Origin of the sequence: Cellulosimicrobium sp. ES-005 (assembly GCF_040448685.1) — a bacterium.
GTDB classification, from domain to species: Bacteria; Actinomycetota; Actinomycetes; order Actinomycetales; family Cellulomonadaceae; genus Cellulosimicrobium; species Cellulosimicrobium cellulans_G.
In genome coordinates this window covers 1,149,396-1,207,066 of record NZ_CP159290.1, presented here as the reverse complement: position 1 = coordinate 1,207,066, position 57,671 = coordinate 1,149,396, and the positions used below count along the sequence as shown (strand labels likewise).

Below are 57,671 nucleotides of genomic sequence, written 5' to 3'. Positions count from 1 at the left end.
CGGTCACGTACGCGCCGCCGTCCCCGGCGAGGACGGCCCGCACCGCACGCTCGTCCGGGTCCCAGGCGGACGGACCGCCGAAGCCGATCCCTCCGTTGTCGTCGGACATGCCCTGGGACGCGATGTGTCCCGGCTCCACCTCGACCACCAGACTGCTCGCGCTGAGCTCGTCGCCCCAGTAGACGGCCGCGAGATCGTCGCCGCCCACGGCAGGCGCCGACAGCCCGGTCGACTGGTCGTCCGTGCCTGCGTCGTCGCGGCGGAAGTCCAGGTACTCCCAGGCGTCACCGTCGCCCGGTTCCCAGAACCACGCCGCCGCGTCCGTCACGGGACCGCCGAGCCCTGCCTCCCGGACCGAGCCCGTCAGGACGAACCCCGTCGCGGTCGTCGCCGCACCCGCGACGCGCGGCGCGTCACCGGGCAGGTCGGACGTCGTCCAGGTGGTCCCCGAGTCCGCGGAGCGATAGGTGACGACCACGTCGTCCCCCACCTCGTCGTCCCAGGAGACCACGGCGACCCACGTCTCTCCGCGTCCTGCCACTCCCTCGACCGTCGGCTCTCCCGCACCGTCCGGCAGGACCAGCGGAACAGGGTCGCCGGACGTCGGGACGAGCACTCCTCGGACGGCCCGCGCGTCCGCGTCGACGCCGAGGGCGACGACCGTCCCGCCCGTCTCGGCGACGTGCGTCAACGGGACGTCCACGATCTCCGGAGGAAGCCGGACCGGTTCCCACGCCACGCGGTCCGCCGAGGTCAGCAGGAAGCCGGCCGTCCGCCCGTCCTCCCCCGTGCTCCCCGCGAGGACGGTGCGCGCCGCACCGCCCGCGGCCGCGAGGTCGCGCACCACGCCCGGAAGGTCCAGGACCGCCGGCTCCCCCGCGACCGCGCCGCTCTCACCGAGGGTCCAGACCACGCCCTCCGGCACACCACCCGGCGTCGTCCGCACACCGCTCACGATCCACGGCAGCCCGGACGCGGCGGGCACGATCCCGACCTGGTCGACGACGGCCTCCTGCGGGGCGAGCTCGGGTGGCACGTCGATCTCGGCGAACACCGCGGGGTCGCGCCGCTCCGGCTCCGCGTCCGGCGTGCACGCCGCGAGCGTCACCCCGAGCGCTCCCGCCAGCACCGCGGCGAAGACCCTCGCCACGCGTCGTCCACGTCCGTGCACCATGCGGCCCCCTGCCGTCGCCATGACCCGCGTCGTCGCGCGTCGCGGGACCGACGTCCCGCGAGCGGAGAACCTACCGAGGTTTCGACGCCCCTCGAGGGTTTTCCACAGGCCAACGCACGACGGAGCCCGACGGCGGAAGGGGACTCGCGCCGTCGGGCTCCGGGTTCTCGTGGGGTCGGTCCCTGTCGCGGGTCGCGTCAGCCGGCCGCCACGGTCTCGGCAGGCGGGGTCGCCGCCTGCCCGTCCTCGGTGCTCGCGCCCTCGTGGGCCGCGAGACGCTCTGCCCGCACGACCTCGCGGCTGCTGCCGCGGTAGGCCGCGACGAGGATGTCGCGCATGTCCTCCAGGACCGGCATCCGCGGGTTCGCCGGGGCGCACTGGTCCTCGAACGACCGGAGGGCGAGGTCGTCGAGGCGGCTGAGGAACGCCGCCTCGTCGACGCCCTGCGCCGCGAACGTCGGCTCGATGCCGACCTTGGCGCGCAGCTCCTCGACCGCCTTCGCGTACGACTCGACGCCCTCCTCCGGGGTGGAGGCCGGCAGCCCGAGGTGCTTCGCGATCTCCTGGAACCGCTCCGGGGCCACGTAGCGCTCGTACTTGGGCCAGCTCGTGAGCTTGGTGGGCACCTGGCCGTTGTAGCGGATCACGTGCGGCAGGAGCACCGCGTTGGTGCGCCCGTGCACGAGGTGGAAAGTCGAGCCCACGGTGTGCGCCATGGCGTGCACGATGCCGAGCATCGCCGAGCCGAACGCCATGCCCGCGATGGTCGCCGCGTTGTGCATCTTCTCGCGCGCCTTCGGGGCCGCCGCACCCTGCGTGACCGAGTCCTCGATGTGCTCGAAGACCATCTTGATCGCCTGGAGGCACAGCCCGTCGGTGAAGTCGTTCGCGTAGACGGAGACGAACGCCTCGGTCGCGTGCGTGAGGGCGTCGAAGCCCGAGTCGGCCGCGAGCTTGGCGGGCATGGTGTCCGTGAGCACGGGGTCGACGATCGCGACGGTCGGGGTGAGCGCGTAGTCCGCGAGCGGGTACTTGAAGCCCGTCTCGGGGTCGGTGATGACCGCGAACGGCGTCACCTCCGCGCCGGTGCCCGACGACGTCGGGATGCACACGAGCTTCGCCTTGCCCCCGAGCTCGGGGAACTTGTACGCGCGCTTGCGCACGTCGAAGAACTTCTCCCGCATGTCGGAGAACTCGATCTCCGGGTGCTCGTAGCGCAGCCACATGACCTTGGCCGCGTCCATGGGCGAGCCGCCGCCGATCGCGATGATCGTGTCGGGCTCGAAGTCGCGCATCGACTCGGCGCCGCGGTTCACGGTGCCGACGCTCGGCTCCGGCTCGACCGCGTCGATGATCTGGATCGCGACCTTCTCCTCGCGGCGCGCGAGGACGTCGAGCACGCGGTCGACGACGCCGATGCGGCTCATGACCTTGTCGGTGACGATCGTGACGCGGTGCACGTCGCGCATCTGCGCGAGGTACTGGATCGAGTTCGGCTCGAAGTACGTCTTGGCGGGCACCTTGAACCACTGCATGTTGTTGTTGCGCCGCCCGATCCGCTTGACGTTGATGAGGTTGACCGCCGACACGTTGTTCGACACCGAGTTCGCGCCGTAGCTGCCGCAGCCGAGCGTGAGCGACGGGAGCAGCGCGTTGTAGATGTCGCCGATGCCGCCGAGCGACGTCGGGCTGTTCCACAGCACGCGCACGGCCTTGACCCGCGCGCCGTAGCGCTCGACGAGCTCCTGGTCCGCCGTGTGGATCGCCGCCGAGTGGCCCAGGCCGTCGAGCTCGACCATGCGCTCCGCGAGGCGGACGCCGTGCTCGGTGTCGCGCGCACGCAGCACCGCGAGGACCGGGGTGAGCTTCTCGCGGCTCAACGGCTCCTGCGGGCCCACGTCGTCGATCTCCGCGAGGATGATCGACGTGTCGTCGGGCACCTCGAAGCCGGCCTCGCGCGCGATCCACACGGGCGACTTGCCCACGACCTTCGGGTTGAGCTTCGCGCCGGCGCAGTTGGTGCCGCTCGCCTCGACGCCGAAGATGAGGCGCTCGAGCATCGCCTTCTCGGCGGGCGTCGTGCGGTAGGCGTGCAGCCGGGCCAGCTCGCGCATCGCGTCGTCGTAGACGACGTCGTCGAGGATGAGCGCCTGCTCCGACGCGCAGACCATGCCGTTGTCGAACGCCTTCGACATGACCACGTCGTTGATCGCGCGGCCGAGGTCGGCGCTCTTCTCGACGTAGGCGGGGACGTTGCCCGCGCCGACGCCGAGCGCCGGCTTGCCGGCCGAGTAGGCCGCGCGGACCATGCCGTTGCCGCCCGTCGCGAGGATGAGCGCGACGCCCGGGTGGTGCATGAGGGTGTTGGTCGCCTCGATCGAGGGGTGCTCGACCCACTGGATGCAGTCGTCGGGCGCGCCGGCGGCCACGGCGGCGTCCCGCACGATGCGGGCCGCCTCGACCGACGAGCGTTGCGCGCTCGGGTGGAAGGCGAACACGACGGGGTTGCGCGTCTTGAGCGCGATGAGCGACTTGAAGATGGTGGTCGACGTCGGGTTGGTCACCGGCGTCACGGCGCACACCACGCCGACCGGCTCGGCGATCTCGACGACGCCCGTCAGCTCGTCGCGGCCGATGATGCCGACCGTCTTGAGGTTCGCCATCGAGTTGGGCACGTGCTCGCACGCGAAGATGTTCTTGGTCGCCTTGTCCTCGAACACGCCGCGCCCGGTCTCGGCGACGGCCAGCTGCGCGAGGTGACCGTGCTGGTGCAGGCCCGCGACCGATGCCTTGAGGACGATCCGGTCGACGTCCTCCTGCGTGAGGCTCATGTACTGGTCGAGCGCCTTGCGGGCGCGCTCGACGAGGACGTCGATCTCGTGCGCGGTGCGCGTGTCCTCGGTGCGGGTCTCGACCTTCGTGCCGGCGCTCTTCGCGCTCATGCGTCCCCTCCGGTGCCCGGCCGGGCCGGGCGTCGGGCCGCGGGTGCTGCCGGGGCCGGATTGCCCCGGCTCCTTCAGCGGTCTCTCTACTTGTGAATGTTTTCACAAGCGCCTGGGCGCGGCAAGGCCCCGCGGCCGTTCGGGGCCCAAGGTCCCGGCACCCTCGTGACCTCCGCACCACCGCCCCCGCCGCCGTAGGGTGGGGGACCATGACCGCCGAGCAGACGACGAGCCCCTCGCTCTCGCCCGAGAGCCCCACCGAGACCCCGCTCCCCGACGACGGCGCGCCCCACGACCCGTACCTGTGGCTCGAGGACGTCGAGGGGGACGAGGCCCTGACCTGGGTCCGTGCACGCAACGCCGAGGTCGCCGACACGCTCGAGACCGCCGACGAGTTCGCCACGACCGAGCGCGCGATCCGCGAGGTGCTCGACTCGGACGCGAAGATCCCCGAGGTCTCGAAGATCGGCGACCGGTACTACAACTTCTGGCGCGACGCGCAGCACGAGCGCGGGCTCTGGCGCCGCACGACGCTCGAGTCCTACCGCACCGACGACCCGGAGTGGGAGACCGTGCTCGACCTCGACGCGCTCGCCGCGGCCGAGGGCGAGTCGTGGGTCTGGCACGGCGCGAGCGTCCTGCGCCCGACGCCGGAGCAGCTCGCCGCACGCGAGCCGTGGCGGCACGCGCTCGTCGAGCTCTCCCCCGGCGGCTCCGACGCCGACGTCACGCGCGAGTTCGACCTCGTCGAGAAGCGGTTCGTCGCGCCCGAGGACGGCGGCTTCCACCGCGCCGAGGCCAAGGGCTCGCTCGGCTGGATCGACGCCGACACCGTGTACGTCTTCACCGACTTCGGCGAGGGCACGCTCACGCCGTCGGGGTACCCGCGCGTGGTCAAGCGCTGGACGCGCGGCACCCCGCTCGACGAGGCCGTGACGGTCTACGAGGGCACCGACGAGGACATGTACATCTCCGCCTGGCGGTCGCACACGCCCGGGTTCGAGCGCGACTTCGTGCACCGCTCCAAGGCGTTCTACGCCGACGAGCTCTACCTCGCCGAGCACACCGGCACGCCCGAGCAGCGCCTGACGAAGATCGACGTGCCCGACTCCGCCGAGGTCGGCGTCCGGCGCGAGTGGATGCTCGTGGAGCTCCGCGACGACTGGGCCGTCGGAGGCGCGACGTACCGCGCGGGCTCGCTCCTCGTCGCGCGGTTCGACGACTTCCTCGCGGGCGACCGCGGCTTCACCGTGCTCTTCGAGCCCACGGCGACGACGTCGCTCGCCGGCGCCACGTGGACGCGCCACCACCTCGTCGTCAACGTGCTCGACGACGTGAAGAACCGCCTGCACGTGCTCACGCCGCCGGACGCCGCCGGCCCCGGGGGCGCCGTCGGGCAGGAGGCCGCGGACGCGCCGTGGGTGCGGTCGGAGATCCCCGGCCTGCCGGAGCTCGGCACGGTCGCCGTCGGAGCCGTCGACCCCGTCGACTCCGACGACCTGTGGCTCGTCACGACCGACTACCTCACGCCCACGACGCTCTCGCTCCTGTCGCTCGGCGAGCGGCCGGGCGACGCGGGTGCACCGGACGTCGTCAAGTCCAACCCCGCGTTCTTCGACGCCGACGGCATGACCGTCGCCCAGCACTTCGCCACGTCGGACGACGGCACGCGCGTGCCGTACTTCGTCGTCGGCCACGCGGACCTCGTCGCGGGCGCGGGCGACGGCGGCACGCGAGCCGCGCCGACGCTGCTGTACGGGTACGGCGGCTTCGAGATCTCGCTCACGCCCGCGTACTCGGGCGCGCTCGGCCGCGCCTGGCTCGCGCGGGGCGGCGTCTACGTCGTCGCGAACATCCGCGGCGGCGGCGAGTACGGGCCCGCCTGGCACCAGGCCGCGCTCAAGGCGAACCGCCACCGCGCCTACGAGGACTTCGCCGCCGTCGCGCGCGACCTCGTGGCCCGCGGGATCACGACGCACGAGCACCTCGGCATGGAGGGCCGCTCCAACGGCGGCCTGCTCGCGGGCAACATGCTCACGCAGTACCCCGAGCTCTTCGGCGCCGTGATCGTCGGCGTCCCGCTGCTCGACATGCGCCGGTACACGAAGCTGCTCGCCGGGGCGTCGTGGGCGGCGGAGTACGGCGACCCGGACGACCCCGAGCAGTGGGCGTTCATCCGCACCTTCTCGCCGTACCACCTGTTCGACGCCGAGCGCGACTACCCGCCCGTGCTCTTCACGACGTCGACCAAGGACGACCGCGTCCACCCCGGCCACGCGCGCAAGCTCGCCGCGAAGATGCTCGGCGAAGGCAAGGACGTCACCTACTACGAGAACATCGAGGGCGGCCACGGCGGCGCCGCGAACAACGCCCAGGCCGCCCACATGGCCGCCGTGCACTACCGCTTCCTCGCCGAGCGTCTCGGCTGACGCCTCGTCAGGAGTCGTCCGCGGCGACGGGGACCAGCACTACCTCGTCGTCGCGGACCACGATCTTCTGGTCCGGGCACACCGGCCCGTCGACGATCTCCTCGGCCCCGGACGCCCGCACGACGGTCACGTCACCGGGCGTGCAGCCGTAGTCGAGGAACACGACCCCACCGCCCCCGTCGACCTCCGACTCCTCGTCCCCGGTCCGGACGGTCACGTCCTCCCGGCTGTCGTTGGCGACCTCCAGGTCCCCGCCGCCGTCGCACGCCGACAGCACCGCCCCCACGCCGACGACCGCGACCGCGACCGTCCACGCGCGCCCGTACCGACGACCGTTCATCTCTTCCCCCGCGTTTCGACCGACCTCTCTCGTCGGCAACCTACCGCCGTCGGCGCACCGCGACCTGGGACGACGCGAGGAGGTTCCGGGCAGTTCCCGCGAGCGTCCCCGGCGCGTCGCCCGGCTGGTGCCGGCGTTGTCGGGCCCGCGGCGTGCGCTCGCTCTCACACCCGCAGGCCAGGTCCGCGGGGGTCCCGAAGCGAGACCGACACCGCGGGCGGTCGCCCGAGGTGCGCCAAGACCAGGGCGAGACGACGCCGGGCGGGGTGGGTGGTGGTGCCGCGTCGTGGCGGGCCTGGCGGGAGCCGCGAGGAACGAGCGGCGGATGGTAGACGCGCCACCACCACCCACCCCGCCCACCCCAGGTGACCAGACCGCCGTCGGGCACGAGGTGACCACGGCCCTACCTCGTGCAACCGCGGTCTACCTCGCGGAACCGGGGTCAGGAGTGCGGGACCGTCGCCGTGATGAGGGTGCCGTCGTCGCGGCGGTTGCCCGAGAGCGCGCGCAGGCTCGGGCGGCCGGGGCGTACCGGGCCCTGGCCGTCGAGCGCGACGCGCGTGAGCTCGCCCGGCACGACCTTGACGCGCTCGCCGCGCACGCTGACCTGCGCGCCGTCGCCGGTCTCCGCGTCGAACTCGATCGCGTCGGGGAGCACGGTGACGCGCAGGCGCGAGCCGTGCCACTGGACGCGGAACGTCAGGGACTCCCACTCCTGCGGCAGCCGCGGGTCGAAGGTCAGGTCGCCGTCGGAGTCGCGCATGCCTCCGAACCCGCACGCGAGCGCGGACCACGTGCCGCCCGCGGAGGCGACGTGCACGCCGTCGGCCGCGTTGGCGTGGAGGTTCGCGAGGTCGACGAACAGCGACGACACGAAGTACTCGAGCGCGAGCTCGTGGTACCCGACCTCGGCCGCGACGATCGACTGCACGACGCCGGACAGCGTCGAGTCGCCCGTGGTCAACGGGTCGTAGTACTCGAAGTCGGCGAGCTTCTCCTCCGCGGTGAAGTGCTGGCCCTGCAGGAACAGGGCGAGCACGACGTCGGCCTGCTTGAGCACCTGGTAGCGGTAGATGACGAGCGGGTGGTAGTGCAGCAGCAGCGGTCGCTTGTCCGCGGGCGTGTGCGCGAGGTCCCAGATCTCGCGCTCGAGGAAGTGCGAGTCCTGCGGGTGGATCCCGATGCTCTCGGCGTACGGGATCGACATGTGGTCCGCCGCGCGGACCCACTCCGCCGCCTCGTAGGCGCCGAGCCCGAGCCGGTCCACGAGGAGCGCGTAGTCCTCGGGGTGCTCGGCCTTCATGCGCTCGACGACGATCGCGGCCGCGCGCAGGTTGAACCGTGCCATGACGTTGGTGAACAGGTTGTCGTTGACGACGGTCGTGTACTCGTCGGGGCCGGTCACGCCGTGGATGTGGAAGTTGTCGTCGCCGTTGGCGCGCCAGAAGCCCAGGTCCTCCCACATGCGGGCGGTCTCGACGAGGATGTCGACGCCCTCGCGGCGCAGGAAGTCGACGTCCCCCGTGGCGCGCACGTACTGCACGAGCGCGTAGCTCACGTCGGCGTCGATGTGGTACTGCGCGGTACCGGCGGCGTAGTAGGCGGACGCCTCCTCGCCGTTGATGGTGCGCCAGGGGAAGAGAGCGCCCTTCTGCGACAGCTCGCCGGCACGACGGCGGGCGGCGTCGAGCATCTGGTAGCGGAACCTCAGCGCGTTGCGCGCGTACCGGGGGCTCGTGTACGTGAGGAACGGCAGGACGTAGATCTCGGTGTCCCAGAAGTAGTGCCCGCTGTACCCGGAGCCCGTGAGGCCCTTGGCGGGGACGCCGTTGCCCTCGGCGCGCGCCGTCGCCTGGGCGAGCTGGAACAGGTTCCAGCGCACGGCCTGCTGGATGCCGGGCTGGCCGGGGACCTCGACGTCGGAGCGCGCCCAGAAGTCGTCGAGCCATTCACGCTGGAGCGAGAGCTGGCCGTCGACGCCGGTCTCCCGCGCGCGGTCGAGCGTGCGGCGGCAGCGGTCGACGAGCTCGCGCGACGGCACGCCGCGCGACGTGTGGTACGCGACGAGCTTGGTGAGCCGGATGGGGCGGCCGGGCTCCGCGTGGACGCGGAACACGTGCTTGGCGAGGTCCTCGTCGACCTGCGTGCGCACGTCCCACTCGTTCTCGGTCTCGAGCAGGTCGTCCGCCGCGACGGCGAGCGTCATGCCCGAGTTCGTGGCGCGGTAGGAGAGCACGAGCCGCTCGTCGTCGCCCCACTGGGACTGCGGCTGGAGCACCCGACCGGAGAACTGGTCGGTCTTGCGCGGGTCGAACCCCTCGCCGAGCGAGGCGGAGCGCACGTGGTACTCGTCCTGCCCGTCCTGGCGGTTGAGGATCTGCGACGAGATCGCGACGGGCGCCGCGGCGTCGAGCAGCGTCACCTCGAACGTCATGATCGCCAGGTGCCGCTCGACGAACGACACCATGCGCTCCGAACGGACCTGGACGCGCTTGCCCGACGGCGTCCGCCACAGCAGCTCGCGGCGCAGGACGCCGTCGCGCAGGTCGAGCGACCGCTCGTAGTCGACGAGGTCGGCGACGGGCAGCAGGAGCGGCTCGTCGTCCACGTAGAGCCGGATGACCTTCGCGTCGGGGACGTTGACGATGGTCTGCCCGACGCGCGCGAACCCGTACGCCTCCTCGGCGTGCCGGATCGACCAGGTCTCGTGGAAGCCGTTGACGAACGTGCCGTGCGAGTGGGACTCCCGCCCCTCCTCGACGTTGCCGCGCATGCCGAGGTAGCCGTTCGCGACGGCGAAGAGGGTCTCGGTCACGCCGAGGTCCTCGGCCGAGAACTGCGACTCGACGAGCCGCCACGGCTCGGCCGGGAAGCGCAGGCGGTCGACGGTGCTCTGCTCGTCGGCGGTCTTGCGGATCACGCGCCCGCCTCCTCGCCGGCCGGTGCGGCGTCGGCCTGCGCGGCCACGGTGGCGCGCGGGCGGTCGAGGACCGTCGCGTCCAGCTCGCCCAGGTCGCTCACGACGACGTCGGCCCCGTGCGCGCGCAGCGCGTCGGCGCCCACGCCGCGGTCGACGCCGAGCACCAGCCCGAAGTCCCCGGCGGCACCGGCCTGGACGCCCGAGAGCGCGTCCTCCACGACGACCGCCTCCGCGGCCGGGACGCCGAGCAGCTCGGCCGCGCGCAGGTAGGTGTCCGGAGCGGGCTTGCCCGCGATGTGCTCGCGCGCGGCGACGTTCCCGTCGACGACGACGTCGAACCGGTCCGTCAGCCCCGCGGCGGCGAGGACCGCGGGCGTGTTCCGCGACGACGACACGACCGCGACGGCGGCGCCCGCCCCGGTCACGGCGTCGAGGAAGCGCACGGAGCCCGGGTAGGGCGTGATGCCCTCGTCCGCGAACATGCGGTTGACGATCTCGTCCTTGCGGTTGCCCAGCGCGCACACCGTGCCCTCGCCGGGCGCGTCCGTGACCTCGCCGCGCGGCAGCTCGACGCCGCGCGACGCGAGGAACGTCGCGACGCCGTCGTACCGGGGCTTGCCGTCGATCGACGCGAAGTAGTCCGCGGCGGTGTACGGGGCGAGGCCGTGCGCGGCGCAGTACGGCGCGAACAGCCGTTCCCAGGCGCGCATGTGGAGCTCGGCGGTCGGCGTGAGCACGCCGTCGAGGTCGAACAGCACGGCTCGCAGGACGGGCATGGGGGTCCTTCGCGGTGGGGGGACGGGTCGGCGCGGAGGACACGTCCGTGCCGTCCGGAGAGCCGGGGCACGGCCGTCCGCACGTCGCCGTCGTGACCGCCGCGCGGGGTCAAGCGTACGCACGACGGGCGGTGTGCGGGAAGCCGCCGAGCCGACGCCCAGGCGGCGCTCAGGCGTGGGCTCGCTCCGCCAGCACGTCGGCGACGCGGCCCAGGTTCGCGAGGAGGGCGCGGTGCTCGTCGGGGGTGCCCGCGACGCCGCGACCGGGCCCTCCCCCGGCACCCCGGGGGGCGCCCAGGAGCGTGACGTCGTCGAGCGCGGGCAGCGGGAGCCCGATCCGGCGCCACGGCACGCTCACCAGGTCGGCGAGCTCGCCCAGCGCGGGGCCGGCGCACTGCGACACCTGTGCGGGCGGGAGCGCGGCCCACAGGCCGACGCCCCGCTCGACCGCGCGCGCGACGGTCTCCCACGTCTTCTCGTCCCACGGCCCGAGCGCGAGACCGACGGCGTCGGCGCCCGCGAGCACGACGGGCGCCACGCCCACCCAGGCGCCTCCCACGTGGACGACCGTCGACGCCGACGCGGCGCGTGCGGCGTCGAGCACGGGCCGCAGCCCGTCCACGAGGTCCGGGCCGGGCACCGCGCGCAGGCGCGAGTAGCCCGAGAACGACGGGAGCACGCCCGCCCCGACCTGGGCGAGCAGCGGCTCGTCGACCTGCACGACGACGTCCGCCCCGGGGACCTGCCGGCGCACCTGCGCGACGTGGTCGCCCACGGCCACCGCGAGCGCCTGGACGACCTCGCGCACGGCGCCCCGGTCGGACAGCACGCGGTCGCCCCGGGCGAGGTAGACGTCCGCGGCGAGCGTCCACGGCCCGGTGACGGTCACGGCGAGCGGGCCCGAGTACCCCGCCCCCGCGATGGCGAGCGCCTCCAGGTCCTCGCGCAGGAACGCCTCGGCCCGCCGCCGGTCCGCGCCGCCGTGGTCGGCGAGCTTCCAGCCGTGCGGACCCAGCTCGACGGGCAGCTCCGGCAGCAGCGCGGCGGTGCGCCCGGTCGCGTCCGCGCCGGGTCCGCGCCCCGGGAGCTGGACGAGGAACGGCACCCCGCGCACGCCCGTCGGGACCTCGGCGAGGTCGCCGAGCACCGTGAGCTGCGCCTCCAGCACGTCCGCTCCCTCGCCGCCGGGCCACGGGCCGAGCCCGCTCACCGCGGTCATGCCGCACCCCCGCGCGAGCGCTCGCCCCGGGCGTCGCCCGGCCTCTCGTCACGAACCACGTGCCGTCCACCTCTCTCCAGGAGCACACTGGGAAACCGAGCCGTGCCGCGATCCCGCCGGGGTCCGGGGGCCGCGCGGCCACCGAGCACGAGGGTGTGCGGAAGGGCTCCGACATGGGCACGCACGAGAACAAGGCCACGGCGGTCGCCGTGCACACGCGGGCGATCCCCGGCAACCACGGCGACGCGCTCGCGACGCTGCTCGGGCCCGGGTTCCGCAACCACGACACGTCGCCGGGCTGCGAGGGCGGCGTCGACGCCCTCCTCGCGATGATGCACTGGTACGACGAGGCGTTCGAGGACCAGCGCGTCGAGGTCCTGCACGCCGTCGCGGAGGGCGACCTCGTCGCGCTGCACGTCGAGCTCAGCGCGCGTCACACCGGGTTCTTCCGCGGCGTCGCGCCGACGGGGCGGCGCTTCCGGGTGCGCGAGATGCACGTGCTGCGCTTCGTCGAGGGCCAGGAGGTCGAGCACTGGTGCGTGCGCGACGAGTCGGCGCTCGTGCGCGCGCTCGCTCACCCCGCGCCCGTCGGCGCCGGCTGACCGGCCGACCGGTCTGCCGACCGTGCCGCCGCGCGGTAGGCACGGTCCACCGTGGCCTGGCCGAGCACGCGCGGCCCGTCGTAGACGACGAGCGACTGCCCGGCCGCGACGCCGCGGAGCGTCGTGCCCCTGAGCTCGACCTCGATCGCGTCGCCGGCGGCCCGGACCCGGGCCGCGACCGGCGCACCGTGCGCGCGGACCTGCACCTCGACGTCGGCGCGCTCCCCCGGCGCCGGGCGCGCGCCGTCGAACCAGACCGCCGCGCCGGCCTCGATGCGGTCGACGCTCAGCAGCTCGGCCGGGCCGACGACCACACGGTTGCTCGCGGGCTGCACGTCGAGCACGTACCGCGGGCGACCGTCCGGCGCGGGGCGGTCGATGCCGAGGCCCTTGCGCTGGCCGACGGTGTACGCGTAGGCGCCGTCGTGCTCGCCGAGCACCGTCCCCTCCGCGTCGACGATCTCGCCCGGGCGCGCGCCCAGGCGGTCGCGGAGGAAGCCCTGCGTGTCGCCGTCGGCGACGAAGCAGATGTCGTACGAGTCGGGCTTCGCGGACACCGACAGCCCGCGCCGCGCCGCCTCGGCGCGCACCTCGTCCTTCGACGCGAAGTCCCCGAGCGGGAACATCGCGCGCGCGAGTCGCTCCGGCCCCATGACGGCGAGCACGTAGGACTGGTCCTTCGCCTCGTTCGGGGAGCGGTGCAGCTCCCGCACGCTGCGCACCCCGTCCGAGGCGGACGCGTCGGGCACGTCGCGCGTCACGACGCGCGCGTAGTGGCCCGTCGCGACGGCGTCGAAGCCGAGCGCCGTCGCCTTGTCGAGCAGCGCCTCGAACTTGATGTGCTCGTTGCACCGCACGCACGGGTTGGGCGTGCGCCCGGCCTCGTACTCGGCGAGGAAGTCGGCGACGACCGTGTCCTCGAACCGCTCCGAGAGGTCCCACACGTAGTACGGGATGCCGAGCACGTCGGCTGCGCGCCGCGCGTCCCCCGCGTCCTCGATCGAGCAGCACCCGCGCGACCCGGTGCGGAACTGGTCGCGGTTGCGCGACAGCGCCATGTGGACGCCCACGACCTCGTGCCCCGCCTCGACCGCGAGCGCCGCGGCGACGGCCGAGTCGACGCCGCCCGACATGGCGGCGAGGACCCTCACGCGGCACCGCCCGCGCGGGTCGGGACCGCGGTGCGGGTCGGAGCAGCGGCACGCGTCGGGCCGGACGCGAGACCCGCCGCCCGCGCTCGCTCGACGGCGGGGGGCAGCGCGTCGAGGAGGCGCGCGACGTCGTCGGGCGTGGACGTGACGCCGAGCGAGAACCGCAGCGCGCCGCGCGCGTCCTGCTCCGGCACGCCCATCGCGAGGAGCACGTGCGACGGCTGCGGCACGCCGGCCTGGCAGGCCGAGCCGGTCGACGCCTGCACGCCCGCGGAGTCGAGCAGGTAGAGGAGCGAGTCGCCCTCGGCCCCGGGGAACGTGAAGTGCGCGTTGCCCGGCAGCCGGGCGGCGTCGCGGCCGCCCGCCCCCGGCTCGGGGCCGCTGAGGACGGCGTCCGGGACCCGCCCGCGGACCCCCGCCACGAGCGCGTCGCGCAGCGCCGCGAGGTGCGCCGCGCGCTCGTCGCGGTGCGCGACGGCCTCGGCGACGGCGACGCCGAACGCGCGGATCGCGGGCGCGTCGAGCGTGCCGGAGCGCACGCCGCGCTCCTGGCCTCCGCCGTGCAGGACCGGGGTGAGGGGCGCGTCGCGCCGCGTGACGAGCGCGCCGACGCCGACGGGCCCGCCGAGCTTGTGGCCGGACACGGTCATCGCGTCCAGACCGCTCGCCGCGAAGTCGACCGGGACCTGACCGACGGCCTGGACCGCGTCGGAGTGCACCGGGATGCCGTGCGGACGCGCGAGCTGGACGACCTCCTGGACGGGCTGCAGCGTCCCGACCTCGTTGTTGGCCCACATGACGGAGATCAGCGCGATCTCCTCGGCGTGCTCGGCGACCTCGGCACGCAGCGCGGCGAGGTCCACGCGGCCCTCGCCGTCGACGGGCAGCAGGACGATCTCGGCGCCCGCGTGCTCGGCCATCCAGAACGCGGGGTCGAGCACCGCGTGGTGCTCGACCGCCGAGACGACGATCCGCCGACGGCGCGGGTCGGTCGTGCGGCGGCCCCAGAACAGGCCCTTGATCGCGAGGTTGTCCGCCTCGGTGCCCCCCGCGGTGAACACGACCTCGCTCGGGCGCGCGCCGAGCGCCGCGGCGATCGACTCGCGCGCCTCCTCGACCGTGCGGCGGGCGGCGCGCCCCGCGGCGTGCAGCGACGACGGGTTGCCGGTGCGCGACAGCTCGTCGACGAGGGCCTCGCGCGCCGCCACGGACAGCGGCGTCGTGGCGGCGTGGTCGAGGTAGGCCGCCGGCGCGGGGACGGGGCCGGAAGGGTGGGTCACGATCACCCAGTCTACGGAGCACCCGGGCGCGTCCGGTCCGAGGAGTGAGCGGCGCTGGACATCGCGGCGAGAAGCGCTAGGTTGTCAGAGGTCTGCGCCCGGCCGTCGCCGGGCGCTCGTCCCGGTCGCAGGACCGCCGTCGCGCGCCACACGTCGCCGCGGGACGGGAGCGCGCCGACGACGAGACCGTCCAGCCACCGACAGGGGAAGTGGCATCTCGATGCCCGACGACGCCGCACCGCCCGCCGTCGAGGCCGCCGGAGACGTCCCGGTCGCCTCGGGCGGTGGCCGCCTGCTCTGGAGAGACCTGCCGCTCGGGCTGCGCGACGAGCTCGAGGCGGTCGCCGGCGGCCGGGTCGTGCAGGAGCGCTCCGTCTCGGCCGGGTTCAGCCCCGGGCTCGCGTCCGTCCTCACGTTCGACGACGGCTCCCGCCTCTTCGTCAAGGCGGCGCGGACCGCGGACGAGCCCGTGGCGGCCAACCTCCACCGCGCCGAGGCGAAGGTCGCGACACGGCTGCCGCGCGAGGTCCCCGCCCCGCGCTTCGCGTGGGGCCACGGTGACGGCGACTGGATCGCGCTGGCGTTCGCCGTCGTCGACGGGCACGTGCCCGCCACGCCCTGGGACCCCGACGAGCTCGACCGGGTCCTGGCCACCCTCGTCCGCCTCGCGTCGGTCCCGGGGGCCCGCGCGATGCGGCTGCCGCCGACCGGGCCAGACTTCGCCGACATGGCGACCGGGTGGCGTGCGCTGCGCGACGACCCCGACCCGCGCCTGGCCGCCGTCGCGCCGTGGGCGGCCGCGCACCTCGACGCGCTCGCGGAGGCCGAGCGCGGGGCGCTCGTGGCGTGCGAGGGCGAGTCGTTCGTGCACGGCGACATGCGCGCCGACAACGTCCTCCTCACGCCGGAGAAGGTCTACGTCGTCGACTGGCCGCACGCGTCGCGCGGCGCGGCGTGGCTCGACCTCGCGATGTTCCTGCCGAGCGTCGTGATGCAGGGCGTGGTGGACGTCTGCGAACCGGTCACGGTGAGCGCCGACCCGGCGCGCCGCGCGCGCGGCGGCGCGTGGGCGGCGTCGACCTTCGCGGCGCACCCCCTCGGGGGCGACGTGCACCCCGCCGACCTGCGGTCGGTCGTCGCCGGGATCGCCGGGTACTTCCTGCACTCCGCCCGCAAGCCCGCCGTCCCGACGATCCCCCGCCTGCGCGCGTTCCAGCGCGCCCAGGGCGTCGCCGCCCTCGCGTGGCTGGAGCACCTGGGCCTCTGAGGCTCCCGGACGGGACGGGTCTCCCGGAGGTGCGGCGGACGACGAGGGGTCCGGCGCCGTCGCGACGCCGGACCCCTCGGCCGTGCGGGAGGCGCGTCAGTCGCGCCACACCTGGACGACGGAGGGCCGCGGGCCGGCGAACGCGCCCGTCGGGACCGGGGTGCCCGGCGTCAGGTAGTCGGGGAAGTACGACGCCTGCGCGTCGAACGACCCGTCCTCGCCCGGGTGCTGGACCGCCACGTAGACCATGCGGTCCGCCGAGTCGACGAGCGGCCCGCACGTCTCGGCGCCGCGCGGCACCGAGAGGAACTGCTCGACGCGACCGCGCTCGCGGCCGTCGAGCGTGACCTTGAACAGGCCGTCGCACTTCTGGATCGTGCTGGGCTGCCCGTCGGTGGAGATCCACAGGTTGCCCTCGGCGTCGAACGCGAGGTTGTCCGGGCAGGAGATCGGGGAGACCTTCTCCTTCGGGTAGCCCGAGAAGTAGGTCGAGGCGTTCGTCGCCGGGTCGCCCGCGACGAGCAGCAGGTTCCACCGGAACGTCAGGGCGGCAGCGTCGTCGCCGTCCTCGACGATCTCCACGACGTGGCCGTCGCGGTTGGTGTTGCGGGGGTTCGGCTCGGTCGCGGCCTCGACCGCCGCGGGCCCGCGCGAGGTGTTGTTGGTGCACGCGACGTAGACGCGGCCCGTGACCGGGTTGGGCTCGACGTCCTCGGGGCGGTCCATCTTCGTGGCCCCGACCTGGTCCGCCGCGACGCGCGTGTAGACGAGCACCTCCTCGAGGCTCATGCCGGGGACCTGGCTCCGCCCGTCCAGGACGAGCGGGACCCACTCGCCCCGGCCGTCGAACGCGCCGTCGGACGGCACCGCGCCCGACCCGTCGATCTCGGACGCGGGCGAGTCGCCGCGGAACCTCGCGACGTACAGCGAGCCCTCGGTGAGCAGCGTCTTGTTGTGGCGGCGGGCGCCGTCGCTGTTGCCGGGGCGCATGGTGCGCGAGGAGACGAACTTGTAGACGTAGTCGAAGCGCTCGTCGTCGCCCATGTACGCGACCGCGTTCCCGCGGCGCGAGAGGATCACGTTGGCGCCCTCGTGCTTGAACCGGCCGAGCGCGGTGTGCTTCACCGGCGGCTCGTCCGGCGCGTACGGGTCGATCTCGACGATCCAGCCGAAGCGGTTCGGCTCGTTCTCGTAGCCGGGGTTGCGGGCGTCGAACCGCGGGTCGTCGAGCTCCCAGCCGTACCCCGTCGCGGCGTCGCGCAGGCCGTAGCGCGCGTCGTGACCCGTGCCCGACGTGCGGAAGTAGCCGTTGTAGTTCTCCTCGCCCGACAGCACGGTGCCCCACGGGGTCGTGCCGCCCGCGCAGTTGTTGAGCGTGCCCAGCACGCGCGTCCCCGACGGGTCCGCGACGGTCTTGACGAGGTCCGTGCCGGCCGCCGGACCGGTCAGGCGGAACTCGGTCGCCAGGTGCACGCGGCGGTTGTACCGGCTGTCCGCGACGTAGTCCCACGGGGTTCCCGTGCGGCGGCGGCTCACCTCGACGACGGACATGCCGTGCGCGGCGCGCTCGATGGCCCGCCGCGTCGGGGCGTCGTACGAGGCGTCGAACATGATCGCCGGGTTGGTGTACTCGTGGTTCGCGACGAGCAGGCCGCGCGTGCCCCGGCCGGGGCCCTTGCCCTTGCCCTGGGCGCCCGCGAGGGCGTGCTGGCGCTCGAACGGCAGGATGTCGAGGTAGTCGTTGTTGTAGCCGAACTGTCCCGCCTGGGCCTCGGGCGTCTGGCGAGCGACGTCGAACGGCTGGGCGCCGCGCAGGATCGGGTCGCCCCAGCGGATCACGGGCCGCCACCGGTAGCCCTCGGGGACGACGAACGCGTCGCGCGCCGCGGGCTGGGGCGAGATCGCGCCGAAGGCGAGCCCCTTCTGCGGGCGCCCACCGCCGTGGCCGCCACCGTGGGCGGGCAGCCCCTGGGCGGCGGCGGGCGCGGCGCCGACGGTCTGCGCGCCGAGCACGACGGCGGCGGCACCGACCGCGAGCCCGCCGAGCAGCGCACGGCGCGACATCGCGCCGGCGACGACGTCGCGGAACGTCTCGTTGGCGCTCTCGTTGGGGACCGGGTGCGAGCACGCGTCCGCGCACTTCAGCCGGCAGGTGACGGGGCTGCGCTTGCCGCGCGCGTGCGGCGCGACGGAGAGCAGGGGGCGATGCTCGGGGGCAGGCGTGATCGTCATCGGTCGTCTCCACGGGTCGGGGGGCCTCCCCGTCACCGGGGAGTCGGCCCGACGCTAGGAACGATCGGTGACCAGCGGGCCACCGCCCGGAGGACGCCGGGTGAACTCTCGGCACCGGCTGGTCGCCCGCTGGGCGGCGACCGGCTACCCCTGCGACGCGCGGTGCTCGCGCAGCACCTCGGCCGCCTGGGGCAGCACGTCCGCGAGGTCGCCCACGACCGCGAAGTCCGAGATCTCGAACAGCGGGCACTCCGGGTCGTTGTTCACGGCGACGATCACCTGCGAGGCCTGCATGCCGCCGCGGTGGTGCGGGGCGCCGGAGATACCCGCGCCGATGTACAGGCGGGGGGCGACGGTGACGCCCGTCTGGCCGACGAACTGGTCGTGCCAGCCTTCGTAGACGGCGTCGCGCGTCGCGCCCACGGCCGCGCCGAGCGCGTCGGCGAGCTCGGTGACGGGACCGAAGTCGCCGTTGGTGCCACGCCCCCCGGCGACGACGATCGCCGCCTCGCCGAGCGCCGGGCGACCCGCGCCGGCCGACTCGTCGACCGTGCGGGACACGACGCGCGCCGCGGTCGCGGCGGGCGAGAGCTCGACGCGCAGCGCCTCGACGTCGGTCGCGACGGCCGCGTCCGCGGGCTGCGGGACGACGGAGTTGGCGCGCAGCGTGAGCACCGCGGGGTCGGTGAGGATCTCGCTGCGCACGTCCCACGACCCCGCGAAGACGCGCTTGTCCGCGACGAGGTGCGTGCCGCCGTCGGTCAGCGCGGACGCGTCGACGACGAGGCCGGCCTCGGTGAGGAACGCGAGGCGCGCCGCCGCCTCCTTGTTCGGGAAGGACGACGTGAGCAGGACGGCGTCGGCGTGGGACGCGCGCGCCGCGGCGGCGAGGACCTCGGCCACGACGGGCGTCAGGTGCAGCGCGTCACCGGTCACGACCTCCCCGCCCGACGACGGCTCGGCCTGGCGCACGAGCGCGACGCCGTGGGCGCCGAGCTGGGCGAGGACGTCGACGCTCGGCGCCTCCAGCGCGACGGCCTCGACGCGCCCGAGCGAGCGGCCGACGGTGATCAGCTCCAGCACGGGCGAGCGCAGCTCGGTGCCGGCGGAGTCGAGGAGGACGAGGACGGTACGGGTCCCGGGGGTGCTCATGGGCGGACGCCTCTCAGACCAGGTCGTTGCGGATGAGGAACTCGGCCAGGGCGCGTCCGCCCTCGCCCTTGTCGACGACGATCTCGGCGTCGGGACGCGGCGGGCGGGGCGACGCGTCGGTCACGCGCGTGCGCGCGCCGGCGTCGCCGACGAGCGCCGGGTCGACGCCGAGGTCGGCGAGGGTCCACGCCTCCACCGGGCGCGTGCGCGCCGCCATGATGAGCTTGAAGTTGGGCATGCGCGGGTCGTTCGCGTGGTCGGTCACGGACACCACGGCGGGGAGCGGCGCCTCGAGGACCTCCTCGACGCCGTCGAGCTCGCGCGTCACGCGCGCGCTGCGCGCGCCCGGCTCCCCCTCGACCTCGAGCTTCCCGGCGAGCGTGAGCTGCGGCAGCCCGAGCTCCGCCGACAGGAGCGCCGGGACGACCGAGCCGAGCCCGTCGAGCGCCGCCATGCCGGTCACGACGACGTCCACCGGCGCCTCGTCCGCGAGGCGGCGCACCGCGGCGGCGAGCACGCGCGCGGTGCCGAAGTAGTCGGAGCCCGCGATCGCGTCGTCGCTCACGCGCACGCCGCGGTCCGCGCCGAGCTGGTAGGAGCGGCGCACGGCGCCGTCGGCGTCCGGCCCGGCCACCGTGAGGACGATCACCTCGCTGGTCTCGCGCTCGGCCTCGGGCAGCGCCTCCTTGAGGCGCAGCGCGGCCTCGACCGCGTTCTCGTCGAGCTCGTTGAGCGTCCCCTCGTCGGCCCGGCGCACGACGCGCCCGCCCTCGAAGCCCCGGTCGGCGTGGATGTCCGGGACGTACTTCACGGCGACGACGATCCGCATCGGCTGCTCTCCCTGTGCGCTGGGCGGTCGGCCGGAGAGGTTCCCGGCCCGCTCGGGGAAGCCTACCGGCGGGCGGCGGGAGGAGCCGGTGACACCCGCCACAATGGACGGGTGCACGTGCCCTCCGACCCGAGCCCCCTCCCCCCGGCCACCGGCGAGCCCGCGCGCCCGGCCGCGCCGGGACGCGTCGACCGGCACGCCCTCGTGCCGCCGCTCGGCGTCCGCGTCGTGGGCGACGGCGTCGACGTCGCCGTCCTCGCGTCGCACGCGACCGCCGTCGAGCTGTGCCTCGTCGACGTCGTCGACGACGCGCTGCCCACGCACGACCCCGCCCGCTACCGCGAGCGCCGCGTCCCGCTCGCCGGGCCGGCGTACGGCGTCTGGCACGCCCACGTCCCGGGCGTCCGCGCCGGGCAGCGCTACGGGTTCCGCGTCCACGGGCCCTGGGACCCCGCCGCCGGGCTGCGGCACAACCCCGCGAAGCTGCTCGTCGACCCGTACGCGCGAGGCCTCGTGGGAGAGCTCGTCGACGACCCCGCGATCCACGGGCAGGTCGGCGACGACCCGTACGGCCCGGCCGACGCGCGCGACTCGCTGCCGTTCGTCCCGCACGCGGTGGTCGTGGCCGAGCCCGCGGGCGCGCTGGCGCCCCGACCGCGCGTCCCCTGGCGCGACACCGTGGTCTACGAGGCGCACGTGCGCGGCCTCACGCAGCGGCTCGAGGCCCTGCCCGAGCACCTGCGCGGCACGTACGCGGGCGTCGCGCACCCGGCGACGATCGAGCACCTGCGGTCGCTCGGCGTGACGACGGTCGAGCTGCTCCCGGTGCACGCGAACGTGCCCGAGCCGCACCTGCTCGCGAGCGGGCGCACCAACTACTGGGGCTACTCGACCCTCGGGTTCTTCGCGCCCCACGCCGCGTACGCGACGCGCGACGCCCAGGAGGCCGGGCCGGGCGCCGTCCTCGACGAGGTGCGCGGCATGGTCCACCTGCTGCACGAGGCGGGGATCGAGGTGCTGCTCGACGTCGTGCACAACCACACGTGCGAGGGCGGCGCGGACGGCTATCACCTGTCGTGGCGCGGGCTGGACAACGCCGGGTACTACCTGCACGACGGCGGCTCGCCCGCACGCCTCGCCGACGTCACCGGGACGGGCAACTCGCTCGACTTCCGGCGGCCCGCCGTGGTGCGGGCCGCCCTGGACTCGCTGCGGTACTGGGCCGAGGTCGTGGGGGTCGACGGGTTCCGGTTCGACCTCGCGGTCACGCTCGGGCGCGGAGCATCCGGGTTCGACCCCGACCACCCGTTCCTCGTCGCCCTCCAGACGGACCCGGTGCTGTGCGGGCTCAAGCTCGTCGCGGAGCCGTGGGACGTGGGACCGGGCGGCTGGCGGACCGGGCAGTTCCCGCCGCCGCTCGCCGAGTGGAACGACCGGTTCCGCGACGCGGCGCGCCAGTTCTGGCTCGCCGACGCGCGCGAGGCGTCCCACGGGCGTCCCGGCCACGGCGTGCGCGACCTCGCGACCCGGCTCGCGGGCTCGGCCGACCTGTTCGGCCACTCCGACCCGCCGCTGCTGCGCGGACCCGTCGCGTCGGTGAGCTACGTGACCGCGCACGACGGGTTCACGCTCGCCGACCTGGTCGCGTACGACCACAAGCACAACCTCGCGAACGGCGAGGACAACCGCGACGGGACGGACGACAACCGGTCGTGGAACCACGGCCTCGAGGGCCCGGTCGTGGCCACGGACGCACGGGCGGGCGGTGGCGCCGGGCTCGACGCGCTCGGGCTCGGCGTGGAGATCGCGCCCCTGCGCCGCCGGTCGATCCGCAACCTCCTCGCGACGCTCGTCCTCGCCGCGGGCACCCCCATGCTCACCGCGGGCGACGAGATGGGCCGGACGCAGCGCGGCAACAACAACGCCTACGTGCAGGACGACGAGACGTCCTGGGTCTCGTGGGACCTCTCGCCGTGGCGCAAGGACCTGCTCGCGACGGCGCGGTACCTGCTCGCCCTGCGGCGCGCGCACCCCGCGCTGCGGCCCGACACGTTCTTCACCGGACGGCCCCGCGCCACGGGGGCCGCGACGGACGCTGCGACGCGGCACAGGGCGGACGGCGTCGGCGTGCCCGACCTCGTGTGGTTCGACGCCGACGGCGAGCTCCTGGACCACGCGGCGTGGCACGACCCTGCCGTCCGGACGCTCCAGATGCTGCGGACCGCGCCCGAGCCCGGCGACGCCGACGTGCTGGTCGTCCTCGCCGGCGCCCTCGACCCCGTGGACGTCACGCTCCCGGGCGTGCGGGCGGCGGCCGGCGCCGACCCCGAGCGCTGGGACCTCGCGTGGGACTCCGACTGGGAGCACCCCGACGACCGGGACCGCGCGAACGGCGACGGCACCGCCCACGCGGGCGACGTCGTCGGGCTCGAGGCCCTGAGCCTGCGCGTCTACGTCTCCACCCCGCCGAGGTAGAGCCCCGGTCGCGCGAGGTAGAGGCATGGTCGCGCGAGGTAGAGCCGTGGTCGCACGAGGTAGAGGCGTTGTCGCACGCGCCCACCGGGCCCGCCCAGGTCTGGACACGTGCTCTACTCTTCCCGCATGAGTGACAGCGCGGTCGACTCCCCCGTCAGCTCCCCCAGGATCGAGGACCCCGAGGTCGTCGTCGTGGGGGCCGGCCTCGCCGGGCTCGTCGCGGCGGCCGAGCTCACCGCGGCGGGGCGCCGCGTCGTCCTGCTCGACCAGGAGCCGGCCGCGAGCCTCGGCGGCCAGGCGTGGTGGTCGTTCGGCGGCCTGTTCCTCGTCGGCTCGCCCGAGCAGCGGCGCATGGGCGTCACGGACTCCGCCGAGCTCGCGTTCGACGACTGGCTCGGGTCCGCGCGGTTCGCGCCCGGCGCGGACCGCGGCGAGGGCCCCGACCGCCACGGGTACGCCTGGGCGCGCGGGTTCGTCAACTTCGCGGCCGGGGAGATGCGCGACTGGCTGCACGACAAGGGCGTGCGGTGGTTCCCGCTCGTGCAGTGGGCCGAGCGCGGCGGGTACCCGGTGCGCTCGGGCGCCGACGGGTCCGCGGCCGGCGCCCACGGCAACTCCGTCCCCCGGTTCCACGTCACGTGGGGCACCGGGCCGGGGATCCTCGAGCCGTTCGTCCGCGCCGCGCTCGACGCCCGGGCCGCGGGTCTGCTCGACCTGCGGTTCCGGCACCGGGTCACGTCGCTCGTCGTGACCGACGGCGCGGTGACGGGCGTGCGCGCGGAGGTTCTCGCGCCGTCGGACGTCGAGCGCGGCGCGCCGTCGTCGCGCGAGGTCGTCGGCGAGGTCGAGATCGCGGCGAGCGCCGTCGTCGTGACGTCGGGCGGCATCGGCGCGAACCACGAGCTCGTGCGTTCCCGCTGGCCGCAGGCGGCGGGCCGGCTGCCCGCCCGCATGCTGTCCGGCGTCCCCGACTCGACCGACGGGCTCATGATCGGCGTCGCCGCCGACGCGGGCGCCGCGCTCGTGCACGAGGACCGCATGTGGCACTACCCCGAGGGCATCGCGAACCACTCGCCGGTGTGGACGGACCACGGGATCCGCATCCTGCCGGGTCCGAGCTCGCTGTGGCTCGACGCCGACGGCAACCGGCTGCCCGCCCCGCTGTTCCCCGGGTTCGACGCGCTCGGCGCGCTCCAGCACGTCACCGAGCGCGGCGACGACCACTCCTGGTTCGTGCTCAACAAGGCGATCATGGAGACCGAGTTCGCGCTGTCGGGCTCCGAGCAGAACCCCGACCTCACCGGCAAGGACGTCCGGCTGCTCGCGCAGCGCGTGCTGCCGGGCGCCGTCGGGCCGGTGGCACGCTTCGCGGAGCAGTCGCCCGAGTTCGTGTGGGCCGACACGCCCGAGGAGCTCGCGGCCGGGATGAACGCGCTCGTGGACGCGACCCCAGGATCGCGCGGCCACGTCGACGCCGACGCCCTCGCGCGCATCGTCCATCTGCGTGACGAGCAGGTCCGCACCGGCCTCGGCAAGGATCCGCAGGTCGTCGCGACGGCGATGGCGCGGCGTTACCGCGTCGACCGGCTCATCCGCGTCTCGCCCCCGCGCCCGCTCACCACGCCCAAGGACGGCCCGCTGCTCGCCGTCCGCCTCTCAGTGCTCACGCGCAAGACGCTCGGCGGGCTCTGGACCGACACGTCTGCGCGCGTGCTGCGCGCCGACGGCTCCGTGCTGCCCGGTCTGTGGGCCGCGGGCGAGGCGGCGGGCTTCGGCGGCGGCGGGGTGCACGGGCACCGCGCGCTGGAGGGCACGTTCCTCGGCGGGTGCCTGTACTCCGGCCGCGTCGCCGGCCGCAGCCTCGCGGCCGAGCTCGGCTGACGCGAGGCGCGGCGGGCCTGCGCCGGGCGCGGGTGCCCGGCCGCTAGGGTCGGCGACCATGACCGTGCCCGACGACGCGTCCCCGACTGCGGCACCCGGCGCACCCGCCGCGGTCGACCACCTCGACGCCCGTGCGTGCGAGCGCGTCTTCCGCCGCAACGGGCTCCCGCTCCTCGTGGAGGGCCACTCGCTCGACCGCGACGTGTTCGGGCGCTCGGCGCCGTTCCTGCTCGTCGTGCTGCTCGCCGAGCTGAGCGGCGCGATCCGGTCCGGCTGGCCCGCCTGGGCGAACGCGCTCGCGCTCGTCGGCGGCGCCGCGATCCTCGCCGCGGCGTACGCGGGCCTCAACGTGCTGCGCGGGCGCCCGTGGTCGACCCTGCCGCAGTCCGTCGGGGTCCCCGAGCTCGCGTTCTTCGTGCTCGTGCCCGCGCTGCTGCCGGTCGTCTTCGGGGGCCAGTGGGGCGACGCGCTGCTCACGGCCGTCGGGAACCTCGTGCTGCTGGGCGTGGTGCGCGTCGTCGTCGGGTACGGCGTGCTGTCGTCGCTGTGGTGGGGGCTCGCGCGCGTGACCGACGAGCTCGGCGCCGCGCTCCTGCGGCTCGTGCGGCTCCTGCCCCTGCTGCTCGTGTTCTCGCTCGTGCTGTTCTACAACGCCGAGGTCTGGCAGGTGTTCGACCGCACGCACGGCGTCGCCGACGTCGCCCTCGGCGCGTTCTTCGCGCTGCTCGTCGTGCTGTTCGTCGGCCTGCGTTCCCCGGCCGAGGCCCGCGCGGCGCTCGCCGGGTCGGCGGGGGACGTGCCCGGGCGCGAGCGGGCGGCCCGGTTCAGCCGCGGGCAGACGGCGAACCTCGCGACGATGATCGCCACGAGCCAGCTCCTGCAGGTCCTCGTGGTGAGCCTCGGCATGGGCGTGTTCTTCATGGCCCTCGGGACGCTCACCGTCACGCCCGAGGTCATGGCTTTGTGGGACGTGGACGGCGGCACGTGGCGGCGGACGCTCTCGCTCGCCGGCGGGGGCGGTGTCGGGGGCGCGGACCTCGTGGTCACGCAGACGCTCGTGCGCGTCTCGGTCGCGATCGCGACGTTCACCGGCCTGTACTACGCCATCTCCGTCCAGGTCGACGCCGTGTACCGCGAGGAGTTCGTGGACGGCATCGAGACGCAGCTGCGTGACGTGCTCGCGGTCCGGGCCCGCTACCTCGACCTGCTCGCGGCCGACCGCCGCTGACCCGCACCGCACCCGCGACGGACCCGCGACGCCCCCGGCTGCTTGACACGGGGCATCCCTCGGGCGAAGGTTGTACAGACACGTCTGTACACACCCTACGCGGTATGGAGCGGTGCAGTGCTGCCCGCCCGACCGGCTCGACGAGGAGCACCATGCCTCTGACCTCCACGACACGCGAGGCGCCAGGACGCGCGGCGCACCGGCACTTCGACACCTACCTGTTCGACCTCGACGGCACGATCTACCTCGGCACCGACCTCCTGCCCGGCGCCGCGGAGCTCGTCTCGACCCTCCGCGCGCAGGGCGCGCGCGTGCTCTTCGTGAGCAACAACCCCACGCGCAGCCCGCAGGACTACGCCGACAAGCTCACGCGACTCGGCATCCCCACGGGCCACGAGGACGTCTACACGAGCCTCGTCGCGACCGTGGCGTGGGTGCGCGCGCACGCCCCCGGCGCCACGGTCTTCCCGATCTCCGAGCAGCCGCTCGTCGACGCGCTCCTCGCCGAGGGCTGCACGATCAGCGACGACCCCGAGAAGATCGACCTCGTCGTCGCGTCGTACGACCGCTCGTTCGACTACCGCAAGCTCCAGGTCGCGTTCGACACGCTGTTCGTCCACGGCCGCGCGCGCTTCGTCGCGACGAACCCCGACCGGTTCTGCCCGTTCCCGGGCGGCCGCGGCGAGCCCGACTGCGCGTCGGTCGTCGCCGCGATCACCGCCGCGACCGGCGTCGCGTGCGAGGCGGTCTTCGGCAAGCCCGACCCGGCGTTCCTGGAGATCATCGCGGCCGAGACCGGGCTGGACCCCGCGACGACCGTCATGGTGGGCGACCGCCTCAGCACGGACGTCGCGTTCGCCCACGCGACGGGCATGACGTCCGCGCTCGTCCTGACCGGCGAGACCGACCGTGCGACCGCGCTGCGCACGCCCGCGGCGCAGGCACCGACGCTCCTGCTCGAGCGCGTCGACGACCTGCTCCAGCCCGCGGGCCACCTGTGGGACGTGGCCCGGCGGGAGGTGCGGGCATGACGACGACGCCGAGCGAGGCCACCGCGCTGCCGGCCGCCTTCCGCGCGCTCCCCCTGCAGGACGTCGTCTCCGCGCCCGGCGCGCTCGACGCGCTGCCCGACGTCCTGCGCCGGCTCGACGCGCGCCGCGTCACGGTGCTCCACGACGGCGCGCGGATCGTGCACGACGGGAGGGACGTGGTCGCGACCGTGCTCCGGCTCGCGTCGTCCCCGCGGGCCGGGACGACGTTCGTCGACGACACCCTTGTCCGCCGCACGGCGCACGGCGTCGTGCTCGACGAGGACACCGTCGACGCCGCGACGATCGGCTGCCAGGGCTACGACGTCGTCGTCGCGACGGGCGGCGGCACGGTCACCGACCTCGCGAAGGCGGTCGTCGCCGCGACCGGGGCGCGCCTCGTGGTCGTCCAGTGCGCGGCGTCCGTCAACGGCTACTCCGACGCGCTGTCCGTGCTCGTGCGCAACGGCGCCAAGCGGACCGCCCCGACGGCCTGGCCCGCCGCGCTGCTCGTCGACCACGACGTGCTCGCCGCCGCGCCCCCGCACCTCACGCGCTCCGGCGTCGGCGACGCGGCCGCGACCTGGACCGCGCCCGCCGACTGGTACCTGGCCGGCGCGTTCGGCATGGACGCCGGGTACGACCCCGAGGTGTTCCGGCCCGTGCAGGAGGCGGTCGCCCGGCTGCGCGCCCACCCGGCCGAGTCCGCCGAGGCGCTCTCCGCGCTCGTCGACGCGCTCACCGTGGGTGGCCTGTCGATCGGGATCTGCGGCACGACCGCGCCCCTCTCGGGCTCCGAGCACCTGATGAGCCACCTCCTCGACATGGCGGCCATGGCGCGCGACGAGCCGCACGACCTCCACGGCGCCCAGGTCGGCGTCGCGACGGTCGTCGCGGCGAGCCTGTGGCAGCTGGCGCTCGACCGGCTCGACCGCGCCGCGCTGGAGACCGCGGTGCTCTCCCCGCCCACCGACCTGCGCGGGCGCGTCGCGGCCACGTGGGCCGTCGTCGACCCGAGCGGACGCGTGGGCGCCGAGTGCTGGACCGCCGTCGAGCGCAAGCTCGCGCTCTGGGCCGAGCGGCAGGACGCGGCGCGGGCCGCCGTCGACGCCTGGGACGAGCACCGCGAGACCCTGCGCGGGCTCACGGCCGACCCGGCCGTCCCGGCGGACGTGCTGCGGGCCTGGGGCGCGCCGACGCGGTTCTCCGAGCTCACGCCCACCGTGGGCGAGGACGAGGTGCGCTGGGTCCTGCGCTCGCTGCCCCTGATGCGGGACCGCTTCACGCTCCCCGACCTGCTCCTGCTCGCCGGCCTGTGGGACGACGCCCTGCTCGACGAGGTGCTGGCGCTCGCCGCACGCCACGGCGGCGGCCTCTGAGAGTCCCCTCCTCCACGGCAAAGGGCCGCACCCGGCGGGTGCGGCCCTTCGTCGTCCCGCGGCGACCGGGTGCGCGGCCCCCGGCGCGCGTCGTGCGACGCCGCGGGAGACGACGACGGCCCGCACCCCGGTCGGGGTGCGGGCCGTCGCGGCACGGTCGCCGTCAGACGAGCGCCTGCAACGGGTTCTCCACGATCTCCGTGAGACGGGCGAGGAAGCGGGCCGCCACCACGCCGTCGACCGGGCGGTGGTCGACCGACAGCGTCAGGTGCACGACCGTCGCGACCTGGACCTCGCCGTCCACGACGACCGGCTCCGCGACCGCCGCCCCCACCGCGAGGATGCCCACCTGCGGAGGGTTGATGATCGCGTCGAACTCCCGGACGCCGTACATGCCGAGGTTCGTCACGGTCAGCGCACCGCCCTCGAGCTCGTCCTGCTGCAGACGGCCCTCACCGGCGCGCGCGACGAGGTCCTTGACGGCCGTCGAGAGCGCACCGAGCGAGAGCGAGTCCGCCCCGCGCACCACCGGCGTCACGAGCCCGCGCTCGGAGGCCACCGCCACCGAGACGTCGGCGCGCTCGAAGCGCAGCACGGCGTCGGGCGTCCACACGACGTTCATCTCGGGCACGTCGACGAGGGCGCGCGCCGCCGCCCGGACGAAGAAGTCGTTGACCGAGACGCGCACGGGCGACGAGGCGTTGACGGTCGCGCGCAGCGCGAGCAACTCGTCGACCCGGACCCGCGCGCGCAGGTAGAAGTGCGGCGCCTCCTGCTTGCTCGCCTGCAGCCGCGAGGCCACGAGACGACGCAGCTTCGAGTGCGGGACCTCCTCGTACGGCCCGTACGCCGACGTCCGCACGGCGGGTGCGCCCGTCGCCGCGGTCGCCGCCACGGGCGGCTCGGCGGGGGCGCTCGCGGCCCGGGTCGCGCACGTCGTCGCAGGTCGCGGCGCCTCGGGCGCCTCCGCCGGGGCCGCGGTCGCCGCCGCCGGCGACTGCGCGGCGGCGATCGCGCGCAGGACGTCGTCGCGCACGATGCGACCGCCGGGGCCGGTGCCGTCGAGCTGGTCGAGCCCGAGCCCCGCGTCGCGCGCCATCCGGCGCGCGAGCGGGCTCGCGAAGATCCGCCCGCCGTTCGCGCCCGGCCCGGCCGGTGCGGCCGGTGCGGCCGGGGCGTCGGCCGCGGGCGCCGCCGGCGCGGGCTCCGCCGGGGCGGGCTCCGCCGGGGCGGGTGCGACCGGAGCAGGCTCCTGCGCAGCCGGGGCAGCGGGCGGCGCCGGCTCCGGCGCGGGCTCCGCCGCGTCGGACGCCGGGCCGAGGCCGAGCTCCGCGAGGAGCGCGTCGCCGGCGGCCGGGTCCTCGTCCGGCGCGAGGAGCACCGCGATGGGGTCGCCCACCGGGACGAGCGTCCCCGCCTCGACGACGAGGGCGTGCACGACGCCGTCCTGGTCGCACTCGATGTCGACGACCGCCTTCTCGGTCTCGACGGTCGCCACGACGTCGCCCGCGGCGATCTTCTGCCCGGCCTCCACGGACCAGCCCTCGAGCGCCGCCTCGTCGGAGTCGGCGGACACGCCGGGCAGTCTCAGGTAGGTTGCCATCTCTCGTCCTCCAGGTCGGGTCAGAGCGCGCGCAGCGCAGCGGCGACGTCGGCGGTGCTCGCGAGCGCCGCCTGCTCCAGCACCTTGGAGATGCTGGGCGACGACTCGGAGCCGTGCACGCGGGTCACCGGGGCGTCGAGCCAGTCGAAGTACCTCCGCTGGATCTCGTCCGCGAGCCACCCGCCGTACGACGTGCCGGCCGAGCCCTGCTCGACGACGAGCACCTTGTTGGTCTTGCGGATCGACTCGCCGAGCGTGTCCCAGTCGACGCTCGCGCGGTCGAGCCAGCGCAGGTCCACGACCTCCGCGTCGACGCCCGCCTCGTCCGCGGCGTCGACGCAGCGCTGGACCATCGACAGGTAGGAGACGACGGTCGCGGCGCTGCCGGACCGGCGGATCGCGGCCTTGCCGACGGGCAGGCAGAAGTCGAGGTCCTTCGGCGCGTCCATGACGGCCTTGTACAGGTCGGCGTCGTGCTCGAGCACCGCGACGGGGTCCTTGAGCCGCATCGCCGCGTTGACCAGCCCGACGTAGTCGAGCGGGGTGGACGGGGCGACGATGCGCCACCCGACGGAGGTCGCGAGGATGCCCGCGGGGTCCATCGAGTGCTGCGAGCCGTAGCCGGTGCCCGTGCCGATCTTGATGCGCAGCAGCAGCGGCATGTCGTGGTCGCCGCCGAACATGTGCCGTGCCTTGCCGATCTGGTTGAAGAGCTGGTCGGCGGCGACCCAGATGAAGTCGGCGTACATGAGCTCGACGACCGGGTAGTAGCGCCCGTCGAGCGCGAGGCCGCCCCCCAGGCCGCTGAACGCGGCCTCGGCGATGGGCGTGCCGAGCGTGCGGTCGGGGAAGTCCGTCCCGAGCCCCTTGGTCGCGCCGCGCGACCCGCCGTTGAGCTTGTGGACGTCCTCGCCCATGACGACGACCCGCTCGTCCGCCGACATGCGGCGGTGCATCACGTCGGCGACGACGTCGACGAACTTGCGCTGCTCGAGCTCCTCGGAACCGAAGTCCGCGACGTCGCGGACGTCCGCGCCGTCGAGCCCGGACAGGTCGCCGCGGATGCCGACGTCGATGAAGTCGGTGTCGGGCCACAGCGCGGGACGGATCTGCTGCTGGCCAGGCTTGCCGCCGGGCACCGGCTCGAGCAGCGAGGCGGAGATCTCCTTCATCGCGGCCTTGGCCCGCGCGCGCACCTGCGCGCACTCGTCCGGGGTGAGGAGCCCGCGCTCCACGACGCGTGCCTCGACGGTCCGGATCGGCTCACGGTCGCGCCACGCCTGCTCCTCCTCCTTGGCGCGGTAGCCGAACGCGCTGCCGGGGAACGGCCCGTTCTGGTGGAAGTAGCGGTACGTGTCCGCCTCGACGATCGTCGGGCCGCCGCCCGCGCGCATGTGCTCGACGGCCTGCTGCATGGCGAGGTAGACGGCGAGCGTGTCCTGCCCGTCGACGCGCCAGCTCTTGATGCCGAAGCCGAGCCCGCGCGCGGACAGGCGCGGGTCGCCGGTCGCCTCCTCGACCGTCGTCGAGACGGCGTACTGGTTGTTCTCGATGAAGAAGCAGACCGGCAGGTCCCAGGCGGCGGCGAGGTTGAAGCTCTCCAGCACCGAGCCGATGTTCACCGCACCGTCCCCGAAGTAGGTGACGGCGACGTTGTCGGTGCCGGAGTGCTTGTCCGCCCAGGCGAAGCCGGTCGCGAAGGGGACGGCCCCGCCCACGATCGCGTTCGTGCCCATGGCCCCGGCCTCCTTCCACTGCAGGTGCATCGACCCGCCACGGCCGCGGCAGTAGCCGTCGGCGAGGCCCGCGATCTCGGACAGGGACCGGTAGAGGACGGTGCGCACGTCGTCGCCGAGCTCGGCGCGCGCGTCGAAGCCGTCCGGCTGGACGTAGCCGAGCGCCTTGGCGAGGAACTGGTGGTGGCCGCGGTGGGAGCCGTTGATCTGGTCCGCCGCGACGAGAGGCAGGACCGAGCCCACGGCGCCGCCCTCCTGGCCGATCGAGGAGTGGGCCGGACCGTTGATGAGCTTCTGCCCGGCGAGCTCGAGGACCTCCTCCTCGAACGCGCGCACGAGGTGGAGCTGGACGAGCATGGTCTCGAGGAGCCGCGGGTCGGCGGCCTTCCAGTCCGCGGTCGTGGTGCTGAGCTCGACCCATGTGGCGGCCGGCTTGAGTGCCTTGGTCTTCGGCATAGGATCGCCTTCCTCGGGCGTGTCGTCCGTCGCGTGACGGGGTGCTGTCCGGCCGAGCCGGCACGAACGGCCCGGACGAGGCGACCCGTGGGCACCGGTGCCCACGCCGTCTCCTCGTCGAGGTCGCTCGTCGCGGGCGTCACCGCCGGCTCGGAGCATGTCGCTGCGCCCGACCATACAGCTACATACATGTATAGTCCAGCCTGGACGTGAATACGGGGGACCTGGCATGACATGTCCGGTTCCGCTAGCGTGGATCGTCTACGGCGCGCCTGACGACGGACGCGACCTTTCGGACCTCGACCCCGACGGAACACGATGCCCCAGACACTCGACCGCGACGGTTCGACACCGCTGTACATCCAACTCGCGAACATCCTGCGCGAGAAGATCGAGGGCGGCGAGTGGGCGGTGAACCACAAGATCCCGTCCGAGAACGAGCTCAACCAGACCTACGGGATCAGCCGCATGACGGCGCGCCAGGTCCTCGCGCAGCTCGCGAACGAAGGACTCATCTTCCGCGTCCAGGGCAAGGGCACGTTCGTGGCCCCGCGCAAGATCAGCACGCGCTCCCCCGCGTACAAGGGCATCCGCGAGCAGCTCGAGCAGATGGGGTACGCCACCTCTACCCAGCTGCTCGGCATGGAGCTCGGCACGCCGCCGAGCAACGTCGCGCGCACGCTCGGGCTGCCGTCGGGAGCCCATGCCTACACCGTGCGCCGCCTGCGCCTCGTCGAGGACGAGCCGATCAGCCTCCACACGTCCTACATCCCGCAGGCGCTCGCCGAGGACCTCGACCGCCACGACCCCGCCGAGCGTCAGCTGTGCGCGATCCTCGAGGACGCGTACGGCCTGCGCATGGACCACGTCGTCGAGACGCTCGAGACGACGACCCCCTCGGCCGCCGACGCGCGCGTCCTGGGCGTCGGCCGCACCGCGCCGCTCCTGCTGCTCACGCAGCAGATCTCCACCGCGACGGGCACGCCCTTCGAGCACTCGCGCATCCTCTTCCGGGGCGACAAGATCCGCCTCGAGTTCCACTACGACCTCTGACCGGCGCACCCGACGCGGCGGGGCCCGGAGACCGACGGTCCCCGGGCCCCGCCGCGTCGGGTGCGTCGTCAGCGCAGGAGCGCCTCCAGCGCGGCCACGTCGACGAGCTTGTCGCTCAGCACGTCCGGACCGGCCAGCACCGTCGCCGGCAGGTCCGGCTCGCCGAGGTGGTCGACCACGAGCGAGGCGTCCGGGAACTCGTCCTCGGTCGTGAACGTGCTCACGGTCACGAGGTGCCGCAGCCCGGCGCGGCTCGCGGCCGTCGCGCCCGCGGCGGAGTCCTCGACCACGACGACCTCCTCGGGCGACCGGCCGAGCCGGTCGATCGCGAGCAGGTAGATGTCCGGGGCGGGCTTCTTGGCAGGCACGACGTCCCCGGCGAACACCCCGGCGACGCGCGCGTAGTCCTCCTCGCCGACGACGGACCGCAGGACGGCCTCGACGCTGCGCTGCGCGGACGTCGACGCCACGGCGACCTGCCACCCGGCGTCGAGCGCCTCGTGCACGAGTCGGCGCACGCCGGGGCGCCCCGGCAGCGCGCCCTGCTCGACGAGCTCGACGTAGATCTCGCTCTTGCGCAGGTGCGCCGCTCGCACGGCCTCGTCGAGGTCGCCGCCGCGCGCGAGGTCGACCTCGGGGTGCTCGGCCAGGTACGCCTTGAGGCGCTCCTTGCCGCCGCCGACGCGCAGGAGCGCGGCGTACTCCGTCGCCGACCACTCGATCGTGTGCCCGAGCTCCGCGAACGCCCGGTTGAACGCGACGAGGTGGCCGTCGCGCTCGGTGTCCGCGAGGACGCCGTCGCAGTCCAGGACCAGTGCGCGCGTCATGCGGCCGCCCCCGCCGCGTCCCGGGACGACCCGAAGACCTCGATGTGCGTCGCGATCTCGTCGCGGACGGCGACCAGCACGGCGTCGAACATCTTCACGGGCTCCCACCGGCCGGTGCGCTCGCACTCGTCGAGGTGCTGCTTTGCGGTCCGCATGTAGGCGAGCTTCAGGGCGGTGGAGATGTTGATCTTGGACACGCCGGCCGCGATGAACGCCCGGAAGTCCTCGTCGCGCAGACCCGTGCCGCCGTGCAGCACGACGGGCAGGTCGCTCAGCGCGCGCAGGCTCTCCACGCGGTCGACCCGCAGCACGGGATCGGCCGTGTAGAGGCCGTGCGCGGTGCCGAGGGCGGGAGCGAGCAGGTCCGTGCCGGTGTCGCGCGCGACCTCGACGAGCTGTTCGACGCTGTAGGAGTGCAGGGCCTCGTCGGACCCGACGCCGTCCTCGACCCCCACGATGTTCTCGATCTCCGACTCGACGGCGGCCCCCGCGGCGTGCGCCTCGCGCACGACCTCGGCGGTCTCGCGCCACGCGACGTCGAGGGGTCGGTCGGACGCGTCGAAGAGGACGGACGACCACCCTTCGGCGAGCACCTCGGTGATGACGGCCCGGTCGGGGCAGTGGTCGAGGTGCAGGGCGACCGGGACGGTCGCCTCCTCGGCCGCGGAGTGCACGAGGCGCGACAGGTGCCGGGCGCCGATGCTCCTCACCGTCTTGACGGACGTCTGCAGGATCACGGGCGACCGCGCGCCGTCGGCGGCCGCGATGACGGCTCGCGCGGAGAGGTCGTCCGCGATGTTGACCGCGGGTACGGCATATCCGCGACGCTGCGCCTCGTCGACGAGGGCCAGGGTCGGGGCGATGGGCATGGATGTCCTCCTCGTGGTGCGACGACGGGGCCTCCGTTGGCCCGACCGTCGGTCGTCCGTGCGCGGCCGCTCACCGGCCACGCACCCGATAGCTAGATCGTACTTGTCCAGACTCCTCTATACAAGTATTCCCTAGACGACCGCACCCACGGCGGCCCGGACCTCGGCCACCGTCGCGAGGAACGCGTCCGGGTCCAGGCCTCCGCGACCGAGGAACACGCCGTCCGGCACGTCGCGCGGGTCCCCGCCGGCGCCGGCTCGCGCGATCGCGGCGAACGTCCCCGGCCCGGCCGACCCGCCGTAGAGCACGCGCGAGCGCGCGACTCGCTCGTCGACGAGCGTGCGGAGCACGCCCACCGTCCGCAGCACGTGGTCCGCCGGCGCCGGCTCGGCCGCGCCGATGGCCCACGTGGGCTCGTACGCGACGACGACCTCCGCGTCGTCGGGCAGGCCGCCGAACGCCGCGTCCAGCTGGGCGCGCAGGACCGGCTCGGGCTCCGCGCTCCGCTCCGGCTCGCCCACGACGAGGATCGGGACGAGGCCGTGCCCGACGGCGGCCCGGACCTTGCGACCGAAGAGCTCGGGCGTCTCGCCGACGTGCCGCACGCGCTCCGGGTGTCCGACCATGACGTACCGCACGCCGAGCTCGGCGAGCAGCTCCGCGCTCACCTCGCCGGTGTAGGGGCCCCTGGGGTGCGGGGAGACGTCCTGCACCCCCACGTCGGCGCCGGTCCCGGCGAACCCTTCGGAGAGCACCGTGACGAGCGGGTGGGGGACGCACGCGTAGACCCCGTCACCGCCCCCGCGCGCCGCGAGCCCGCTCGCGACGCGCTCGGCCCAGGACCGCGTCTCCGCGAGCCCGAGATAGCCCTTGGTGCTGCACCCGACGAGCGTCCTGGGAAGCATGGTTCCCCTCTCCGCGCCGCCGGCCCGACGACGCTGTCCGTGTCCGTCCGGACATTGTGGCCGCAACCGCCATACGTGTGCAACCATGTACACACAAGTTGGTGGTCGCGCGGACGACGACCTGCACCCGGCCCGGCGCGCACAGGAGCGCAGCCGCCGAGGCGTCGAGACGCACCGCCGCGTGAGGAGGACGGCACACGAATGGGTGGTACACCGCGAGCCGACGCACCACGGCTCGACAGCAAGACCTACGACATGGTGATCGTCGGCGCCGGGATCAACGGCGCCGCGATCGCGCGCGACGCCGCGCTCCGCGGGCTCGACGTCGCGCTCGTCGAGCGCGGCGACTACGGCGGCGAGACGTCGTCGTGGAACAGCCGCCTGATCCACGGCGGCCTGCGCTACCTCGAGCACGGCGAGCTCCGCCTCGTCCACGAGTCGCTGCACGACCGCGAGCACCTGTGGCACGTCGCACCGCACCTCGTCACCCCGCTCCCCTTCGTGGTGCCGCTCTACCGGCACAACCACGTCCCGGGGTGGATGCTCCGCGTCGGCATGGTGCTCTACGACGGCCTGTCGCTGCGCAAGTCGGTGCCGCGCCACCGCGCCATGACGCGCGACGCGACCCATCTCGAGCTCCCGGGCCTCGGGCTCGACGGGCTCGACGGCGCGGTGCGGTACTACGACGGTCAGGTGGTCTACCCCGAGCGGCTCGTGCTCGAGACCGTCCTCGACGCGTGCCGGCACGGCGCCGACGTGCTCAACCACGCCGAGGTCACCGAGATCCTCGTCGAGGACGGCGCGGCCCGCGGCGTCCGTGTGCACGACGCCGAGAGCGGCGAGGAGCTCGTCGTGCGGGGCCGGTGCGTCGTCAACGCCGCGGGCCCCTGGGTCGACCACCTCGCCCACGGCCTGCCCCTGCCCCGGCAGATCGGCGGGACGAAGGGCACGCACCTCGTCGTCGACCCCTTCCCCGGGGCCCCGGACGCGGCGATCTACTTCGAGGCGCGCAGCGACAACCGGGCGATCCTCGTCATCCCGTGGAACGGCCGCTACCTCATCGGGACGACCGACGACCGCTACGACGGCGACCCCGGTGCCGCGCGCGGGACCCGGGAGGAGGTCGACTACCTGCTGGCGGAGACGAACGCCCTCGTGCCGTCCGCCGGGCTGACGGTCGACGACGTGCTCCTCACCTACTCCGGCGTCCGGCCGCTCCCCCACCGCCCCGGCGCGAAGCCCGGCGCGATCCCGCGCAGCCACCTCGTCGAGACCCACGTCGAGGTGCCGCGGCTCGTGTCCGTCGTCGGCGGCAAGCTCACCCCGCACCTGAGCCTCGGTCGCGAGGTCGTCGACAAGGTCGCCCGCCTCCTCAGCCTCGACGTCCTCGCCTCCACCGCGGCCGACACCCCGCTCCCCGGCGCCCCGAGCACGGGGTCGTGGGAGGACGAGCGCGGGCGCGTGCTCGCGGACCTGCCGTTCCCGGCCGAGGTCGCCGAGCGCCTCGTCCGCGTCTACGGCGCCGTGGCCCGCGAGATCGGCGAGAGCGCACGGCGCGACCCGCGGCTCGCGCAGGTCCTGGGCGAGGGCCGGGGCGCGGTGACGCTCGCAGAGCTCGCGCACGTCGTCGAGCGCGAGCACGCGACGACGCTGACGGACGTCCTGCAGCGCCGCACGATGGTCGGCATCGAGCCCGGGCTCGGCCTGGACGTCGCCGAGGGCGTCGCCGACGTGCTCGGCGACATGCTCGGGTGGGACGCCGAGCGTCGGGACGCGGAGGTCGCGGCCCACCGCACCTACGTCCGACGTCTGCTCGGCGGCACCGCGGCCGACGACGACGCCGACGAGACCCCGGCCTCCGCGGCGCACGCCGCGTGAGCGCAGCACGACGGGGCGGCACCCACCGGGTGCCGCCCCGTCGTCGTGACCGGTGCGTCGCGTCAGGCCGCGGCGCCCGGCACCTTGCGCGCCCAGCCCTTAGTCAGCTCGCGCGCCTCGCGCCACCCGGCGTACAGCGTGTCCGCCTGGTCACGGCTCATCGCCGGCTCGAACACGCGGTCCTGCTGCCAGCGGCTCGACACCTCGTCGAGCGAGCCGTAGACGCCCGTCGCGATGCCGGCCATGAGCATGGCCCCGTAGATCGTCGCCTCCTGCACGCGCGGCCGGATCACCGGGATGCCCGTGATGTCCGCGGTCATCTGGCACAGCAGGTTGTTCTTCACCGCCCCGCCGTCGACGCGGATCTCCGGGATGGTGATGTCGGACTGGTCGAGCGCGGCCTGCACGAGGTCGCGCGTCTGGTAGACCATCGACTCCACGCCCGCGCGGATGATGTGCAGGCGATTCGTCGCGTTGGAGATGCCGACGATCGCGGCGCGCGCGTAGGAGTCCCAGTCGGGCGCCCCGAGGCCGGTGAACGCCGGGACGAGGTAGACGCCCTCCGTGCTCGCGACCTGACCCGCATACCACTCGCTGTCCGGCGCGGCGTGGATGAGCTTCATGTCGTCGCGCAGCCACTGCATGGTCTTGCCCATGGCGTACACGACGCCCTCGATCTCGTACGCGATGTCGCCGCCCACGCCCCACGCCGCGGTCGTCGTGAGACCGGGCACGTACGCCGTCGAGCTGCCGGCGTTGATGTTGAGGACGCCCGCGGTGCCGTACGTCATCTTCGCCTGGCCGGGCTTGAACGCGGCCTGGCCGAAGAGCCCGGCCTGCTGGTCGCCCATGTTCGCGGCGATCGGGACCGGGGCCCCGAACGACGGCGCCGCGTCGCCGACGACGGTGTCGGACGGGACGATGCGCGGCAGCATGACGCGCGGGATGCCGTATATCGAGAGCAGCTCGTCGTCCCAGTCGAGCGTCTCGAGGTTCATCATCATGGTCTCGGCGCCGTTGGAGTAGTCCGTGACGAACGCCTCCCGGCCCGTGAGGTTCCAGACGAGCCACGTGTCGATCGTGCCCGCGAGCAGCTCGCCCTTCTCGGCACGCTCCTGCGCCCCGGGGACCGCGTCGAGGATCCAGCGGATCTTCGACGCGGAGTAGAAGGCGTCCGGCGTGCGGCCGGTCTTGCTGCGGATGGTCTCGCCGTGCCCCTCCGCGACCCACTGCTCGACGATGTCGACCGAGTGGCGCGAGGCCCACACGATCGCGTTGTAGATGGGCCGCCCGGTGTCCTTCTCCCAGACGAGGGCCGTCTGCCGCTGGTTGGTCAGGCCGATCGCGCTGAGGTCAGCGGGCTGGATGCCCGCCTGGCGCATCGCGGCGCGCATCGTCTCGTACTGGGTCGTGACGATCTCCTGCGGGTCGTGCTCGATCCAGCCGGACCGGGGGTAGTGCTGCGTGAGCTCGGCCTGGCCGAGTCCGAGGACCGTTCCCTCCTCGTCGATCACGAACGTCCGGGCGCTCGTGGTTCCCTCGTCGATTCCGAGGATGTACTTCGTCATGTGCCACACCTCATTGTTGACAGTTCCGAGTGCTGACGCGGGGGTCGTCCCCGTCCGGCCTGGCTCCGAGGCGTCGGTGCCCCGGGGGCCGGAGATACGTGCCCGACGTCCGCACGCTAGTAGCCAGTACACGTCTAGTCAACTAGTTGTCCGAACCTGTATGTGGTCGTACTATCGACACGACCGCGGGGTGGCCGGCGACGGTGCCGGCTCCAGACAACGACGTGCGCTTCGCGAAAGGTACTCATGGACATCGATCTCTTCTCCCTCCTGCTCTCGCTCGGCGGAGGGTTCGTGGGCGCGGCCCTCGGCGCGCTCCTCGCATTCGTCTTCACCGGCCTGGCCGTGGTGCTCGGCGTCGTGGCCCTCGCCGCGGGTGGTGGCTCGGGCATGCTCGACACCGTCGCGTTCGGGCCGTTCTTCGGCCCGCACGTCGCGTTCGCCGGCGGTGTCGCCGCCGCGGGCTACGCGGCACGGCGCGGCGGCTTCGACGGCAAGGACATCGTCACACCTCTCGCGAGCATCCGACGCCCCGACGTGCTGCTCGTCGGCGCGCTGTTCGGCGCGCTGGGCTACGTGGTGCAGGTCGCGGTCGCCGCGACGCCGTGGTTCGGGAGCCACACGGACACCGTGGCCGTCACGGTGTTCCTCTCGGGCGTCGCCGCCCGGCTCGTGTTCGGCCGCACCGGCCTGCTCGGGGCGGTGCCGCGCACGCCGCAGGGCTGGAAGCGCTTCGCGCCCACGCCCGAGAACCAGTGGATCCCGGGCCAGCAGCGCTTCCGCGACAACACGGTGCTCGGCGCGTTCGCCGGCCTGTTCGCGGCCGGCACGACCGTGCTCCTCGCCGAGAGCTTCCCCGACCTCCAGGGCAGCGCCCACGTGTTCGCCTTCGGCGTCTCCGCGTTCTCGCTCGCGTTCCTCGCGGTCGGGATGCCGGTCCCCGTGACGCACCACATCACGGTCGTCGGCGGTCTCGCCGCCGCCACGTTCCTTCCCGTCGTGGGCAGCACGTTCGCGGCCGTGCTCGTCGGCGCCGCGTTCGCGGTCGTCGCCGCGTGGGGCGCGGAGCTGTTCGCGCGCCTCCTGCACATCCACGGCGACACCCACATCGACCCCCCGGCCGCGACGATCTGGCCCACGAGCCTGCTCGTCCTCGGCCTGGGCAGCGCCCTCGTCTGAGCGCACCCGGCGCGGGCGGGTCCGGTGGTGCCACCACCGGGCCCGCCCGCGCGTCATGACACCCGACCTCAGGAGAAGCATGTCGTCCTCGACCGTCACCCTCCCCTCGCTCGCCGACGTCGGCGCCCTCGCCCTCGACGTCGACGGGACGCTCGCCGGCGCCGACCACGCCGTCTCGCCGCGCACCGCGGCCGCGGTCGCCCGCGTCCGCGACGCCGGCGTCCCCGTCCTGCTCGTCACCGGGAGGTCACGGGCCAACACCCTCGATCTCGCGGGCTCGATCGGACTCGACCTGCCCGTGGTCTGCTGCAACGGGGCCGTCGTGGTCGACCCGCGCACGGACGAGGACCTGCGCGTCGAGACCCTGGCCCCGGAGGAGATCCGGACGATGGCCGAGCTCGCGGACGAGCTCGGCCTCACCTGCACGTGGTGGACGTCGCGCGACATCTTCATCTCCGAGCCGGGCTTCGGTCGCGACCTCCTCATGGCGCTCAACGAGCAGGACGTGCGCGTCGCCGACCTCCGGGACACCGACCCGCGGGCGATCGTCAAGATCATGGTCGTCGGCCGCGGGGACCGTCTGGACGAGGTCGCCCCCACGGTCTCGCGCGTCCCCCGGATCGCCCGCGCGATGGACGAGTTCTTCGAGCTCTCGCCCGAGCGGGGCGCGAAGTGGGAGGGCCTGTCCTTCGTGCTGGACCGCCTCGGCGTGACCGCGGACCGCACGCTCGGGTTCGGCGACGGCGGCAACGACGTACCGTGGCTGTCCCGCATCGGCTACGGGTTCGCGATGGGCAACGCGCGCCCCGAGGTCAAGGCCGTCACGCTCGCGAGCATCGGCAACCACGCCGAGGACGGGCTGGCCGCCTTCCTCGAGCACGCCCTCGACCACCTGGGCCTCGGCGCCCCCCGGACCGGAGACCTCGCATGACGACCGCTTCCCTCTTCCGCCTCCCCGAGGACGTCCGCGGCGACGACTACGTGCTCGCGACGTACCACCTGCGCCTGCCCGCAGGCACGGACGTCATGGCCAAGGCCACGACGTTCGCCGTCGGGCAGACGACCGGCACCTGGGTCGAGGTGCCGGGCCTGACGCCCGAGCTGCGCGCGCGGCACGAGGGACGCGTCGTGCGCGTCCTCGAGGCACCGCCCGTCGAGGTCGGGGGCGACGACGACGAGGTGCACGACTTCCTCGTCCAGATCGCCGTCCCGACGGTCAACGTGGGGCCGCAGCTCCCGATGCTGCTCACGACGCTGCTCGGCAACGACGCGTCGACGTCCGTGCAGGCGAAGCTCGTCGACCTCGAGCTCCCGGACGCCTACGCGCGCGATCTCGGCGGTCCCCGGTTCGGGGTCGCCGGCGTGCGCGAGCTCGTCGGGGTCACGGACCGGCCGCTCGTGCTCAACATGATCAAGCCGTGCACCGGGCTGAGCCCGCAGGAGGGCGCGCGGATCTTCAAGGAGACCGCGCTCGGGGGCGTGGACCTCGTGAAGGACGACGAGCTGCTCGGCGACACGTCGTTCTCGCCCGTCGTCGAGCGCGTGCGCGAGTTCGGTCGCGCCGCGCGCGAGGTGCTCGAGGAGACGGGCAAGGACGTGGTCTACGTCCCGAACGTCACCGACCGGCCGGACCGCATGCTCGACACCGCGCGCCGGGCGGTCGACGCGGGGGCCCGCGCGCTCATGATCACCTACGCGACCGTCGGGTACGGCGGCCTGCAGGCGCTGCGCGACGCGGTGGACGTCCCCCTGCTCGGCCACTTCGCCGGCACCGGCCCGTACTTCGAGGGGCCCGCGTCCGGGATGAGCGCCCCGATCGCGGCCGGCATGCTCCCGCGTCTCGCGGGGGCCGACCTCGTGCTCACGACGACCCCGTACGGGGGGTACCCGGTCCGCCGCCTGCCGTACCTGCGCACGCTGCAGCAGCTCGCGCTGCCGCGCCCGCACGTCGCCCCCGCGCTGCCCGTGATCGGCGGCGGGGTGCACCCCGGCGTGGTCGCGCGGTACGTGCGGGACGCGGGCACCGACGTGGTCCTCGGCGCGGGAGGCGCGGTCCAGGGGCACCCGCAGGGGCCCGCCGCGGGCGTGCGCGCCATGCGCCAGGCGATCGACGCCGCGGTCGCCGGCCGCGACGTGCGCGACGCGGCGCGCGAGCACCCCGAGCTCGCCGCGGCGCTGGAGCGCTTCGGCGTGCTGGACTGACGCGTCGACGCACGACGAGAGGGGCGGGTGGTCGTCACCACCCGCCCCTCTCTCGCGTGCGGGTCAGGCGGCGAGCATCGCCTCGGTGCGCCGGCCCGCTGCGTGCAGGAGGTCCCACGTGGCGGCGACGTGCTCGCGGATCTGGCGGTAGACGCCGAAGTACTCGTCGTACACGCGCGTCGCGTGCGCCGACGGCTCGTACGAGCGCTCCACGTCGACCGTCTCCGCGACGGCCTCGTCGAGCGTCGACCACGCCCCCACGCCGACCCCGGCGACGAGCGCGGCGCCCTTCGCGCCGAACTCGCTGCCCGCCGGGACGACGACGCGGCGGCCGAGGACGTCGGCGAACACCTGGCTCCACACGGGGCTCGACGCGCCGCCGCCCGCGAGGCGCACCGTGCCCACCTCGGTGGGGATGGAGTCTAGGCAGTCGCGGATCCCGTAGGCGACGCCCTCGTACACCGCGCGCAGCATGTGGTCGCGCGAGTGCCCGGCGGTGAGCCCGCTGAACGACCCGCGCGCGCTGGGCTTGACGAAGGGCGCGCGCTCGCCGCCGGGCGCGGTGTACCCGTGGAAGACGACGCCGCCCGCGCCCGGCGGGACGCTCGCGACGGTCGCGTCGAGGTGCTCGAAGAGCGACACCGCGCGGGCGCGCGCGTCCTCGTGGAACCCGTGGCCGAGCTCGCGAAGGAACCAGTCGACGTTCGGCGTGCACGAGTTCATGCCCATCGCGCGGACCCACGTGTCCGGGCCGTGCGGGATGACCCACCCGACGTCGGCCGGTGCGAAGCCGGCCGAGAGGTCGTCGGTCGCGACGGTGACGATCCCCGCGGTGCCGATGACCGCCATGCAGTCCCCCGGGGCGATGACGCCCACGCCGAGGGACGACGCGGCGATGTCGACCTGTCCCTTGACGACGGGCGTCCCGGCCCGCAGGCCTGTGAGCGCGGCGGCCTCGGGGGTCACGGTGCCGCACACGTCGGTCGGCGCGAGGAGGCGCGGCAGCACGTGGCGCGCCGCTCCGAGACCCCACGCGTCGAGGACCTCGTCCGACCACGTGCGCGAGCGCACGTCGATGCCCGCGAGGCTCGCGTCCGACGGGTCGCCCGAGAGCTCGCCCGTGAGGCGGTACTCGACCCAGTCCTTGCACCACAGCGCGGTGACCCCCTCGCGCAGCGACTCCGGCTCGTTCTCCAGGCGCCAGCGCAGGAGGGCGCTCGTGGTCCCCGCGTACGGCCCGGTGCCCGAGACGGGGAACTGCCGGCTCACCGTGCCGTCGGCGTACCACCCGTCGATGAGCTCGCCCGCGCGGCCGTCGGTCCACAGGTAGGCGGGGCCGACCGGCCTGCCGTCGGGCCCGACGAGCCAGCTGCCGTCGCCCTGGCCCGTGGCACCGACCGCGAGGATCTCCTCCGGGGCGACGCCCGACGCGGCGACCGCCTCCTGGATCGCCTCGTGCGCGGCGGTCCAGACCTGCTCCATGTCCTCCTCGGCCAGGTGCGGGGCCGGGTTGGTGACCGGGACGCTGCGCCCGGCGCGGGTCAGCTCCGTCCCGTCGAGGTCGAAGACGGCCGCCTTGACGACCGACGTGCCGGCGTCGATGCCGACGAGGTACCTGCTCATGCGTCGTGCTCCTCTTCGTCGAGGTGAGGCGCGCGTGCTGCGCGCGTACTGCCCTAGACATACACGGTCTGGCATACTCCTGTCTATACATGCAAGGAGAGGCAAGGAGGCCTTGTGCGCGCCCTCGTGAAGCACTCGCCCGGTCCCGGCAACGTCGCGCTGCTCGACGTCCCCGCCCCGGTCCCCCGCGACGACCAGGTGCTCGTCGACGTCGCGGCGTGCGCGATCTGCGGCACCGACCGCTCCGCCGTCGAGTCCGGCCAGGGCTTCGACGGCCGCCGCGTCCTCGGCCACGAGATCGCCGGCGTCGTGCGGTGGGTCGGCCCGGCGGCCGAGCGCCCCGACCTGCGGCCCGGGGACCGCGTGTGCGTCGAGACCGACGCCTCGCTGTGCCTGCGGTGCGCCTACTGCCGCACCGAGCAGTACAACCGCTGCCCCCACCGCACCGGCATCGGCACCACCACCGACGGCGGCCTCGCCGACCAGCTCGCCGTCCCCGGGCGCGCCGTGCACCGCCTGCCCGACGACGTCACGCTCCTGGAGGGCGCGCTCGTCGAGCCGCTCGCCGTCGCCGTGCACGCCGTCGTCGAGCGCAGCCCGGCGCTCGCCGGCGAGGTGGTCGTCGTCACCGGGCCCGGCGCCGTGGGGCTCCTCGTCGCCCAGGTCGCCGTCGCGTGCGGCGCGACCGTCGTGCTCGTCGGGCGCTCGCGGCACGCCGTGCGCCTCGCGACCGCCCGCGCCCTCGGCGTGCAGCACGTCGTGGACGCCGACGCCGAGGACGTCGGCGAGGTCGTCGGCCGCCTCACCGACGGGTACGGCGCCCACTCGCTGTTCGAGTGCTCGGGCTCGACCGCCGTCCTCGCCGACGGTCTCACGCACCTGCGCAAGGGCGGGCGGGCCGTGCTCGTCGCCTTCTACCACGAGCACCCGTCGACGGACCTCGACCTCGTCGTCAACCGCGAGCTCGAGGTCGTCGGCTCGCGCGGCAAGCGGCCGTCGTCGTTCCGCACCGCGATCCGGCTCCTCGGGTCCGGCCACGTGCGGCTCGGCCCCGTCATCGGCGCCGTCGTCCCGCTCGACCGCTGGGAGGAGGCCGTCGAGCGCATGACGCGCGGAGAGAAGGTCGTCGTGCAGGTGGCCGCCGACCTCGACGCCCCCGCAGCATGACGGAGCCCGCGCGCGCCGGGGCAGCGCGCGCGGGCTCTCCCCCGCCGGTGCGGGTCAGGCGTTGGCGACGAGGCCGAGCTCGGCGACGCTGGGGAGGCCGGTGTGCGTCGGGACGACGCGGACCGTGTAGCCGAACGGGCCGGACGCGTCGAGCACGACGTCGCCGGCGAACGCGTAGCGGCCGGCCTCGTACGTCTCGGCGAGCGCGAGCGGCTCGGCCGTGAACTCCTCGATGACGTCGGCCTCGCTGACGCGGCCGTGCACGACCTGCACCTGCACGTCCTCGGGGCGCAGGTCGCCGAGCGACACGTACGCGCGCACGGTGAGCCGGTCCCCGACCTGCGGCACCTCGCCGATGCCGGACGAGTCGACGTGGTCGACGCGCACGCGCGACCACCCGGACCGCACGGACTCCTTCCAGTGCGCGAGCTCGCGCGCGGGGGCGAGGCCGTCGGCCGCGAGCGCTCGCCCCGCCGCCGCAGCGGGCGCGTAGAGCCGCGTCACGTACTCGCCGACCATGCGCGTCGCCTGGACCTTCGGCCCGAGCGTCGCGAGCGTGTGCCGCACCATCTCGAGCCACCGGCCGGGCACGCCGGACGTGTCGCGGTCGTAGAAGCGCGGCGCGACCTGCTGCTCGACGAGGTCGTACAGGGCTGCGGCCTCGAGGTCGTCCCGGCGGTCGGGGTCCTCGACGCCGTCGGCGGTGGGGATGGCCCAGCCGTTCTCGCCGTCGAACCACTCGTCCCACCACCCGTCGAGGATGGACAGGTTGAGGCCGCCGTTGAGCGCCGACTTCATGCCCGACGTCCCGGATGCCTCGAGCGGGCGCAGCGGGTTGTTGAGCCAGACGTCGCAGCCCGGGTAGAGGGACTGCGCCATGGCGATGTCGTAGTTGGGCAGGAAGACGATGCGGTGGCGCACCTCGGGGTCGTCGGTGAAGCGCACGAGCTGCTGGATGAGCCGCTTGCCCTGGTCGTCGGCGGGGTGCGACTTGCCCGCGACGACGAGCTGCACGGGGCGCTCGGGGTGCAGCAGCAGCGCCTTGAGCCGGTCGGGGTCGCGGAGCATGAGCGTGAGCCGCTTGTACGTGGGCACGCGCCGCGCGAAGCCGATGGTGAGCACGTCGGGCGACAGGACGTCGTCGACCCAGCCCAGCTCGGCGGGGGTCGCACCGCGCTCGCGCCACGACTTGCGCACGCGGCGGCGGGCCTCGTCGACGAGGCGGCCGCGCATCTCGCGGCGGACCGCCCACAGCTCGCCGTCGCTCACGCCGCCGTCCCCGTCGCCGCGCAGCCAGCCCGACGACGCGGCGTCGGCCGTGAGCTCGTCGAGCCCGAGCCGGTCGGCCTCGAGGGCCGCGAACGCCGGGTCCACCCACGTGGGCGAGTGCACGCCGTTCGTCACCGAGGTGATCGGGACCTCGCGGGCGTCGAAGCCCGGCCACAGGCCCTCGAACATGCCGCGCGACACCTCGCCGTGCAGGAGGGAGACGCCGTTCGCCCGCCCGCCGAGGCGCAGGCCCATGACGGCCATGTTGAACACGGTCGGGTCGCCGCCGTCGTAGTCCTCCGCGCCGAGCGCGAGGACGCGCTCCACGGGCAGCCCGTCGACGGCCATGTCGCCGCCGAAGTACTGCGTGACGAGGTCGCGCCCGAACCGGTCGATGCCGGCCGGAACGGGCGTGTGCGTCGTGAAGACCGTCGCGGCGCGCACGGCCTCCAGGGCCTCGTCGAACGTGAGGCCCTGCTCGACGAGCTCGCGGATGCGCTCGACGCCGAGGAACCCGGCGTGCCCCTCGTTGGTGTGGTAGACCTCCGGGGCCGGCGCACCGGTGAGGCGCGACCACAGGCGCAGCGCGCGCACGCCGCCCACGCCGAGCAGCAGCTCCTGCTGGAGGCGGTGCTCGCCGCCGCCCCCGTAGAGGCGGTCGGTGACCTTGCGCGCGGCCTCGTCGTTGCCGGGCACGTTGGAGTCGAGGAGCAGCAAGGGCACGCGGCCCACGGCAGCGACCCACACGTGCGCGTGCAGCGTCCGACCGCCCGGGAGGGCGAGCGACACCCGCGCGGGCGTGCCGTCGTCGTCGCGCAGGAGGGTCAGCGGCAGGCCGTCCGGGTCGAGCAGCGGGTAGGTCTCGACCTGCCAGCCGTCGCGCGTGAGGGACTGCTTGAAGTATCCGGCGCCGTACAGGAGCCCGACGCCGACGATCGGCACGCCGAGGTCGCTCGCGCTCTTGAGGTGGTCGCCCGCGAGGATGCCGAGGCCGCCGGAGTACTGCGGCAGCACCGACGTGATGCCGAACTCGGGCGAGAAGTAGGCGATCGCGGCCGGGAGCGAGCCGTCCTCGTCGGAGGCGGCCCGCTGCTGGTACCACAGCGCGTCGTCGAGGTAGTGGCGCAGGTCGGCCGCCGCCGCGCGCACGCGCTCGACGAACGCGCCGTCCGCGGCGAGCTCCGCGAGCCGTTCCGGGCCGAGCGCGCCCAGCAGCGCGACGGGGTCGCCGTGCACGGACGCCCACGCCTCGGGGTCGATACCGGCGAACAGGTCGCGCGTCGGGGCGTGCCAGGACCAGCGCAGGTTGTGGGCCAGCTCGTCCAGGTCGCGCAGCTCGGCGGGCAGCAGGGTGCGGACGGTGAACCGTCGGATCGCTCTCACGGGGACGAGACTACGCAGGCCGAGGCCGGTGCACACCCTCGCGGTGTCACACGCACGTCACGCTTGCGTGAACTTTCACCCCGGCGCCACGCCCGACACCGCACCTCGTCGACGCCTGCCGAGCCCGCTCCCAGGTGCCTGCCCCCCGCGGGCCTCGATACGTTGTGCGTGTGACGTCGACCTCTCCGGCCCCCGCGCCGCACCGCACCCCCGCGACCGCCCCCCGTCCTGCCCCGCCCGCCCCGATCGGCCGCATCCCCGTGCTGGACGTCTCGCCCGTCGTCGAGGGCGGGCGGTGGCCCGCGAAGGCCGTCGTCGGCGAGATGGTGCCGGTCGAGGCGACCGTGTTCCGCGAGGGGCACGACGCCGTCGCCGCGACCGCCGTCCTCGTCGCCCCCGACGGCGCCGAGCGCACCGCGCGCATGGTGGACGTGGCGCCCGGCCTCGACCGGTTCCGCGCCACGCTGCACCCCGACGCGATCGGCGACTGGTCGTTGCGGGTCGAGGCGTGGAGCGACCCCTACGGCACGTGGGCGCACGACGCGACCGTGAAGATCGCCGCGGGCGTCGACGTCGACCTCATGCTCGCCGAGGGGGTCCGGCTCTTCGAGCGCGTCCTGGCCGACGCGGTCCCCCTCCCGGGCGCCGACGGCACCCCGGGCACCCGGTCGCCGCAGGACGCGCGCACGCTCGCCGACGCGGCCGCCGCCCTCGCCGACGCGAGCCGCCCCGCCGAGGCCCGCCTCGCCGCGGCGACGTCGCCCGAGGTGCGCGACGTCCTGGACCGCGCGCCCCTGCGCGACCACGTGACGGCGTCGGCCACCTACGACCTGCGCGTCGAACGACCGCTGGCGCTCGCGGGTGCGTGGTACGAGATGTTCCCGCGCTCCGAGGGTGCGCGCCGGATGAAGGACGGCCGCTGGCGCTCCGGCACGTTCACCGCGGCGGCCCGGCGCCTGCCGGCGATCGCCGCGATGGGGTTCGACGTCGTCTACCTCACGCCCGTCCACCCCATCGGCACGACCCACCGCAAGGGCCGCAACAACTCCCTCACGGCACTCCCGGGCGACCCGGGCAGCCCGTACGCGATCGGCTCGAAGGACGGCGGCCACGACGCGATCCACCCCGAGCTCGGCAGCGACCGCACGTTCCGCGCGTTCGTCAAGGAGGCGCGGCGCAACGGGCTCGAGGTCGCGATCGACCTCGCGCTGCAGTGCTCGCCCGACCACCCGTGGGTGACCGAGCACCCCGAGTGGTTCACGACCCGCGTCGACGGCTCGATCGCGTACGCCGAGAACCCGCCCAAGAAGTACCAGGACATCTATCCCCTGAACTTCGACAACGACCCCGCGGGCATCTACGCCGAGGTGCTGCGCGTGGTCCGCGTGTGGATCGACCGCGGCGTCACCGCGTTCCGCGTCGACAACCCGCACACCAAGCCGCTCGACTTCTGGGAGTGGCTCCTGGCCGAGGTGCGCGCGACGAACCCCGAGGTCGTGTTCCTCTCCGAGGCGTTCACCAAGCCCGCGATGATGCACACGCTCGCGCGGATCGGGTTCCACCAGTCGTACACGTACTTCACGTGGCGCAACACCCGCGACGAGCTCGCCGAGTACCTCGCCGAGGTGTCGGGCGAGGCCGGCGCGTACATGCGGCCCAGCTTCTGGCCGACGACGCACGACATCCTCCCGCCCTACCTCCAGCACGGCGGGGTGGCCGGGTTCGCGGTACGCGCGGTGCTCGCCGCGACCGGGTCGCCCACGTGGGGGATCTACTCCGGGTACGAGCTCGTGGAGAACGTGCCGCGGCCGGGCGTCGAGGAGCAGATCGACAACGAGAAGTACGAGTACAAGCCGCGCGACTGGGCGCTCGCGGAGGAGATCGGGATCTCGACGCTGCTCACGCGGCTCAACGAGGTCCGGCGCGACCACCCCGCGCTGCGCCAGCTCCGCAACCTCACCGTCCACCCGACGACGAACGACCAGGTGCTCGCGTTCTCCCGGCACCTGCCCGCCGAGCACTCGCCGACCGGCGAGGCCGACACGGTCGTCGTCGTCGTGAACCTCGACCCCCACTCCCCGCAGGAGTCGAACGTGCACCTCGACCTCGCGGCCCTCGGGCTGCCTCCCCTCGCGGACGGCCAGGACCCGTGGGCGCCGTCCTTCGTCGCGCACGACGAGCTGTCCGGCGAGAGCTACGGCTGGGGCCAGGACGTCTACGTGCGGCTCGAGCCGATGCGCCAGGTCGCGCACGTCGTGCACGTGAGGCTTGCATGACGTTCCCTCGCGACGCTGCACCGGTCCCCGTGCGCGGTCCCGCTGCCGGCCCCGCCCCCGTGCCGCCCATCACCGCGCCGGTCCCCGTCGCGGCGCTCCCGCCCCGGCGCCAGCCGACGGCGCCCGTCGACGCGCGCCCCGGGCTGTCCGACGACCCGGACTGGTACCGCACGGCGGTGTTCTACGAGGTGATCGTCCGCGCGTTCTCCGACTCCGACGGCAGCGGGACGGGCGACCTGCGGGGCCTCATCGACCGCCTCGACTACCTCCAGTGGCTCGGCATCGACGCGCTGTGGCTGCCGCCGTTCTACCCGTCGCCCCTGCGCGACGGCGGCTACGACGTCTCCGACTACACCGCGATCGCGCCGCAGTACGGCTCGACGTCGGACTTCGCCGAGCTCGTCAGCGAGGCGCACGCGCGCGGGATGCGCGTCGTCATCGACCTCGTCATGAACCACACGAGCGACCAGCACCCCTGGTTCCAGGCGTCGCGCGCCGACCCCGAGGGCCCGTACGGCGACTTCTACGTGTGGAGCGACGACGACACGCGCTACCAGGACGCGCGCATCATCTTCGTCGACACCGAGACGTCCAACTGGACGTTCGACCCCGTGCGCCGCCAGTTCTTCTGGCACCGGTTCTTCTCCCACCAGCCCGACCTCAACTTCGAGAACCCGCGCGTCGCCGACGCGATGCTCGACGTCGCGCGGTTCTGGCTGCAGATGGGCGTCGACGGGTTCCGCCTCGACGCCGTGCCGTACCTCTACGAGGCCGAGGGCACCAACTGCGAGAACCTGCCCCAGACGCACGAGTTCCTGCGGCGCGTGCGGCGCATGGTCGACGCCGAGTTCCCGGGACGCATCCTGCTCGCCGAGGCGAACCAGTGGCCGCGCGAGGTCGTGGACTACTTCGGCACCGAGGACGAGCCCGAGTGCCACATGTGCTTCCACTTCCCCGTGATGCCCCGCATCTACTACGCGATCCGCGACCAGCGCGCGAACCAGGTCCTGGAGATCCTCGCCGACACGCCCGACATCCCGCCCGGCGCGCAGTGGAGCACGTTCCTGCGCAACCACGACGAGCTCACCCTGGAGATGGTGTCCACCGAGGAGCGCGCGTCGATGTACGGGTGGTACGCGCCCGACCCGCGCATGCGCGCGAACGTCGGCATCCGCCGTCGGCTCGCTCCCCTGCTCGACAACTCGCGCAAGGAGGTCGAGCTCGCCCACGCGCTCCTGCTCTCCCTGCCGGGCAGCCCGTGCCTCTACTACGGCGACGAGATCGGGATGGGAGACAACATCTGGCTGCCGGACCGCGACGCGGTGCGCACCCCCATGCAGTGGACGCCCGACCGCAACGCCGGGTTCTCGACCGCCGACCCCGGCAAGGTGTACCTGCCGCTCGTGCAGTCGCTCGTGCACCACTACGGCTACGTCAACGTCGAGGCGCAGCTCGAGCAGTCGACGTCCCTGCTGCACTGGGTGCACGGCATGCTCAAGGTCCGGCGCCGCCACAAGGCGTTCGGCACGGGCGACTTCGTCGCGCTCGAGTGCGACAACGAGTCGATCCTCGCGTTCCTGCGCCGGACCGACGCCGAGACGATCCTGTGCGTCGCGAACCTCTCCGCGACCGCCCGCTCGGCCGCGGTGCACCTGCCCGACCACCCCGGGGCGACGCTCACCGACGTGTTCGGCGGCGCGCACTTCCCGGCCGTCGACGACGACGGGCGCGTCGTCATGACGTGGGGGTCGCGCGACTTCTACTGGCTCGTGGTGCACGACCCTGCGTGAGCACGGCTCCTCCCGGTCCTCGTGCGGCGGGCTCGTCGCGCGCGTGATGGCATGAAGGCGACCTGACCGGAGGAGGCACGCGTGACGGTACGGCGGACGGACCCGCCCTCGACGGAGCTCATGGGGCTCCTGGACGCCTGGCTGCCGGCGCGCCGCTGGTACCCCGTGAAGGGGGTCGCCGTGCGCCACGTGCCCTGGCTGTCCTTCGCGCTCGACGCCCCGCCGCGCGCCGCGACGCCCGGCCGACCCGACACCGGGAGGGCCGTGCGGGTCGAGCTCCACCTGCTGCGTCTCGTCGGGGACGGCGTGGACCTCGTCGTCCAGGTGCCCCTCGTGCTCGAGCCGGTGTCTCGGCCGACCGCCGCGACGCCTGGCGTCGAGAGCCAGAGCAGCGCGGCGCCGGGCGGGGCGGCGCCGATCGGGACGCTCGCCCCGGGCGGCACCGACGACGCCGCGTGGGTCGTGCACGACGGCGCCGCGCACCCCGCGTGCTGGGCGGCCCTCCTGGCCGTGGCGCAGTGGGAGGACCCGGGCACGGCACCGGACGGGGCGAGTTCCCGCGGCGGAGGCCCCGACGCCGACACCGACCTCACCGGTGGACGCGCGCTGAGCGTCGAGCAGTCGAACAGCTCGGTGCTGCTGCCGCAGGTGGCCGGCGGGAGCATGCTCAAAGTCCTGCGCGCCATCGCGATCGGCCCCAACCCCGACGTCACCATCCCCCGCGCGCTGGCGGCCCAGGGCTGGGCCGGGGTTCCCCGGCCGCTCGCATGGCTCGAGGTGACGTGGGACGCGGAGGACGACCCGGCCGCCGTCGACCCGGGCGTGGACCACCGACCGGGCGAGCCGACCGCAGGGGGCGGGGCACCGCCGTCGGGCACCGCTCCGGGCCAGGAGGCTCCCCGCTCCGCGCACCTGGCCATCCTCAGCGAGTTCGTCGAGGGCGCGCGCGACGGGTTCGACCTCGCGTGCTCCTACGCCGGGCAGGGCGCGTCGTTCGCCGACCTGGCGGCCGACCTGGGGCGCGTGCTCGCCGACCTCCACGCCGCGCTCCGGCGGGCGTTCGGCGTCGGGTCGCCGGTCGACGCGCGCTGGCTCGTCGCCGACCTGCGGCGGCGCGCGGACGAGGCCGTCGCGTCGTCGCGCGCGCTGGGGCGGCGCGCTGCCGAGGTCACCGCCTTTTGGGACCGCACGTCCGCGCGCCTCGCGAACGTGACGCGCGTCCCCGACGCGCTCCCCCGGCTGCAGACCGTCCACGGCGACCTGCACCTCGGCCAGGTGCTGCACGCGCGCCGCTTCGGCTGGAAGGTCCTCGACTTCGAGGGCGAGCCCCTGCGCCCGGTCGCCGAGCGCACGCGCCCCGACCTCGCGCTGCGCGACGTCGCCGGGATCGTGCGCTCGTTCGACTACGCCGCCGCCGTCGGACGCGCGCCCGACGCCGCGTGGGCCGTCCAGGCGCGCACCGCGTTCCTCGACGCGTACGACCGGGCCGACACCGCCGGCGTCGACCGCGCGACGTCCGAGGCGCTCGTCCGGGCGCTCACGCTCGACAAGGCGCTCTACGAGGTCGTCTACGAGTCGCGCAACCGCCCCGACTGGGAACCCATCCCCCTCGCCGCGGTGGACCGCCTGCTCGCGGGGAACGCCTGACCCGTCCAGGAGGACGGCACCGCCCCGTGAGGTCGACGGCGGGTACGGCAAGGTGGAGGCGCGGCCGAGACCGCGCCTCCACCTCACCGAGCCGGTCTCCTAGCCTGCCGAGCAGTCGACGACCGGTGCCAGCACCGGAGCGTCGCCTCGGCCCGAGAAACCGTAGGTGATGGTCCCGCCGGCCGGCACGCGCGCGTTCCACGACTCGGCGGTGACCGTCGCGATCCCGTCGTCCACGGAGAGCGCACCGTGCCAGGTCTGCACGAGCTCGCTGCCCGCGGGCACGCGCCACGAGGTGGACCACGTCGAGACGGGCTCGCCGTCGAACTCCACCCGCACCTGACCCTGGTAGCCACCCGGCCACCGGTACTGGATCTCCAGCTCGGCCGAGCATCCGTCCGCGCGGCTCGCGAAGACCGATGCCTCGTGCGACGTCTCGGCGATGCCGTCCGGGCCGGAGATCAGGCGCTCGCCCCAGGGGGACGGAGCGGCCGGGTCGAAGCCCTGGACGAGGTCCAGGTCCTCCACGCCACCGCTGTTGCCGCTCCAGGACCACCCGAACCAGCCGAGGCCGAGGCGCCGCGACTCGGCGAGGATGGTGTCCTCGTCGACGTCGTTGCCGTAGTGCGCCGGGCCGAACTCGCCGACGATCAGCGGCAGTCCGGCGTCGACGAAGTGCTCCAGGTAGTCCGTGACCACCGCGCCGTCGCCGTACACCTCGTACATGTGGACGGAGAACACGACGTTCGCGTCGGGGTCGGCGTCGAACACCTGCCGCGCCTGGGAGTACATCGTCCGCGACCAGTCCTGGCCCCAGTTCGGGGCGTCGACGACGATCGTGTGCTCGTACCCGATGTCCCGCAGGCGCTGGACCGCGGCCGACGTCCGCGCCGCCCACTCGTCGGCGACCGGACCGTTGCCGATCGGCTCGTTGCCGATGTTGACGAGGACCCTGTCCTCCGTTCCGGCGAGCGTCGGGTACAGGTCCTCCCAGTAGTCGACAGCGCGGTCGAGCGACACCGCGGCGGGCGCGTACTCGTCCCCGTAGCCCGTCGTGTCGTGCACCTCCAGGGCGCACACGAGCCGGTTCGCGTCGCACTCGCGGACGACGCGCGCGACGTCCGCCGGGTCGTTGCGGGTCCATTGGTCGCCGCTGGACAGGACGACGCGCACCGCGTTGGCGCCCGTGCCCTTGATGTCCTCGAACGCCTGGAACTCGTGGGTGTACCAGGTGTGCGCGTGGTTGATCCCGCGGAGGACGAGGTCGCTCCCGTCCGCCTCGACGAGCCGACCGTCGACGACGTGCAGACCGTCCGCGGTCGCCTCGTCGGCACCCGCCGGGGCGGCAAGCGCAAGCGCTCCCGACCCGGCGAGGGCGAGCGCAGCGACGTACGCCGGGACCGACGTCGCCCGGGTACGGAGCTGTCGTGTGCTGTTCCTACTCATCGAACTCCTTCGTTCTGCGCTCGCGCACGAGCGCGCTCTCCATCCGCTTTCAGATGGACTCCCAGATGAACCGCTTCATGCGCGTGACGCGGTGCGGCGGACCGGTTCAGCGGTCGGCGGACGAGCCGCGCACGACGCACGAGGCGCTGTTCTCCCAGCCCCACCCGTCCCCGTCCGGGTCCGACGACGCGCTCGCGCAGTACGGGTACCCGTTCGCTGCCGTGCTCCCGCTCCCGGAGCCACCGCCGGAACCCGTGTCCGCGGAGGAGCCGCGCACCACGCACGACGCGCTGCTCTCCCAGCCCCACCCGTCCCCGTCCGGGTCCGACGACGCGCTCGCGCAGTACGGGTACCCGTTGGGTGCCGTACCGGTTCCGCCGTCTCCACCACCGCCGTCGCCCCCGTACACCGACGCCACGGGCGCGTTGCGGGCCTTGAGACCGTCGGCGCCGTGGACGAACCGCTGCCCCCACGGCGTGAGCGAGCTCGCGGAGAACCCGTTCACCATGTCCAGGTACTCGACGCCGCTCCCGTTGCCGGACCACGACCAGCCGAGCATCCCGATCCCCTGGGACCGCGTGTAGCTCATGATCGTGGCCTCGTCCGGGTTCCCGTCCGAGTGGTTATCACCGAACTCGCCGACCATGATCGGCAGCCCTCGGCTCGTGAAGGAGTCGAGGTACGCGCGCACCTCCGCCCCCGTGTCGAAGACGCCGTACATGTGGACGGAGAAGACCACGTTCCCGTCTGCGGCCGCGACCGTCGGGGCGTTGTCGCGCATAGTGAACGACCAGTCCTGCCCCCAGTTCGGGGCGTCCACGACGAGCGTGTGGTCGAGGCCCGCCGCGCGCAGGGTCCGGATCGCCGCGATCGTGTCCGTCGTCCAGCTCTGGAAGCCGGAGTTGCCGAAGGGCTCGTTCCCGATGTTGATCATCACGTACCGCTCCTGGCCGCGCAGGACCGACGCGACGCTGGTCCAGTACTGCGCCGCGCTCGCGAGCGACCGGGCGCTGCCGTCCTCGCCGTAGCCCGTCGTGTCGTGGTTCTCGAGGATGCACACGAGCTGGTTCTGCTTGCAGCGCTCGACGACGGCGCTCACGTCGGCCGCCGAGCTCGTCCCGTACCGGCCGCCCGACAGCACGACGCGGGCGGTGTTCGCGCCGGCGGCGCGGATGTCAGCGAAGGACTGCGTCTGCGACGGGTACCAGGCGTGCGCGTGGTTGACGCCGACCGGCACGAAGCGGTTGCCGTTCGCGTCGTAGATCTTCCCGTCCTGGACGGAGAACCCGTCGCTCGCGGCGCTCGCCCCCTGCGCAAGCGCCGGCACGGCGAGCAGGGCGAGCAACGCGCCCAGGGCGATGGCGAACAGTCGTCTCATCGATCTTCCTCCCGAACCGGGCGTCGTCGCCCGGTCTGCTCGGTGGACGTCGTCGTCGGGTTCGTCCGCGAACCCTCATCCGGCCCGTCATGGCCCGATGACACCGTTGCGCTTAAGCGCTTCATGTCGAAGGTAGTGCATCCCCGGAGAGAATTCCAGGGTGTCTCGCGGCCGCATCGGCGCCCTCCACGACGCACTGCCACGGCCCGCGGGCCGCGCGAGAGCAGGGCGGGGCGTCGGAAGGACGCCCCGCCCCGCTCTCCCGCCGGAGTCGGGGAGCTCAGTCGCGCGAGCGCGTCCGCAGCTCCTCGTAGGCGCGCCGGACGACCTCGGCGCCCGGCTTGCCGTACATGCAGTAGTCGTCGTTCGCCGCGGCCTCGGACTCCGCGTACAGCGGCGACGGCCAGTCCCAGAGGAAGTACCCGGAGACCCAGGGCCGACGGGCGCAGGCGGCGAACATCTCGGCGAGCCAGTCCGCCTGCGCCGCACCCGACGGCGACCCCGCGAGGTTCCAGTCGTTCGGGCGCGCCGGGGAGCCCTCGCGGCTCGGGCAGCCCGCCTCCAGGAAGACGAACGGCTTGTCCTCGCGCGCGACGACGGCCTCGATCCGGTCGAGGTGGTGCTCCCACGTCCCGGCCGGGTAGTAGCCCGAGCTCCCGATCACGTCGACCGCGTCCCACCAGGTGACGCGGTCCTCCTGGTACTTGTCGCAGTTGTAGGTCACCAGGCCGCCGTAGACCTCGCGCACGGCAGCGACGAGCGCCCGCCACTGTGCGTCGCGCCCGTCGGCCCGCACCATCTCGCACCCGACGCAGAACATCTCCGCGCCCTCCTCCGCGGCGATGCGCGCGTGGTGCACGACGAACTCCGTGTACGACGCGAACCACTCGTCCCACGACGGCTCGCCCGGCACGTCCTCGTCGAAGAAGCCGATGAACGCTCGCCATGTCCCGTCCGCGGAGTCGACCACCGGCTTGAGGCACACCTTCCAGCCTCGCGCCTTCGCCGCGCGTATCGCGGCGCGCACCTCGTCGTCGGTCACCGTCGGCTCGTCGCCGTAACGGACCACGGTCGACTGCGGCGTGTCCTGCTTCGCGGAGAACGTCACGGC

At 74.2% G+C, this 57,671-nt stretch carries 39 protein-coding genes (2 of these 39 cut by a window edge); 17 read left to right on the top strand and 22 right to left on the bottom strand.

What is annotated here, in order from left to right; all coding sequences use genetic code 11:
- Both ABRQ22_RS05150 and adhE read right to left on the bottom strand, forming a co-directional pair.
- A protein-coding gene (locus tag ABRQ22_RS05150; protein ID WP_353708800.1) for a hypothetical protein crosses the window boundary here: on the bottom strand, positions 1-1,150 show its 5' portion. 1,079 nt of this gene lie to the left of the window's left edge; only the first 1,150 of its 2,229 coding nucleotides appear in the window; its start codon is at positions 1,148-1,150; the stop codon falls past the left edge of the window.
- 221 nt (positions 1,151-1,371) lie between these two features.
- Positions 1,372-4,116 (bottom strand): bifunctional acetaldehyde-CoA/alcohol dehydrogenase, encoded by a 2,745-nt coding sequence (gene adhE, locus ABRQ22_RS05145; RefSeq protein WP_253053529.1) that lies wholly within the window; start codon positions 4,114-4,116, stop codon positions 1,372-1,374.
- Between the two features lie 209 nt (positions 4,117-4,325).
- Between adhE and ABRQ22_RS05140 the strand changes: the two genes are divergently transcribed.
- On the top strand, positions 4,326-6,545 hold the full coding sequence (locus ABRQ22_RS05140; protein WP_353708799.1) for a prolyl oligopeptidase family serine peptidase: 2,220 nt from the start codon (positions 4,326-4,328) through the stop codon (positions 6,543-6,545).
- Between the two features lie 7 nt (positions 6,546-6,552).
- On the opposite strand, the gene ABRQ22_RS05135 is transcribed toward ABRQ22_RS05140, so the two are convergent.
- The 4 genes from ABRQ22_RS05135 to ABRQ22_RS05120 all read right to left on the bottom strand — a co-directional run bounded on the left by ABRQ22_RS05135 (position 6,553) and on the right by ABRQ22_RS05120 (position 11,800).
- Positions 6,553-6,885 carry a hypothetical protein gene (locus ABRQ22_RS05135; RefSeq protein ID WP_353708798.1) on the bottom strand — a complete coding sequence of 111 codons (333 nt, stop codon included), beginning with the start codon at positions 6,883-6,885 and terminating at the stop codon, positions 6,553-6,555.
- A 442-nt stretch (positions 6,886-7,327) separates the two neighbouring features.
- Positions 7,328-9,805 carry a glycosyl hydrolase family 65 protein gene (locus ABRQ22_RS05130; protein ID WP_353708797.1) on the bottom strand — a complete coding sequence of 826 codons (2,478 nt, stop codon included), beginning with the start codon at positions 9,803-9,805 and terminating at the stop codon, positions 7,328-7,330.
- The gene (locus tag ABRQ22_RS05125) at positions 9,802-10,581 is read right to left on the bottom strand and encodes a beta-phosphoglucomutase family hydrolase (protein WP_353708796.1); all 780 of its coding nucleotides are present in this window, start codon (positions 10,579-10,581) and stop codon (positions 9,802-9,804) included. Before ABRQ22_RS05125 ends, ABRQ22_RS05130 begins: the two co-directional genes overlap by 4 nt.
- 169 nt (positions 10,582-10,750) lie before the next feature.
- Positions 10,751-11,800: a hypothetical protein gene (locus ABRQ22_RS05120; RefSeq protein ID WP_353708795.1), complete on the bottom strand. Its 1,050-nt coding sequence runs from the start codon at positions 11,798-11,800 to the stop codon at positions 10,751-10,753.
- A gap of 173 nt (positions 11,801-11,973) precedes the next feature.
- Between ABRQ22_RS05120 and ABRQ22_RS05115 the strand changes: the two genes are divergently transcribed.
- Positions 11,974-12,402, top strand: a complete 429-nt coding sequence (locus ABRQ22_RS05115; RefSeq protein ID WP_353708794.1) for an ester cyclase — start codon at positions 11,974-11,976, stop codon at positions 12,400-12,402.
- On the opposite strand, the gene mnmA is transcribed toward ABRQ22_RS05115, so the two are convergent.
- Together mnmA and ABRQ22_RS05105 are read right to left on the bottom strand one after the other, a co-directional pair.
- Positions 12,375-13,553 (bottom strand): tRNA 2-thiouridine(34) synthase MnmA, encoded by a 1,179-nt coding sequence (mnmA, locus tag ABRQ22_RS05110; RefSeq protein ID WP_353708793.1) that lies wholly within the window; start codon positions 13,551-13,553, stop codon positions 12,375-12,377. The two genes, ABRQ22_RS05115 and mnmA, sit on opposite strands and share 28 nt — an antisense overlap.
- Positions 13,550-14,833: a cysteine desulfurase family protein gene (locus ABRQ22_RS05105; RefSeq protein ID WP_353708792.1), complete on the bottom strand. Its 1,284-nt coding sequence runs from the start codon at positions 14,831-14,833 to the stop codon at positions 13,550-13,552. Before ABRQ22_RS05105 ends, mnmA begins: the two co-directional genes overlap by 4 nt.
- Positions 14,834-15,053: 220 nt before the next feature.
- Between ABRQ22_RS05105 and ABRQ22_RS05100 the strand changes: the two genes are divergently transcribed.
- Positions 15,054-16,100, top strand: coding sequence for an aminoglycoside phosphotransferase family protein (locus ABRQ22_RS05100; protein WP_353708791.1), 1,047 nt, complete (start codon positions 15,054-15,056; stop codon positions 16,098-16,100).
- Positions 16,101-16,196: 96 nt separating this feature from the next.
- Here the strand turns inward: ABRQ22_RS05100 and ABRQ22_RS05095 are convergent, their stop codons facing one another.
- From ABRQ22_RS05095 to ABRQ22_RS05085, 3 genes are all read right to left on the bottom strand, one after another.
- On the bottom strand, positions 16,197-18,332 hold the full coding sequence (locus tag ABRQ22_RS05095; protein WP_353708790.1) for a PhoX family phosphatase: 2,136 nt from the start codon (positions 18,330-18,332) through the stop codon (positions 16,197-16,199).
- Positions 18,333-18,476: 144 nt separating this feature from the next.
- A complete protein-coding gene (locus ABRQ22_RS05090) occupies positions 18,477-19,484 on the bottom strand; it encodes an electron transfer flavoprotein subunit alpha/FixB family protein (protein ID WP_353708789.1) in 1,008 nt (335 codons plus the stop codon).
- A gap of 13 nt (positions 19,485-19,497) precedes the next feature.
- Positions 19,498-20,313 carry an electron transfer flavoprotein subunit beta/FixA family protein gene (locus ABRQ22_RS05085; RefSeq protein WP_253053505.1) on the bottom strand — a complete coding sequence of 272 codons (816 nt, stop codon included), beginning with the start codon at positions 20,311-20,313 and terminating at the stop codon, positions 19,498-19,500.
- 204 nt (positions 20,314-20,517) lie between these two features.
- On the opposite strand from ABRQ22_RS05085, the gene glgX reads away from it, so the two are divergent.
- From glgX to ABRQ22_RS05060, 5 genes are all read left to right on the top strand, one after another.
- Positions 20,518-22,788, top strand: coding sequence for a glycogen debranching protein GlgX (glgX, locus tag ABRQ22_RS05080; protein WP_353709501.1), 2,271 nt, complete (start codon positions 20,518-20,520; stop codon positions 22,786-22,788).
- A 126-nt stretch (positions 22,789-22,914) separates the two neighbouring features.
- Positions 22,915-24,669, top strand: a complete 1,755-nt coding sequence (locus tag ABRQ22_RS05075) for an FAD-binding dehydrogenase (protein WP_353708788.1) — start codon at positions 22,915-22,917, stop codon at positions 24,667-24,669.
- A 58-nt stretch (positions 24,670-24,727) separates the two neighbouring features.
- On the top strand, positions 24,728-25,897 hold the full coding sequence (locus ABRQ22_RS05070) for a hypothetical protein (protein ID WP_253053493.1): 1,170 nt from the start codon (positions 24,728-24,730) through the stop codon (positions 25,895-25,897).
- Positions 25,898-26,049: 152 nt separating this feature from the next.
- The gene (locus tag ABRQ22_RS05065; RefSeq protein ID WP_253053491.1) at positions 26,050-26,928 is read left to right on the top strand and encodes an HAD-IIA family hydrolase; all 879 of its coding nucleotides are present in this window, start codon (positions 26,050-26,052) and stop codon (positions 26,926-26,928) included.
- Positions 26,925-28,304, top strand: a complete 1,380-nt coding sequence (locus ABRQ22_RS05060; RefSeq protein ID WP_353708787.1) for an iron-containing alcohol dehydrogenase — start codon at positions 26,925-26,927, stop codon at positions 28,302-28,304. Before ABRQ22_RS05065 ends, ABRQ22_RS05060 begins: the two co-directional genes overlap by 4 nt.
- A 163-nt stretch (positions 28,305-28,467) precedes the next feature.
- Here the strand turns inward: ABRQ22_RS05060 and ABRQ22_RS05055 are convergent, their stop codons facing one another.
- Together ABRQ22_RS05055 and ABRQ22_RS05050 are read right to left on the bottom strand one after the other, a co-directional pair.
- Positions 28,468-29,907 carry a dihydrolipoamide acetyltransferase family protein gene (locus tag ABRQ22_RS05055; protein WP_353708786.1) on the bottom strand — a complete coding sequence of 480 codons (1,440 nt, stop codon included), beginning with the start codon at positions 29,905-29,907 and terminating at the stop codon, positions 28,468-28,470.
- A 20-nt stretch (positions 29,908-29,927) separates the two neighbouring features.
- Complete coding sequence (locus tag ABRQ22_RS05050; protein WP_353708785.1) at positions 29,928-32,099, bottom strand: thiamine pyrophosphate-dependent enzyme; 2,172 nt, start codon at positions 32,097-32,099, stop codon at positions 29,928-29,930.
- Positions 32,100-32,417: 318 nt separating this feature from the next.
- Here ABRQ22_RS05050 and ABRQ22_RS05045 point away from each other — a divergent pair, with 318 nt between their 5' ends.
- Entirely contained in the window at positions 32,418-33,152 is a 735-nt protein-coding gene (locus ABRQ22_RS05045) for a GntR family transcriptional regulator (protein WP_253053475.1), read from the top strand.
- 68 nt (positions 33,153-33,220) lie between these two features.
- On the opposite strand, the gene ABRQ22_RS05040 is transcribed toward ABRQ22_RS05045, so the two are convergent.
- The 3 genes from ABRQ22_RS05040 to ABRQ22_RS05030 all read right to left on the bottom strand — a co-directional run bounded on the left by ABRQ22_RS05040 (position 33,221) and on the right by ABRQ22_RS05030 (position 35,754).
- Positions 33,221-33,979, bottom strand: a complete 759-nt coding sequence (locus ABRQ22_RS05040) for an HAD-IA family hydrolase (RefSeq protein ID WP_353708784.1) — start codon at positions 33,977-33,979, stop codon at positions 33,221-33,223.
- Positions 33,976-34,848 carry a class II fructose-bisphosphate aldolase gene (locus ABRQ22_RS05035; protein WP_353708783.1) on the bottom strand — a complete coding sequence of 291 codons (873 nt, stop codon included), beginning with the start codon at positions 34,846-34,848 and terminating at the stop codon, positions 33,976-33,978. The genes ABRQ22_RS05040 and ABRQ22_RS05035 overlap by 4 nt, the downstream gene beginning before the upstream one ends.
- A gap of 132 nt (positions 34,849-34,980) precedes the next feature.
- Complete coding sequence (locus ABRQ22_RS05030) at positions 34,981-35,754, bottom strand: triose-phosphate isomerase family protein (protein WP_353708782.1); 774 nt, start codon at positions 35,752-35,754, stop codon at positions 34,981-34,983.
- Positions 35,755-35,955: 201 nt separating this feature from the next.
- Between ABRQ22_RS05030 and glpD the strand changes: the two genes are divergently transcribed.
- Positions 35,956-37,632, top strand: a complete 1,677-nt coding sequence (gene glpD, locus ABRQ22_RS05025; RefSeq protein ID WP_353708781.1) for a glycerol-3-phosphate dehydrogenase — start codon at positions 35,956-35,958, stop codon at positions 37,630-37,632.
- 62 nt (positions 37,633-37,694) lie between these two features.
- On the opposite strand, the gene glpK is transcribed toward glpD, so the two are convergent.
- Positions 37,695-39,200 carry a glycerol kinase GlpK gene (glpK, locus tag ABRQ22_RS05020; RefSeq protein ID WP_253053467.1) on the bottom strand — a complete coding sequence of 502 codons (1,506 nt, stop codon included), beginning with the start codon at positions 39,198-39,200 and terminating at the stop codon, positions 37,695-37,697.
- Positions 39,201-39,446: 246 nt separating this feature from the next.
- Here glpK and ABRQ22_RS05015 point away from each other — a divergent pair, with 246 nt between their 5' ends.
- The 3 genes from ABRQ22_RS05015 (at position 39,447) to ABRQ22_RS05005 (ending at position 42,581) form a co-directional block, all read left to right on the top strand.
- On the top strand, positions 39,447-40,379 hold the full coding sequence (locus ABRQ22_RS05015) for a hypothetical protein (RefSeq protein ID WP_253053465.1): 933 nt from the start codon (positions 39,447-39,449) through the stop codon (positions 40,377-40,379).
- Positions 40,380-40,458: 79 nt separating this feature from the next.
- Positions 40,459-41,310, top strand: a complete 852-nt coding sequence (locus tag ABRQ22_RS05010) for an HAD-IIB family hydrolase (protein ID WP_353708780.1) — start codon at positions 40,459-40,461, stop codon at positions 41,308-41,310.
- Entirely contained in the window at positions 41,307-42,581 is a 1,275-nt protein-coding gene (locus ABRQ22_RS05005; protein ID WP_253053460.1) for a RuBisCO large subunit C-terminal-like domain-containing protein, read from the top strand. The genes ABRQ22_RS05010 and ABRQ22_RS05005 overlap by 4 nt, the downstream gene beginning before the upstream one ends.
- Positions 42,582-42,644: 63 nt before the next feature.
- Here ABRQ22_RS05005 and ABRQ22_RS05000 read toward each other — a convergent pair whose 3' ends face one another.
- Positions 42,645-44,204: an FGGY-family carbohydrate kinase gene (locus ABRQ22_RS05000; protein WP_353708779.1), complete on the bottom strand. Its 1,560-nt coding sequence runs from the start codon at positions 44,202-44,204 to the stop codon at positions 42,645-42,647.
- Positions 44,205-44,318: 114 nt separating this feature from the next.
- Between ABRQ22_RS05000 and ABRQ22_RS04995 the strand changes: the two genes are divergently transcribed.
- Positions 44,319-45,371, top strand: coding sequence for a zinc-binding dehydrogenase (locus ABRQ22_RS04995; RefSeq protein WP_353708778.1), 1,053 nt, complete (start codon positions 44,319-44,321; stop codon positions 45,369-45,371).
- A 54-nt stretch (positions 45,372-45,425) separates the two neighbouring features.
- Here ABRQ22_RS04995 and glgP read toward each other — a convergent pair whose 3' ends face one another.
- Positions 45,426-48,023: an alpha-glucan family phosphorylase gene (gene glgP / locus ABRQ22_RS04990; protein ID WP_353708777.1), complete on the bottom strand. Its 2,598-nt coding sequence runs from the start codon at positions 48,021-48,023 to the stop codon at positions 45,426-45,428.
- Between the two features lie 245 nt (positions 48,024-48,268).
- Here glgP and ABRQ22_RS04985 point away from each other — a divergent pair, with 245 nt between their 5' ends.
- The 3 genes from ABRQ22_RS04985 to ABRQ22_RS04975 all read left to right on the top strand — a co-directional run bounded on the left by ABRQ22_RS04985 (position 48,269) and on the right by ABRQ22_RS04975 (position 53,736).
- Entirely contained in the window at positions 48,269-50,299 is a 2,031-nt protein-coding gene (locus ABRQ22_RS04985) for an alpha-1,4-glucan--maltose-1-phosphate maltosyltransferase (protein WP_353709500.1), read from the top strand.
- Positions 50,296-52,089 (top strand): maltose alpha-D-glucosyltransferase, encoded by a 1,794-nt coding sequence (gene treS, locus ABRQ22_RS04980; RefSeq protein ID WP_253053451.1) that lies wholly within the window; start codon positions 50,296-50,298, stop codon positions 52,087-52,089. Before ABRQ22_RS04985 ends, treS begins: the two co-directional genes overlap by 4 nt.
- Before the next feature lie 81 nt (positions 52,090-52,170).
- Positions 52,171-53,736, top strand: a complete 1,566-nt coding sequence (locus ABRQ22_RS04975; RefSeq protein WP_353708776.1) for an aminoglycoside phosphotransferase — start codon at positions 52,171-52,173, stop codon at positions 53,734-53,736.
- A gap of 99 nt (positions 53,737-53,835) precedes the next feature.
- On the opposite strand, the gene ABRQ22_RS04970 is transcribed toward ABRQ22_RS04975, so the two are convergent.
- The 3 genes from ABRQ22_RS04970 to ABRQ22_RS04960 all read right to left on the bottom strand — a co-directional run.
- Positions 53,836-55,182 carry a cellulase family glycosylhydrolase gene (locus ABRQ22_RS04970; RefSeq protein WP_353708775.1) on the bottom strand — a complete coding sequence of 449 codons (1,347 nt, stop codon included), beginning with the start codon at positions 55,180-55,182 and terminating at the stop codon, positions 53,836-53,838.
- 106 nt (positions 55,183-55,288) lie between these two features.
- A complete protein-coding gene (locus tag ABRQ22_RS04965; RefSeq protein ID WP_353708774.1) occupies positions 55,289-56,560 on the bottom strand; it encodes a cellulase family glycosylhydrolase in 1,272 nt (423 codons plus the stop codon).
- Positions 56,561-56,840: 280 nt separating this feature from the next.
- On the bottom strand, positions 56,841-57,671 hold the end of the coding sequence (locus tag ABRQ22_RS04960; RefSeq protein ID WP_353708773.1) for a PfkB family carbohydrate kinase. The gene runs 1,056 nt beyond the window's last position; 831 of the gene's 1,887 nt are visible here — the last part of the coding sequence; the start codon falls outside the window, past its right edge — the gene reads right to left on this strand; its stop codon occupies positions 56,841-56,843.

Excerpts from the sequence above, each read along its gene's own strand:
- ABRQ22_RS05030 (WP_353708782.1), bottom strand. The coding sequence starts at position 35,754 with ATGCTTCCCAGGACGCTCGTCGGGTGCAGCACCAAGGGCTATCTCGGG.
- ABRQ22_RS05135 (WP_353708798.1), bottom strand. The coding sequence starts at position 6,885 with ATGAACGGTCGTCGGTACGGGCGCGCGTGGACGGTCGCGGTCGCGGTC.
- adhE (WP_253053529.1), bottom strand. The coding sequence starts at position 4,116 with ATGAGCGCGAAGAGCGCCGGCACGAAGGTCGAGACCCGCACCGAGGAC.
- ABRQ22_RS05125 (WP_353708796.1), bottom strand. The coding sequence starts at position 10,581 with ATGCCCGTCCTGCGAGCCGTGCTGTTCGACCTCGACGGCGTGCTCACG.
- glpD (WP_353708781.1), top strand. The coding sequence starts at position 35,956 with ATGGGTGGTACACCGCGAGCCGACGCACCACGGCTCGACAGCAAGACC.
- treS (WP_253053451.1), top strand. The coding sequence starts at position 50,296 with ATGACGTTCCCTCGCGACGCTGCACCGGTCCCCGTGCGCGGTCCCGCT.
- ABRQ22_RS05050 (WP_353708785.1), bottom strand. The coding sequence starts at position 32,099 with ATGCCGAAGACCAAGGCACTCAAGCCGGCCGCCACATGGGTCGAGCTC.
- ABRQ22_RS05045 (WP_253053475.1), top strand. The coding sequence starts at position 32,418 with ATGCCCCAGACACTCGACCGCGACGGTTCGACACCGCTGTACATCCAA.
- ABRQ22_RS05140 (WP_353708799.1), top strand. The coding sequence starts at position 4,326 with ATGACCGCCGAGCAGACGACGAGCCCCTCGCTCTCGCCCGAGAGCCCC.
- ABRQ22_RS05060 (WP_353708787.1), top strand. The coding sequence starts at position 26,925 with ATGACGACGACGCCGAGCGAGGCCACCGCGCTGCCGGCCGCCTTCCGC.
- ABRQ22_RS05090 (WP_353708789.1), bottom strand. The coding sequence starts at position 19,484 with ATGAGCACCCCCGGGACCCGTACCGTCCTCGTCCTCCTCGACTCCGCC.
- ABRQ22_RS05075 (WP_353708788.1), top strand. The coding sequence starts at position 22,915 with ATGAGTGACAGCGCGGTCGACTCCCCCGTCAGCTCCCCCAGGATCGAG.
- ABRQ22_RS04970 (WP_353708775.1), bottom strand. The coding sequence starts at position 55,182 with ATGAGTAGGAACAGCACACGACAGCTCCGTACCCGGGCGACGTCGGTC.
- ABRQ22_RS05035 (WP_353708783.1), bottom strand. The coding sequence starts at position 34,848 with ATGCCCATCGCCCCGACCCTGGCCCTCGTCGACGAGGCGCAGCGTCGC.
- ABRQ22_RS05115 (WP_353708794.1), top strand. The coding sequence starts at position 11,974 with ATGGGCACGCACGAGAACAAGGCCACGGCGGTCGCCGTGCACACGCGG.
- ABRQ22_RS05005 (WP_253053460.1), top strand. The coding sequence starts at position 41,307 with ATGACGACCGCTTCCCTCTTCCGCCTCCCCGAGGACGTCCGCGGCGAC.
- ABRQ22_RS05055 (WP_353708786.1), bottom strand. The coding sequence starts at position 29,907 with ATGGCAACCTACCTGAGACTGCCCGGCGTGTCCGCCGACTCCGACGAG.
- ABRQ22_RS05000 (WP_353708779.1), bottom strand. The coding sequence starts at position 44,204 with ATGAGCAGGTACCTCGTCGGCATCGACGCCGGCACGTCGGTCGTCAAG.
- glpK (WP_253053467.1), bottom strand. The coding sequence starts at position 39,200 with ATGACGAAGTACATCCTCGGAATCGACGAGGGAACCACGAGCGCCCGG.
- ABRQ22_RS05095 (WP_353708790.1), bottom strand. The coding sequence starts at position 18,332 with ATGACGATCACGCCTGCCCCCGAGCATCGCCCCCTGCTCTCCGTCGCG.
- ABRQ22_RS04965 (WP_353708774.1), bottom strand. The coding sequence starts at position 56,560 with ATGAGACGACTGTTCGCCATCGCCCTGGGCGCGTTGCTCGCCCTGCTC.
- ABRQ22_RS05085 (WP_253053505.1), bottom strand. The coding sequence starts at position 20,313 with ATGCGGATCGTCGTCGCCGTGAAGTACGTCCCGGACATCCACGCCGAC.
- ABRQ22_RS05065 (WP_253053491.1), top strand. The coding sequence starts at position 26,050 with ATGCCTCTGACCTCCACGACACGCGAGGCGCCAGGACGCGCGGCGCAC.
- ABRQ22_RS05015 (WP_253053465.1), top strand. The coding sequence starts at position 39,447 with ATGGACATCGATCTCTTCTCCCTCCTGCTCTCGCTCGGCGGAGGGTTC.
- ABRQ22_RS05070 (WP_253053493.1), top strand. The coding sequence starts at position 24,728 with ATGACCGTGCCCGACGACGCGTCCCCGACTGCGGCACCCGGCGCACCC.
- ABRQ22_RS05100 (WP_353708791.1), top strand. The coding sequence starts at position 15,054 with ATGCCCGACGACGCCGCACCGCCCGCCGTCGAGGCCGCCGGAGACGTC.
- ABRQ22_RS05040 (WP_353708784.1), bottom strand. The coding sequence starts at position 33,979 with ATGACGCGCGCACTGGTCCTGGACTGCGACGGCGTCCTCGCGGACACC.
- ABRQ22_RS05010 (WP_353708780.1), top strand. The coding sequence starts at position 40,459 with ATGTCGTCCTCGACCGTCACCCTCCCCTCGCTCGCCGACGTCGGCGCC.
- ABRQ22_RS05120 (WP_353708795.1), bottom strand. The coding sequence starts at position 11,800 with ATGACCGCGGTGAGCGGGCTCGGCCCGTGGCCCGGCGGCGAGGGAGCG.